The sequence below is a fragment of the Clostridia bacterium genome, from assembly GCA_017410375.1.
Lineage (GTDB): Bacteria > Bacillota > Clostridia > RGIG6154 > RGIG6154 > RGIG6154.
Genome location: JAFQQW010000065.1, coordinates 1 through 44,080, shown reverse-complemented (window position 1 = coordinate 44,080; position 44,080 = coordinate 1). Strand labels below are relative to the sequence as shown.

The 44,080-nt window shown below is 44.7% G+C and carries 33 protein-coding genes and 2 tRNA genes; 14 read left to right on the top strand and 21 right to left on the bottom strand.

Features of this window, described 5'->3' with window-relative positions; translation table 11 throughout:
* Positions 1–253: 253 nt before the first annotated feature.
* Positions 254–2,530, bottom strand: coding sequence for a hypothetical protein (locus IJE10_10585; protein MBQ2968550.1), 2,277 nt, complete (start codon positions 2,528–2,530; stop codon positions 254–256).
* A 116-nt stretch (positions 2,531–2,646) separates the two neighbouring features.
* On the opposite strand from IJE10_10585, the gene IJE10_10580 reads away from it, so the two are divergent.
* On the top strand, positions 2,647–3,477 hold the full coding sequence (locus tag IJE10_10580) for a helix-turn-helix domain-containing protein (GenBank protein MBQ2968549.1): 831 nt from the start codon (positions 2,647–2,649) through the stop codon (positions 3,475–3,477).
* A 48-nt stretch (positions 3,478–3,525) separates the two neighbouring features.
* Here the strand turns inward: IJE10_10580 and IJE10_10575 are convergent, their stop codons facing one another.
* Positions 3,526–6,429, bottom strand: a complete 2,904-nt coding sequence (locus tag IJE10_10575) for an S-layer homology domain-containing protein (protein ID MBQ2968548.1) — start codon at positions 6,427–6,429, stop codon at positions 3,526–3,528.
* Positions 6,430–6,445: 16 nt separating this feature from the next.
* On the bottom strand, positions 6,446–8,116 hold the full coding sequence (locus tag IJE10_10570; GenBank protein MBQ2968547.1) for an extracellular solute-binding protein: 1,671 nt from the start codon (positions 8,114–8,116) through the stop codon (positions 6,446–6,448).
* A 139-nt stretch (positions 8,117–8,255) separates the two neighbouring features.
* Here IJE10_10570 and IJE10_10565 point away from each other — a divergent pair, with 139 nt between their 5' ends.
* On the top strand, positions 8,256–8,996 hold the full coding sequence (locus IJE10_10565; protein MBQ2968546.1) for a helix-turn-helix transcriptional regulator: 741 nt from the start codon (positions 8,256–8,258) through the stop codon (positions 8,994–8,996).
* Between the two features lie 39 nt (positions 8,997–9,035).
* Here the strand turns inward: IJE10_10565 and IJE10_10560 are convergent, their stop codons facing one another.
* The 7 genes from IJE10_10560 to IJE10_10530 form a co-directional block, all read right to left on the bottom strand.
* Positions 9,036–10,250: an NADP-dependent isocitrate dehydrogenase gene (locus IJE10_10560; GenBank protein ID MBQ2968545.1), complete on the bottom strand. Its 1,215-nt coding sequence runs from the start codon at positions 10,248–10,250 to the stop codon at positions 9,036–9,038.
* 6 nt (positions 10,251–10,256) lie between these two features.
* On the bottom strand, positions 10,257–12,188 hold the full coding sequence (locus IJE10_10555; GenBank protein ID MBQ2968544.1) for an aconitate hydratase: 1,932 nt from the start codon (positions 12,186–12,188) through the stop codon (positions 10,257–10,259).
* A 233-nt stretch (positions 12,189–12,421) separates the two neighbouring features.
* The gene (locus tag IJE10_10550) at positions 12,422–13,330 is read right to left on the bottom strand and encodes a DMT family transporter (protein ID MBQ2968543.1); all 909 of its coding nucleotides are present in this window, start codon (positions 13,328–13,330) and stop codon (positions 12,422–12,424) included.
* Positions 13,331–13,358: 28 nt separating this feature from the next.
* Entirely contained in the window at positions 13,359–15,698 is a 2,340-nt protein-coding gene (locus IJE10_10545) for a homocysteine S-methyltransferase family protein (GenBank protein MBQ2968542.1), read from the bottom strand.
* A 2-nt stretch (positions 15,699–15,700) separates the two neighbouring features.
* Complete coding sequence (locus tag IJE10_10540) at positions 15,701–16,324, bottom strand: Vitamin B12 dependent methionine synthase activation subunit (protein MBQ2968541.1); 624 nt, start codon at positions 16,322–16,324, stop codon at positions 15,701–15,703.
* Complete coding sequence (gene metF / locus IJE10_10535; protein ID MBQ2968540.1) at positions 16,321–17,181, bottom strand: methylenetetrahydrofolate reductase [NAD(P)H]; 861 nt, start codon at positions 17,179–17,181, stop codon at positions 16,321–16,323. The genes IJE10_10540 and metF overlap by 4 nt, the downstream gene beginning before the upstream one ends.
* 3 nt (positions 17,182–17,184) lie before the next feature.
* Positions 17,185–18,540, bottom strand: a complete 1,356-nt coding sequence (locus tag IJE10_10530; protein ID MBQ2968539.1) for an MATE family efflux transporter — start codon at positions 18,538–18,540, stop codon at positions 17,185–17,187.
* A gap of 158 nt (positions 18,541–18,698) precedes the next feature.
* Between IJE10_10530 and IJE10_10525 the strand changes: the two genes are divergently transcribed.
* The 7 genes from IJE10_10525 to IJE10_10495 all read left to right on the top strand — a co-directional run bounded on the left by IJE10_10525 (position 18,699) and on the right by IJE10_10495 (position 29,678).
* Entirely contained in the window at positions 18,699–21,764 is a 3,066-nt protein-coding gene (locus IJE10_10525) for a DUF4981 domain-containing protein (GenBank protein ID MBQ2968538.1), read from the top strand.
* 9 nt (positions 21,765–21,773) lie between these two features.
* Positions 21,774–22,937, top strand: a complete 1,164-nt coding sequence (locus IJE10_10520; GenBank protein MBQ2968537.1) for a beta-lactamase family protein — start codon at positions 21,774–21,776, stop codon at positions 22,935–22,937.
* A gap of 95 nt (positions 22,938–23,032) precedes the next feature.
* The gene (locus IJE10_10515) at positions 23,033–24,259 is read left to right on the top strand and encodes an alpha-L-fucosidase (GenBank protein ID MBQ2968536.1); all 1,227 of its coding nucleotides are present in this window, start codon (positions 23,033–23,035) and stop codon (positions 24,257–24,259) included.
* Positions 24,260–24,262: 3 nt separating this feature from the next.
* The gene (locus IJE10_10510) at positions 24,263–25,273 is read left to right on the top strand and encodes a hypothetical protein (protein MBQ2968535.1); all 1,011 of its coding nucleotides are present in this window, start codon (positions 24,263–24,265) and stop codon (positions 25,271–25,273) included.
* A gap of 321 nt (positions 25,274–25,594) precedes the next feature.
* Positions 25,595–26,074, top strand: a complete 480-nt coding sequence (locus IJE10_10505; protein ID MBQ2968534.1) for an 8-oxo-dGTP diphosphatase — start codon at positions 25,595–25,597, stop codon at positions 26,072–26,074.
* A gap of 56 nt (positions 26,075–26,130) precedes the next feature.
* Entirely contained in the window at positions 26,131–27,798 is a 1,668-nt protein-coding gene (locus IJE10_10500; protein ID MBQ2968533.1) for an ABC transporter ATP-binding protein, read from the top strand.
* Entirely contained in the window at positions 27,798–29,678 is a 1,881-nt protein-coding gene (locus IJE10_10495; protein ID MBQ2968532.1) for an ABC transporter ATP-binding protein, read from the top strand. The genes IJE10_10500 and IJE10_10495 overlap by 1 nt, the downstream gene beginning before the upstream one ends.
* Before the next feature lie 39 nt (positions 29,679–29,717).
* Here IJE10_10495 and IJE10_10490 read toward each other — a convergent pair whose 3' ends face one another.
* From IJE10_10490 to IJE10_10480, 3 genes are read right to left on the bottom strand one after another with little or no spacing between them, the layout of a single operon-like run.
* Positions 29,718–30,197 (bottom strand): hypothetical protein, encoded by a 480-nt coding sequence (locus IJE10_10490; protein ID MBQ2968531.1) that lies wholly within the window; start codon positions 30,195–30,197, stop codon positions 29,718–29,720.
* Positions 30,198–30,212: 15 nt separating this feature from the next.
* Positions 30,213–31,013 carry a histidinol-phosphatase HisJ family protein gene (locus IJE10_10485; GenBank protein ID MBQ2968530.1) on the bottom strand — a complete coding sequence of 267 codons (801 nt, stop codon included), beginning with the start codon at positions 31,011–31,013 and terminating at the stop codon, positions 30,213–30,215.
* A gap of 9 nt (positions 31,014–31,022) precedes the next feature.
* Positions 31,023–32,138: a hypothetical protein gene (locus IJE10_10480; GenBank protein MBQ2968529.1), complete on the bottom strand. Its 1,116-nt coding sequence runs from the start codon at positions 32,136–32,138 to the stop codon at positions 31,023–31,025.
* 104 nt (positions 32,139–32,242) lie between these two features.
* Between IJE10_10480 and IJE10_10475 the strand changes: the two genes are divergently transcribed.
* On the top strand, positions 32,243–32,455 hold the full coding sequence (locus tag IJE10_10475) for a helix-turn-helix transcriptional regulator (GenBank protein ID MBQ2968528.1): 213 nt from the start codon (positions 32,243–32,245) through the stop codon (positions 32,453–32,455).
* On the opposite strand, the gene IJE10_10470 is transcribed toward IJE10_10475, so the two are convergent.
* Both IJE10_10470 and htpG read right to left on the bottom strand, forming a co-directional pair.
* Positions 32,452–33,462, bottom strand: coding sequence for a DUF3048 domain-containing protein (locus tag IJE10_10470; GenBank protein MBQ2968527.1), 1,011 nt, complete (start codon positions 33,460–33,462; stop codon positions 32,452–32,454). The genes IJE10_10475 and IJE10_10470 overlap by 4 nt on opposite strands.
* A gap of 94 nt (positions 33,463–33,556) precedes the next feature.
* Positions 33,557–35,413 (bottom strand): molecular chaperone HtpG, encoded by a 1,857-nt coding sequence (gene htpG, locus IJE10_10465; GenBank protein MBQ2968526.1) that lies wholly within the window; start codon positions 35,411–35,413, stop codon positions 33,557–33,559.
* Between the two features lie 170 nt (positions 35,414–35,583).
* On the opposite strand from htpG, the gene IJE10_10460 reads away from it, so the two are divergent.
* Positions 35,584–35,675: transfer RNA gene (locus IJE10_10460), tRNA-Ser, on the top strand.
* Between the two features lie 208 nt (positions 35,676–35,883).
* Here the strand turns inward: IJE10_10460 and IJE10_10455 are convergent.
* Positions 35,884–36,024: a hypothetical protein gene (locus IJE10_10455; protein MBQ2968525.1), complete on the bottom strand. Its 141-nt coding sequence runs from the start codon at positions 36,022–36,024 to the stop codon at positions 35,884–35,886.
* A gap of 174 nt (positions 36,025–36,198) precedes the next feature.
* On the opposite strand from IJE10_10455, the gene IJE10_10450 reads away from it, so the two are divergent.
* A complete protein-coding gene (locus IJE10_10450) occupies positions 36,199–37,047 on the top strand; it encodes a sugar phosphate isomerase/epimerase (protein ID MBQ2968524.1) in 849 nt (282 codons plus the stop codon).
* 26 nt (positions 37,048–37,073) lie between these two features.
* Here IJE10_10450 and IJE10_10445 read toward each other — a convergent pair whose 3' ends face one another.
* Positions 37,074–37,829, bottom strand: a complete 756-nt coding sequence (locus IJE10_10445; protein ID MBQ2968523.1) for a ZIP family metal transporter — start codon at positions 37,827–37,829, stop codon at positions 37,074–37,076.
* A 185-nt stretch (positions 37,830–38,014) separates the two neighbouring features.
* On the opposite strand from IJE10_10445, the gene IJE10_10440 reads away from it, so the two are divergent.
* Positions 38,015–38,698, top strand: coding sequence for a hemolysin III family protein (locus tag IJE10_10440; GenBank protein MBQ2968522.1), 684 nt, complete (start codon positions 38,015–38,017; stop codon positions 38,696–38,698).
* An 18-nt stretch (positions 38,699–38,716) separates the two neighbouring features.
* Here the strand turns inward: IJE10_10440 and tsaA are convergent, their stop codons facing one another.
* From tsaA to IJE10_10425, 3 genes are read right to left on the bottom strand one after another with little or no spacing between them, the layout of a single operon-like run.
* Entirely contained in the window at positions 38,717–39,400 is a 684-nt protein-coding gene (gene tsaA, locus IJE10_10435; protein ID MBQ2968521.1) for a tRNA (N6-threonylcarbamoyladenosine(37)-N6)-methyltransferase TrmO, read from the bottom strand.
* Positions 39,397–40,521: a M20/M25/M40 family metallo-hydrolase gene (locus tag IJE10_10430; GenBank protein MBQ2968520.1), complete on the bottom strand. Its 1,125-nt coding sequence runs from the start codon at positions 40,519–40,521 to the stop codon at positions 39,397–39,399. Before IJE10_10430 ends, tsaA begins: the two co-directional genes overlap by 4 nt.
* The gene (locus tag IJE10_10425) at positions 40,496–43,015 is read right to left on the bottom strand and encodes a hypothetical protein (GenBank protein MBQ2968519.1); all 2,520 of its coding nucleotides are present in this window, start codon (positions 43,013–43,015) and stop codon (positions 40,496–40,498) included. Before IJE10_10425 ends, IJE10_10430 begins: the two co-directional genes overlap by 26 nt.
* 514 nt (positions 43,016–43,529) lie before the next feature.
* Here IJE10_10425 and IJE10_10420 point away from each other — a divergent pair.
* Positions 43,530–43,616, top strand: a tRNA-Leu gene (locus IJE10_10420).
* Positions 43,617–43,654: 38 nt separating this feature from the next.
* Here the strand turns inward: IJE10_10420 and IJE10_10415 are convergent.
* Positions 43,655–44,080, bottom strand: a 426-nt coding sequence (locus IJE10_10415) for a hypothetical protein (GenBank protein MBQ2968518.1), incomplete at its 5' end; no start/stop codon positions are given.

The following is a 44,080-nucleotide window of genomic DNA, read 5'->3' as shown; positions in this document are numbered from 1 at the left end:
AATCCTCGATGGATTCCGCTCCATTCAACATCTGTTCAAACCGGAGATTCTTCGCTTCGCTCAGAATGACAAAAATGCGAACGTAGTGAGCGCTCGTGAAAAGTATTTCCAAGAAAACTTTTCACGAAAAAGGAACAACAGGCCGAAAAAAGAGCCGTACAAGAAGTACGGCGAATAAAAAGGTCTTGTTGTGACGATGCGGTAGAACGACTTTTTCGACAGTCTGAAGCCTGCTTTTTTGCAGGCTTTTGTATTATTTTATAAATTCAATTTTGCCGATGCCTCTTGGGGTCGCGGTTACGCCACAGCCTAAATTCCATTCAGGCGTTTCGTTCATTTTGTCGCAATAGCTTGTGTTGATACTGCCAAACAGCGGTGCCATGGTGGTCTTCTGCTCGAAGATAAATTCCACTTCTTTTCCGCGTAAGGCTTCAGGCAGACAAACCACCGCAAAGTCCTCCGCCGACGCACCTAAAAAAATGCCGTCCGCATACACCTTTGTGTAAAGGGTGTCGGTTTCAAAGCCTATTTTGGTTGCGCTTTCAGGCACCAAAAGCGTTGCTTGGGTTTTGGCGTTCCCATAAAAATATGCCTTGTTTTTATGCGGATTTTTGGCATTGAGCACGTCTCCGTCACTCTCAAAATCGCCCAAAAGCACGCAAATGGGCAGATAAAACCGCTCTTCCTTTTCGGCAGGGCACTCTAAGGTGTGCGTACCTTTACAAAGGGTAATTTCTTCGGTCATGGCATAAAGCGCATCTGCCCCGTGTCCGATTAAATCGCAGGACAGCTCCGCCTTTATTTCTTGACCGTCCAGCAAAAGGGGCAACTGTGCGGGATATTTCCGCACCGCAAGCCTTGTTTTTACAGGCTCTTTTACGGTAAATGTCTGCGGTTCCCAAAGCAGAGGACGGTATACGCCCTTGTCGAATTCCATAACAAATTCAGGAGTCGTTTCGACCGTTTCCGCTTCATAAAGCTCTTTGGACAACACCGTCTGCATGGGATACATGACTTTTTCAAACACTTTTCCGAAGGCGTGAATTTCCACCTTTCTGTTTGTGGTGCGTTCTTCTAAATCACAAATGATAAATGTGCCGTCTTTATATACTTTTACAAACACATTCTCTGCAAGATTCCCTTTTTCGGTTACATACACATCGGCTTTGGGCATAGCTGACAAAAATTCCTGCAAATCTATTTTTTCATTATTGTAATACACGCCATCTTTGCGGATATCCAACGCATTTTCCGCATCTGCTTCCGTAAAAGCAAAGGTACGCTGCGCATTTACAATTGCACGCAAAGTTTCAAGCGTATTTTCTTCTGCTTTTTGTGCATCTTTTCGTCCATAATCCAGGTATGCCAGCATATTTTCTCTGGGGTAACGGATGTATACGTCGGGTGTGCTTTCTTTGTTTGCCAGCTCTGCCGCATATTCCGCCTCTTTACAGAACAACGCCGTTTTTTCATAGTCGGGCGCCATGGCGGATTCGGGATTAAAATAGTTTCGTAATTTGTGGTAGTTGCCTGTCATAGACAGCTGTGCCACCGCAATAAAATAGGTATCAATTCCATACGCCGCAGCTATATATAAGCTTCTCCGCTTTTTATTATATGACATATCGCACGGACCCAAAGCAAACAACTCAATCATAGTTTGCTTACCTGTTTTTCGTTTTACCGCGTCAATATGCGCAAAAGCACAAAACACATCCCTTCCCATTTTGGTACTGATATCATCAATGCCCGGTACATCAATACGCTCCAGCACCGAAAGAGTATCGCCCGAATCCCAGGTTCCCTGCATAACGGTAGTATCCGCCAAAAGATGTCCCGTAAGCAAAATATTATGTACCTTGCACCAATCTGCAATTTTACCGATATAATTTTCTTTCATACGATGCGCAAAAAGGTCAAATAGTGTATGCATAAATCCTTCAAAGGGATGTTTCTGGTAATAGGCAGTCACATCTTCAAAAAAGTCTCTGCCTGTTTTGGCGTTATAGTCTGCCTCCAATCCCGTATAATACACAATTTCTTCGGTTCGTTCCACCTGATAGCAAAAACACGGTTCATCGGTGAACATACCCACAATCACCTTGCCGAACTTGTCTGCAAACCGTTCGTAATATTTGTCATGGGTAAGCTGTATAAAAGTATTTACCGCGTGTTCGGAAAGCAAATCGGGAAACCGTTTGTCTGCTACAATCTGCAAACCGTCATCTGTCAAAATGATTTTTTTCGCCCAATTTTCAGCACTTTCTGCCATAACCTTACCGCCGCAACCGCCCGACGGCCAGTTGAATTCGTCATACAGCCAGATTTTTATGTCTGCCGCCTCGCAAACCGTGATGGCGTTTTCAATCAGCTCGAACCACTCTTCCGACATATAAGGCACTAAGCAACCCGAGCGGGGATAAATCATCACTGCACCGATGCCGACCTTTTTGAATTCTGCAATTTCGGTTTCAATTTGCTCTTTTGTAGGCTTGCCCGTTAAGGCAAACATAGGAATGACGTTACGCATAACTTTCTTCTTCCTTTTTATTTTTTTACTTGATTATATCATTTTTTGTGGTATAATCAAGATATAAATTAAACAAATTTCTTTCTGAAATAAAGATTTTTATGGAGGGATTTTTCTTGGAATTTATACAGCCCTATGTGCGGTATGCCACAAAAAGCAATTATTTTATTTATGACACGGTGCAAACGCCCGACTGCCGTTTGCTGTATATTTTGTCGGGCAAGGGAAGCTTTGACACAAGCGACGCCGAAATCCCTCTTACTGCCGGCACTTTGCTGTATTATCCGCCGGGATGCATCTACCGCATTTTTTCCGACCCCCGGTCACCTCTTAACTTTTACACCGTAAACTTTGATTTTACGCAGGAATTTTTGCAATTCAACCGCCCTATTACACCCGTTTCTCCCATGCTTTTCGATGAAAAAAGCCTGCTTCCTACCCACTTGAAAACGGAAGAAGCTGCCTTTTTAAAGCCGTTTGCCGTAAGGGATGCCACAACCGTAAAGCCCGACTTGGATGCACTGCTTTTGGAAAAAGAAGCACGCGTGCCCTTAAGTGAACAGCTGTGCTCCGGGTACCTGCAACTGATTTTATGCAAGCTCCTGCGCTTACACAAAAACACGTCCCCCGACGAGACGGCATTTATGCACGTTTTAAGCTATATCCGCGCCCATTTTAAGGAACAGATTAACAACAAAAGCATCGCGGAAGCTTTAAATTACCACCCCAACTACCTAAGTGCGGTAGTCAAAGAAACCACCGGCATGCCGTTGCACAGCTATATCACAGACTTTCGGCTGCATCAGGCGGCAGGACTTTTGGGTTCTACCCGCCTTTCGGTTGGAGAAATTGCCGAAAGATGCGGTTTTACCAATGCCAACCATTTTTCGGCATTGTTTAAAAAGCACATGAATTGTTCACCCCTTAAGTATCGCAATAAAACCTAAGCAACAAAGCCAAATCCTTAACGGATTTGGCTTTGTTTATTTCAAATATTAATGAACCGGAACAAGTTTAATCGCGGTTGCACGACAGTTTGTGCCGTTGCAAGTGTAGTTCACAGACGCATTTTTGTCGCCCGTAAGCTCACATTCGCCAAGCAAAACCCAGCCTGCATCCGCTTTTTCGTCCGCGCCGAGAATAAGTGCCATAGAGCCTAAATACTTATCTTCACCGTTTTGGTTTATGAGCATATCCATTTGCTTGATATTGTTTAAATGCGGCGTACGCCACATATAAACTTTGTATTTGCCTTTTAAAACATCTGCCAACGGATAAACCGATTTGGCACCTGCTTCGTTTGTCCATTTATGTGATTTTCCATCACAGTTTTTAATTGCCCAAGATTCGTTCCAAGTGCCTGTAAGTTCAGGTGTTATGATTATTTCGCCATCATAGGTTTGGTTATCTGTCGGCTGGTCTTTAACCTTGATTTCTTTTACCGTTACCCCTGCAACGGTGGCGGGGGCGGTTCCCGAGGCGCTCGGCTCTGCACCCACAACGGGTTTGCCGATTTTTGTCATGGTTGTGTCTGTCGCATATTCGGGATACTGCCAGATACGAACATAATCTATAATTTGTGCCGTGCCGTCTGCCGCATCGGTAATAGCGCCTGCCCAGTTTAAGACTGCGGTAGAAAGATACGGCGACTGCAATGCGTTTGCATTATAATTTTCCTGCTCGCGGAGTTTTTTGCCGTCGAAATAAAAGATAAGCTTTTCGGGTGTCCATTCCAATGCATAGGTATGATAGTCTGCCGACAAATCATAGGGAGATGTGTAGCCTTGCGAATGCTGCTTGCGTTCTCCTGTAACGGTGGTGTGATAGTTGGTGTTTACTTTGTTGGGATAGTGTCCCTCATTGATATCCAACTCAAACAACCCTGTGCCCGAAACGGGATAAATGGTCCAGAACGCGTTGTTGATACCGGGTGATGCAGTGTATTTATAACGTGCTTCCCAATAGCCGTATTTTTGATGGAATACATTGGTACGCACCCAAACACTGCCCGATGTCCAGAATTTTCCTTCTCGTTCTTCGCGACGCACCACAAGATGCATTGCTCCGTCGTGTACTTCTACATTTTCAGGCCAACGGGAGGACAAAATATGTCCCGGTGCAGAGGCATCGGACTGCCATACACTCCAGTCCGGCTCTGTGCCATTGAATTCATCATTAAAAGTCAAAACCCATTCTTTATCGGTCGGTGGTCCTGCCCACACGAACATTTGCATAAAACGTTTTAAAATAACCGCGCCTTGTGCTCTTGTTGCATTTTCCAAAGCCGAAACGGTGGTTTCGGAGGTGCCTTTAATAATACCTGTTTTAATCAGATATTTCAGGGCTTCCTCTGCCCATTCGGATACCGAATCCGTATCGGTAAATTTTGCGTAATCATCGGGCATATCTGAAAGCCATTCGTCGTTTCTGCCGATTTGTTTAATCGCATTATAGGTAAAAAGTGCCATTTCCTGACGGGTAATGGGTTGTTCGGGTTTAAACCCGTCATCGGTGGGCAAGCCGTTAAGCAAGCCGTTTTCTTTCGCAGTTGCCACATAGGTTGCATACCATTCGGTTTCGGGAACATCGGGATAACTTTCGCCCGATACAAGCTTATAGCCAAGTGCTCTGTCTAAAATAGTCACATATTCTGCTCTGGAAATTTTAGCTTCGGGGTCAAATTCGGTGTCCGAAACACCCGAAACAAGACCTTCGTTTGCCATATATTCCACATCATAATGTGCCCAGTGGTCTTTCATATCGTCAAATTTATCTAAGGTGGCAAGATTTGCACTTTCCATGATGGATTCCAGACTCCGGTAAGGTGTTACATAGCGTGTTTGCCAGATACCGCCGTTGGCAGAATTTACAATTTCAAACATTACGGTAGAAGCTCTGGTGTTTGCTTTTGCATTTTCGTTTTCCACGCAAACCAATTTTACAAATTCAGATTCGGGTGTACCTTTGAAATCATAGGTACCAAGGTATACCCACGAGCTTTCGGTTAAAGTGGTGGGATCTAAAACCACTTCGTCCACTTTGCCGTTGTGATGCACCTCATATTTTACCTGATTGTTCTGATTTGAAGCCCAATACAAGAGATATACAAACACATTTACATCGCCAACTGCAGAAATTTCGGGGTTATAGGTAACGGTTGCCTCTTCTCCGACACCTGCAATCCACATACTCTGTCCGTAATTTACCATAGGTCCCAATACAGCAGAGCTGTATGTCCAGTCTCCCATCCAGGTGCATTTACCTGCAGGTGCTACGGTGATATTTTTAAGCTGCGAATCGGAATGGGGACGCTTTTCGCCAATTACAGGCACATCCTCAACAGGTTTTTGTGCTTCTTCCTGCTTGGTATCAGGTAAAGAAACCTCTTTTTGGGTGGGTATAAGCTTTATAGCGGTTGCTCTTGTGTTACCGCCCGGATTTTCGTGGAAGAATTTTTCATCACCTTTGCCCGTAAAATCGAACACGCCCACAGATACCCAGCCTGCCGTTACCTTTTCTCCGTCATCCAGTCTCTGATGCACAAAGGTTTTAGACTCTTTGCCGTTATGGGAAACGGTAAACTCCATTTTTTCTATATTGTACATATGCGGACAAACCCAATAGTACGCTTCATAGTTGCCTGCCTTCACATCCTTGATGGCAAAGGTAATGGTTGCACCGCTTTCGTTGGACCATTCGTGTGCTTTTCCATCATAATTTTTCATCGCCCAGGACTCTGTCCAGGTGCCTGTTTTTTCGGCATCTTTATGATGAAAAACAATGTCGTTTTCTGCGGTTTCGGTGCTGTAGACTTGCTGACTTGCCTTGCTTGCTCCAAAAACGGTAATGCAGGATAAAAGCACACACAAGGCTGTCAGTAATGCTGTCAATCTTTTCATATACATGTCACCTCATTTATTGCTCGTATTTTTCAAGTAAGGCATTATATTCCGCTGTCCATTGATCCGGCTGCACGGGCTTTTCAATCTTCGTCGCAGAATCAGAGCTTTGGTTTTTGGAAATGTAAGCATTCATCTGTTCCACATAGTCTTTACCGCCTGCTTTATACCATGCATCTAATGCTTTATCGTATTCAGAAACACGCATTTTACCTGCGCAGATTTTGGTAATTACCTGCGCCAAATCATCCTGCGCATTGATAAATTGAGTTTTGGAGGATGCTTCGGGCACAAAGCCGTTATCCAATCCGTCAATCTGCGTAACCTGACCGATATAAAAACTATGAAGAGTAGGTTCTTCCATATAAGCAGTCTTGTCCGGTTTAACGCCTCGCAAAGCAAAAAATTCAGGGTCTCCTGCTTTTCTTATAATGCCGGAAGGGAAGGAAGCGCCTCTGCCCTGCTCACCCGGCTCAACCACGATAGGTGTTTTGATACCGCCAATCATTTCATAGGTAATGCCTTCAACACCGTTTGCAATCATATCCCATACTTCATCTGACAGCATATAGTCGCAGAATTGGATAAAGTTATTCGGGTTTTCGCAAACGGTAAACACGCACCATTGTCCCCACATAGGTTTATAGTAGCCGTTACCTGCAACAACACCGTTTTCATCCTTGGCAAAGATATAGTCAACATAAGAGCCTTCCGGGTGACGAATGCCATTGTTTGCATCTACAATCTTTTCTTCTTCACTTGCCAAATCACCTACAAATGCAGGTCTCACCCCATAGCGTTGCTTGATAAACTCATCGCCGACAGCAGATTTGGTCATGGACGGTCCGTCTACATCAAAATAGCCGGCGGTATACAAATCCTGTGTGTACTGCAGCTGATTTTTAAAGATATCACTCTTTAATGAGTACTGCGGAAACATATAATCATATTCTTCGCCTTCGTAAGCATACCAGCCGTAGTCGCCGTAAAAACCGCGCGAAAATTCGAGAGGTCCGAACTGCTTGGTTACATCATCCGTCCAGCAGGATGTACCTATAGTATCATCTTTACCGTTGTTATCCGGGTCATCCTCGGTCATTCTTTTTAAAATTTCTTTAAATTCATCTGCCGAAACATCATGAAAATCACGCTCTAAAATATTGCCCATGCCGATATTTTTCATCCAGTCAGCGCGAACAATTATTCCTTCGTTACGGGTAAGCGATGTTCTTGGAACTGCATAAATTTTGCCGTCATCAAGCGGTTTTACACCTTCCCAGGCTGACGGATAGGTATACGCCATCAGATTGGGACAATTTTCCTCTGTCAGATATTCGTCAAGGGCTGCAACCTTTCCGCCTTCGCACACATCAATATATGCCTGCACGGTGGTCGTGGGGAACAACGCAACATCCGGATACTCGCCCGATGCAATCAGAAGCTGCAGCTGTTCCAGATAGCCCGAAGATGAGCCGGTCTGTATTTCAACCGTAATTCCTGTTTTTTCTTTGAATCCGTTAATAATCTTCTCATCAATCACGGACATCCCCTCCGTACTCCCCACGTTACCGAAAATAGTCAGCGTGTCGTCCGTTTTGCTTGTTGTTTTCTGTCCGCTGCAGGCTACCAACGACAAAACCAACGAAAGTGCAAGCATAACAGACAAAAATTTAAACCCTTTTTTCATTTTGTTCATCCTTCCCTGTATTTTAGTATTGACTTTATAAAATCCATACTTTATAATAATTATAGCATGTTTATTGTCGTTTGGGAATTTCCGAAATCGACGAATAGTAGTCCACTATTGACATTAAGGAGAGATTTTTATGGAATATAACAAAATTACACTGCACGACTTTGGACGGGCTGTTTCCAATGGTCCGTGGGGCAAAAATGATGTTGCAAAAAAATTAAACCGTCTGTATTATGTAAATGGGGGTAGTTGTACGGTGAAATATGCACAGAAAGAATTTAAGCTCACTCTGGGCAATGTGTATATTTTGCCGCAAGCCAAAGACTTCCACCGTGTATCGGCTGAAAATTTTGACCACAATTTTTTCGATTATTACTGCGCCCCTGCTCTGCAGTTTGACAGTTTTACCGAAATTCCCGGAAACAGCTTTGGGCTTGCAGAATTCTTTACATTTATAAACAGCATTAAACTGCACCGACGGGATGAATCAGATCGCATCGTTGCGTTAAAATTTTTAAAGTCGATACTCTCTTATATAGAACGGCATATAAAATTACCCTACATTTCGGACAAGTTTATTGTAACGGCATTAAAGTTATTGGAAGAAAATCCCAATATTTCATCCAAAGAAATTGCTGAAAAACTTTCTATAAACGAAAGCTATTTTATACGCCTTTTTTCTAAGGCTATGGGCACATCGCCTATGAAATTCAGCCAGATGCACAAGATGTCTGTTGCTCTTTATATGTTGGAAAGCGGAAATACTGTTTCGGAAATTACAGATAAATGCGGATACTCTTCCGTTTCAGCATTCGGCAAGGCATTTCGTAAGGCATACGGATGCTCGCCCAGCAACTACAAAGCAAAGAAATGATATAATTGAAAAAGCTCCCTCACCGAGGGAGCTTTTTGATTATGCCAACAATGCTTGTAAGCGTTTGTTTACTTCGAGTAAAAATTCTTCGGTGTCTACTTTTTGCTTGTTGGGCAAGTTGGACAAGAGGTAGAGGTCGCCGGTCATCACGCCCTCTTCAATGGTCTGGATGGTTGCTTTTTCCAAAGCATCTGCGAATCTGATGAGGTCGGGCAATTCGTCCATTTCACCGCGTTTTCTTAAAGCACCTGTCCATGCAAACAGGGTTGCCACCGAGTTTGTGGAGGTTTTTTCGCCTTTCAAGTGCTTGTAATAATGACGCTGAACGGTACCGTGTGCCGCTTCATATTCATACACACCGTCGGGCGAAACCAGCACGGAGGTCATCATAGCAAGAGAGCCGTAGGCCGTTGCCACCATATCGCTCATGACGTCGCCGTCATAGTTCTTGCAAGCCCAGATATAACCGCCCTCGGAGCGGATTACGCGTGCAACCGCATCATCAATCAATGTATAGAAGTATTCAATGCCTGCTTTTTCGAATTTTTCCTTGTATTCGTTGTCAAACACTTCCTGGAAAATATCTTTAAAGCGGTGGTCGTATTTTTTGGAGATGGTGTCCTTGCTTGCAAACCAGATATCCTGCTTGGTATCGAGAGCAAAGTTAAAACAGCTTCTTGCAAAGCTCTCAATAGAGCTGTCCACATTGTGCATACCCTGAATGATGCCTGCAGAATCGCCAAACTGATGAATTAAGCTTCTGGTTTCATTGCCGTTTTTATCGGTGCAGACGAGTTCACATTTTGCGCCTTCGGGCACCTGCATTTCGGTATTTTTATACACATCACCATAGGCATGACGGGCAATGGTAATGGGCTTTGTCCAGGTGGGAATATAGGGGGTAATACCCTTTACGATAATGGGGGTACGGAATACGGTACCGTCTAAAATCGCACGGATTGTGCCGTTGGGTGACTTCCACATTTCCTTTAAATTGTATTCGGGCATTCTTGCCGCGTTGGGAGTGATGGTGGCACATTTAACCGCAACACCGTATTTTTTGGTGGCTTCGGCAGACTCGAAAGTAACCTTGTCATCTGTTTCGTTTCTGTGCACCAGCCCTAAATCATAATACTCGGATTTTAAGTCCACATAAGGGTAAATCAAAATATCTTTAATCATTTGCCAGATAATTCTGGTCATTTCGTCCCCGTCCATTTCGACTAAGGGGGTTTTCATCTGAATTTTAGCCATGTCCGATTATCCTTTCATTTTTGTATAAGCCAGCAAACCGCCTGCCAAAATAATATCCTTCTGACGGTCGGAAAGGTCGCATTTCAACACAATTTCCGCACCGTTGGTTTTATTGGTTAAGATAAAATCTTTGCCGTTTTTCACGGTTTCAATCAAATCTTTCATTTCAATGCTGTCGCCCTGGGCGATTTTTTCATAATCCGCTTCACAAGCAAATTCCAAAGGCAAAATGCCTGCGTTTACCAGGTTTGCTCTGTGGATTCTTGCAAAGGATTTTGTGAGTACCGCCTTTACGCCAAGATGCAGAGGCGCAAGTGCCGCGTGTTCACGGGATGAGCCCTGACCGTAGTTGGCACCGCCTACAATAATGCTCTTGCCCAAATTTTCTGCTCTTTCGGGGAATGCTTCGTCGCAAACAGTGAAGCAATGCTTGGAAATGGCAGGAATGTTGGAACGGAGGGGCAAAATCTTTGCGCCTGCGGGCATGATATGGTCGGTGGTGATGTTGTCCCCAACCTTTAAGGAGCAATCGCAAGCGATTACATCAGAAAGCGGTTCGGTTTTGGGGAACGGCTTGATGTTGGGACCGCGGAGCACTTCCACAGAATCCATATCCGCTTCCGCTACGGGCGGTTCTACCATGTTATCGTTAATTAAAAATTCTTCGGGCAATTCAAATGCGGGCATATCCCCTAAGGTACGGGGATCGGTTAAAACGCCGGTGATGGCAGATACTGCCGCAACCTCGGGGGAAACCAGATAAATCTGACCGTCTTTTGTACCCGAACGGCCCTCAAAGTTACGGTTGAAGGTTCTAAGGGAAATACCTTTGGAGTTTGGTGCCTGACCCATACCGATGCAGGGACCGCAGGCACTTTCTAATATTCTTGCACCTGCCGCAATCATAATGGCAAGGGCACCGTTTTCTGCAAGCATATTTAATACCTGCTTAGAGCCGGGGGCAATGGACAAAGACACATCGGGGTGTACCGTTTTGCCCTTTAAGATGTGGGCAACCTTTAACATATCAAGCAGCGAGCTGTTGGTACAAGAGCCGATACAAACCTGGTCAATTTTCATTTCGCCGATTTCGGAAAGGGGTTTTACCGCATCGGGAGAATGGGGGCAAGCTGCCGCAGGCTCGATTTCGGAAAGGTTGATTTCTACAAATTCGTCATATTCTGCATCCTCGTCTGCGCAAAGAGGAACAAAATCCTGCTCTCTCTTCTGGGCTTTTAAGAATGCCTTTGTTACATCGTCCGAGGGGAAGATGGAGGTGGTTGCACCAAGCTCTGCGCCCATGTTGGTGATGGTTGCACGCTCGGGAACAGACAAGGTTTTTACACCCTCACCGCAATATTCGATAACCTTACCTACGCCACCTTTAACAGAAAGGCGTTTTAACACTTCTAAAATAACGTCCTTTGCGGCACACCAGGGAGATAATTTTCCAGTTAAATTTACTTTTACGATTTTGGGATAGGTGATGTAATATGCACCGCCACCCATAGCAACCGCAACGTCCAAACCGCCTGCACCGATGGCAATCATACCGATACCGCCACCTGTGGGGGTATGGCTGTCCGAGCCGATTAAGGTTTTGCCCGGGATGCCGAAGCGCTCTAAATGCACCTGATGGCAGATGCCGTTACCGGGACGTGAAAAGTAAATGCCGTGCTTTTTGCAAACCGAGCCGATAAAACGGTGGTCGTCTGCATTTTCAAAGCCGGACTGCAGGGTGTTATGGTCAATATATGCAACCGATTTTTCGGTTTTGACACGCGGAATTCCGATGGCTTCAAATTCTAAGTATGCCATGGTGCCTGTAGCGTCCTGGGTTAAGGTCTGGTCGATACGGATACCGATTTCGTTGCCTTTTTTGAATTCCCCGTCCACTACATGGTTTTTAAGGATTTTTTCAGTTAATGTAAGACCCATTTTATGTTCATTCCTTTCCATCATTCACAATAAAGGTATTTTATCATATTTTACGGTATGTGTCAATGATTTTGCAAGAATTAAAACGCAAACTTGCAAAAAGAAAGTAACGGAGCGGAATCCAGCGAGGGTTCTGCTCCGTTCGATATTTCTCTCCTTCCGTCACGCTTACGCGTGCCACCTTCCTCGTCAGAGGAAGGCTTTTATTTCGCCCTTACAGTTAAGCGACATTTTTAATTTTTCTTTGTGGATAGTGTTTCGCCAAGACCCGAGAGCAGGACGGCGCTGAAAATTAAGGTCGCGCCCAAAATCAGCGACCAGCTTACGGTATCCAAGCCTAAGCAAACCGAAAGGATTGTGGTCAAAACCGCAGGAGTGGACATGGTGATGGTGACCACTGTGACATCCAGTTTTGTAACCGTTATGGTGCGCAAAATCCAGCATACACAGCTTACGATTAAGTTGGTCAGCACTGCAAGCAATAAAATTTTAAAGTCAAAGGAAAAGTGTATGTATTCCAGTGCCACGCCCTCAGGACGAATATAGTGCAGGCAAACCATAAAAAGCGCAGACAGCACAACGTTAACCCATTGCTGAATCATCAGGTACAAAACGGCATCCATTTTTTTGGCGTATACGCCTGTACCCACGATATTACCTGCGTATAAAAAGCCTGCCAGGGCACAAAGAATTTCACCCATTCCAAGCCCGCCCGAGAAATTTGCACCGCTTAACACAAAGCAACCCAAAAGGCAGATGACACTTGCAAACGCAACCGGCTTGCAGGGCTTTTGTTTGAACATAAAAAGCATTAAGAGCGGTACGATGATGCAGGAGGTATTTTCCAGAAATGCGTACATAGCAGGGGTTGTGTATTGCAGACCGATTTTTTGGGAAATGGTTGCCAGAGAGTAGCAGGCACCTGTTACGATTGCCACTTTAAAATACTGTTTGTCTAACATTTTCAATTTTTTGACAGACAATAAAGTAAAGCTTACCGCAGAAATGAGCGCACACAAAAGGGTGTATGCCGTTGCGGAATAATAATCATAAAAGGTTTTGGTGACAAGGGGCGATACACTCCAGATTCCCACTACCAGAAACATATACACATAGTATATGGCATTTGATTTTTGTTGCATGTTTTTTAAAACTCCGTAAATGTTGTTTTTACACTGCAGAAAACAGTTCTTCGGCATAGCGTACCGTTTCCATGGCATCCTTTGCGTATTTGTCGGCACCCATGGCATCGGCGTATTCCTGAGTAAGCACCGCACCGCCGACTACCACTTTAACATCGGGAGCCTGCTCACGGAGAAGCTTAATGGTCTTTTCCATAGCCGGGACGGTGGTGGTCATCAGCGCACTTAAGCCCACTAATTTTACGTTGTGTTTTTTGGTTTCTTCAAGCACCGTTTCGGCTTTTACATCTTTACCTAAGTCCAACACGTCAAAGCCGTAGTTTTCCAAAAGAACTTTTACAATATTTTTACCGATATCATGGATATCGCCCTCTACCGTTGCCACAATCACTTTGCCTTTGTCGGAAGCGGTCTTGGTCATGGTAGATTTTACCACCTCAAAGGCTTCCTTTGCCGCTTCGGCACTCATTAAAAGCTGGGGCAGAAAGACCGTTTTTTGTTCAAAGCCTTTGCCTGCCACATCCAAAGCCGGAATGATATGCTCTTTGATGATATCCATGGCAGACATTTCTTCAGCTAAGAGGCTTTTGCAAAGCGCACCTGCACTGTCTTTTAAACCTTTGATGATGGCACTTTTCAAGGTTTCCGACGTGTCTTTGGCGGTCGCCTGGGGTGCAGTTTTGTCTGCGTTATAGGTAATATAGTCGGTGCAGTTTGCATCTAGGTTATGCAATGCACAAAAGCTGTAGTATGCCTGCATCATGCCCTCGGAATGGGGATTCATAATGGCAGCCGACAAGCCGTTTTCCATGGCAAGCCCGAAAAAGGTGCTGTTAATGGCTTCACGGTTGGGTAAGCCGAACGAAATATTGGAAACGCCAAGGCTTGTTTTTCTGCCCAGGGCAGAAAGCCTCCTTACAGTTTCTAAGGTGGTAAGTGCCGAAGCGGTATCCGAGCTTATGGTCATGGCAAGGGCATCCACCACAATGTCTTTTGGGGAAATGCCGTATTTAGACGCTTCTGCGTAGATTTTATCTGCGATGGCAAGTCTGCCCTCGACCGTTTTCGGGATGCCCGTTTCGTCTAAGGTCAGGGCAACCACCACACCGCCGTATTTTTTCACCAGCGGGAACACTTTATCCATGCTCTCCTGCTTGCCGTTTACCGAGTTCACCATGGGTTTGCCGTTATAGCAACGCATACCTTTCTCTAAGGCATCAAAATCGGAGGTATCAATCTGCAGAGGCAGGTCGGACACCGCCTGCAGAGCTTTAACCGTCTCTTCCATCATGGACGGCTCGTCTATTTCGGGAAGTCCCACATTGACGTCTAAAATGTGGACCTTTTTTTCCTGTTGCTGTAAGCCCTCGTTTAAGATATAATCCATTTTATGCTCTCGGAGAGCTTCTTTTAAGCGTGGTTTACCGGTGGGGTTGATGCGTTCACCAATCAAAATGGGTTTTTGCCCGATTTCTACCGCATGGGTATAGGAGGACACCACCGTTTTTTGTTTGGGTACGGGGGCTTTGAAGGGCATTTTCTTCACGCGTTCTGTCATAGCACGGATATGGTCGGGGGTTGTACCGCAACAACCGCCTAAAATGCATGCGCCCATGTTTGCTATGGTTTCCATGGCATCTGCAAACCCTATTGGGGTGATATCAAACACCGTTTCACCGTTTTGAAGCTTTGGTAGACCTGCGTTGGGGTTTACAATAACGGGAACAGAGGCGTTTTCAACTAATTTTTGCACAACGCCCTGCATTTCCACAGGACCTAAGCTGCAGTTTACACCGATGGCAGAAACGCCCAAGCCCTCTAACATGGCAACCATGGCTTCAGGTGTTGCGCCCGTCATGAGCTTGCCCGTTTCGTCATACACGCAGGTGACAAATATGGGTAAATCAGAATTCTCCTTTGCCGCAAGCACCGCTGCTTTGGTTTCTAAGCTGTCGTTCATGGTTTCGATTAAAATGAGGTCGGCATTTTTTCCTGCCTTTACAACCTCTGCAAAGCAAGCAACTGCGTCCTCGAACTCTAAATCGCCGTAGGGCTTTAACAGCTTTCCGGTGGGACCTATGTCCAAAGCAACCAAGGTGTCCGTCCCTTTAACCGCTTCCTTTGCGTTTTGTACGCCTGCCTTTACCACTTCCGCAAAATTTTCGCCGAATTTTAAGGGTGATGCACCGAAAGTGTTGGTTTTGATGAGATTTGCGCCTGCTTCGATATAGGCTTTATGCAGGGCGATAATTTTTTCGGGGGCGGATAAATTCCAGGCTTCGGGTTGCTCGCCCGGCTTTAAGCCCATGGACTGCAACACGGTACCCGTTCCACCGTCAAAAAACATATATTGGTCTTTAAAAATCATTTTTATTCCTCTTTTCTGAATACGCAGGGGTGGGTGCAGGTTGCACAGCCCGATTCACATTTGGTTTCTCCCATTCCCACAATGGCGGTCACCGATTTGGTGGGCACCATAAGCAGACTTTCGGTTAAGGTAACCCCTAAACGTCTGGGTAAATCCAGCACCTTAAAAAGGTCTTTTTGTGCTGTAAGGGGTAAATCCCCGTAGCCGGGACTGAACCGCGGACGGGTTTTGCCTAAGCGTTCGCAAAATATATCGCAAGCCGATTCAATGGCAGCCGTTCCCACTGCCTGCAAAACAGCAGCTTCAGCAGGGGATAAAATTTCGGTGCGCTGCAAAAGGCGGTCAAAAGCAATGCCTAAGGTTGCACCGAACACTACAGCCTTTTCGCAACCCTTTAAATTTTGCGCAAGGCTTTGACTTTCAAAGCACAAGCCGTCAAGAGAAACGGAAGCCCCTGAAACGGTCACGGGACTTTCCATGCTCCAAACCTTTGCAGAAGGGGAAAGGGTTTTGATCATTTTATCTATCAGTCCGTCGGTTGCGGTATCGGGGTTTGTTTTGCCGTAGCCTAAGTAGCGGGCCACTTCCCTTTTGTCCACCGGCACAGAATCTATTACAAAAATCATTTGATAATCTCCGATAAGCTTTTTTGAATCTGGGCTGCAACCTCGGGCTTGTTCATGGTATAAATATGGATGTGGTTTACACCGTTTGCCAGAAGGTCTATGATTTGCTCGGTGGTATAGGCAATACCTGCCTGAAGCATAGCGTTGGGGTCGTCACCGAACTTATCCACAATGGCTTTGAAGCGCTGGGGCAGGTATGTGCCCGACATGCCCACAATTCGTTCTAACTGGTTGGCGCGGGTTACCGGCATAATACCTGCAACCACAGGAATTTTAATGCCTGCTTCGCGGATTTTATACAAAAATGTATATAGAATGTGATTGTCAAAAAACATCTGGGTGGTCATAAAGCTTAGCCCTGCGTCCACCTTTTCTTTTAAATATTTGATATCATCTGCGGTATGCTTGCTTTCCACATGCCCTTCCGGGTAGCAGGCACCGCCAATGCAGAAATCTCCACGGCTTTTCACATCATATATCAACTCTGCCGCGTATTTATAATCCTGCGCGACTTTCCCGTCTTTGGGAATGTCACCGCGGAGCGCTAAGATGTTTTCGATGCCCTCTGCTTTAAACAGCTCCACCTGCTCTCTCACCTTTTCCTTGGTGGAGGATACACAGGTTAAGTGCGCAAGAGCAGTTACATCATGCTTTTTCTGTATATTTGCTGCAATGGAGGTGGTAAATGCGCTGGTACCACCGCCTGCACCATAGGTTACACTCATAAAGTGCGGTTTTAATGCCGCGATTTCCTCTACGGCTGTTTCCACAGAGCTGTAGTTGTCTGCCGTTTTGGGTGGGAATACTTCAAAGGAAAGGGTGGGTTTGCCTTTTCCTAAAATTTCGGATAGTTTCATTGTTTATACCTCCGCTTTGATTATTGCTTTTTTCCATTTACCGGTGAGGAAGAAAATAAGACCGAACAACAATGCCGCGCCTGATGCCACCGGTGCCCCGAGACCTACGCCAAACAAGCCCATAGCCATGGCAATACCAAAGAGATAGGATGCAGGAATACGGAACAAAATAGACGAAATCATACCGTTAATTAAAGATACGGTGGGATGTCCCGAGCCGATGAACAGACCGTTAAAGCAGAACACAAAGGGGACAATCAAATAGTCATATTTAAATGCCGCCATGTAATCGACACCCTTTTGGATAACCGCTTGCTCGTCGGTAAAGGCACGCATACAAAGCTCGGGAAATACCGTTACAAATGCAAAAATGACTACGCTGATGAAAACGGCAATGCCGATACCGCAAAAGGTGGTACGCTTTGCTCTGTCAAGCCTGCCTGCACCCAGATTCTGGGCAACCATGGCAGAAACTGCGCTGGACATTGCTGCGGCAGGCAAAATGGCAAAGCCGTTTAATTTACCTACAGCACCCACTGCCGCAGAAGCTTCGTAGCCAAGGGAGTTGACTAAAGTGGTTAAAAACAGAAAGGATGCGCCCGTTGCCACGTTCTGAATGGATGAGGGGATGCCAAGCTTTAAAATAAGCTTTAAGCTTGGTTTATCCACCTTAAAGGATTCTCTGTTAAACGAAAAGATAAAGTTGTTGCGTTTTAAATACAGTATGCACAAAATCACACTGACCGCCTGGGAGATAACGGTTGCAACCGCTGCAGCCGTTGCACCGCTTTGAAAGGTGGGCACCAGTAAAATGTCCAACACAACATTGGTCACACAGGCAACGCCCACAAACAGCAGCGGATTTTTACTGTCGCCCAAACCACGCATTACGGCACTTAAGGCATTATAAGCAAAAATGAAAATGTTACCTAAGGTGGTGACAAAGAAATATTTGCTTGCTTCTGCAAAGGATTCGGGAGGCGTTTGGATCAGCTTCAAAAGCGGTTTTTGCACAACCAGCATCAAAACCGTTAAAACAACCGCCAGAAAAGCCAGCGACGAAAAAAGTGTGCCGATGGTTTTTTTGATGCCCTCGCGGTTGTCCGCGCCCTTGTACTGCCCAATTAAAACGGTCGCACCAACCGACAGACCAAACACCATGTTGGTGATTAAAAAGGTAATCTGTGAGCCGATATTGACCCCCGACATTGCCGCTGCACCGCGGAACTGTCCTACAATAATCATATCTGCCACACTGTAAAGTGTCTGTATCAGATTGGACAATAAAATGGGCATGGAAAACAGAATCAGCTGTTTGATGACACTGCCCTGCACCAGGTCTTTTTCAAATTTTGCCAAAGTCTTCGCCTCCGTCTCTTTTATAACTTATTATTTTACCACAAATCTTTAAAAAAAGCAATATTTTCTATAAAATACGCAATTTCAAGCAATAATTTATTATTTACTTTCTGTCCTATATTTGATATAATAAAGAAAAAAATATAAGGCGGTGCGTTATGAACGTTAAAGATTTTCAGAATCCTTCGGTACTGCACCAGGGTACCGAAAAAACAAAGAGTTATTTCATCCCCTTTGCCGATTTGGAAAATGCGGGCAAAAACAACAAGCGGTTTTCCCCCTATTACCTGCTTTTAAACGGCAACTGGGATTTTGCCTACTATGACAGATTTTATGATGTGCCCGAAAACATCGGGACCCTTGATACCGACGACTGGGACGTACTTCCCGTGCCGTCCAACTGGCAGATGTACGGGTTTGACATTCCCCAGTACGCGAATGTGGAATATCCTATCCCTGTGACCGAGCCGTTTGTACCAAATGACAATCCGGCAGGGGTGTACTCCAGAGATTTTTATTTGCCCGAAAGCTTTGAAAATAAGGACGTTTTTGTAACCTTTGAGGGGGTAGACTCGTTCTTTTACCTTTTTGTAAACGGCAAGGAATTAGGCTACGATAAGGTGCCTCATTCCCCTACCACCTTTAACATTACCTCTGCGTTAAAGCCGGGCAAAAACAACATCCGTGCGGTGGTTTTAAAGTGGAGCGACGGCACATACTTAGAGGACCAGGATTTTTATCGCTTATCGGGTATTTTCAGAGATGTATATTTAACTGCCCGCAGTAAGGTGCGCATTGACGATTTCTTTGTGCGTGCAGGGCTGACCAATACCTACAAAGACGGTGTTTTAGACATTGATTTTTCGTTTTCGGGCAAGCCTGAGGTTGAAATTTCTCTGTATGATGCAGAAAACAAGCTTATTCTTTCGGACAAAACCAAAAAAGCGACTTATTCCTGCACTTTGGAAAACGTAACGAGCTGGAATGCAGAGCATCCGTATCTGTATACCCTGGTTTTAAAAGTGGATGACCAGTATATTGCCAAAAAAATCGGTTTCCGCACGGTGGAGATTGCAGACAATTGTGCCCTTTTAGTGAACGGTGTTGCCGTAAAATTAAAGGGTGTAAACCGTCACGATTCTCACCCGACCTTAGGACATGTGACGCCCATATCGCACATCCGTCACGATTTAGAGCAGATGAAGCGGTTAAACATCAACTGCATTCGTACCTCCCACTACCCCAACACCCCCGAATTTGTGGATTTGTGCTCCGAATACGGCTTTTATGTTATGGATGAGACGGATTTGGAGTGTCATGGCTTTATTTATCTGTACAGCGGATACCATGCGTATAATCCCAAGCACGTTTCCCATAATCCTGAATGGAAAAACGCGTATCTGGACAGAGCAGAAAAGCTGTTTGAACGGGATAAGAACGCAACCTCTGTACTGTTCTGGTCCATGGGCAACGAATCGGACTACGGGGACAATCACATTGCCATGTACCATTATTTTAAAGGCAAGGATTCCACAAGACTTACCCACTACGAAAACTCCAACCGTCACCGTTTGCAGAGTGGCGAAATTCAAAAGGAGCATGCACCTGAATTCGATATTATCAGCTATATGTACAGCGATGTTAATCAGTGTATTGAAGAGGGCAAGAATCTTTTAAAAGAAAAAAGACCCTTCTTCCTTTGCGAATACTCCCACGCAATGGGTGTAGGTCCCGGCGATCTCAAGCAGTACTGGGATGTATTTTACAAGTACCCCCGTTGCATCGGCGGTTGTATCTGGGAATGGTGCGACCACACCGTTGTATTAGAGGATGAGGACGGCAACAAGGCATACGGCTACGGCGGTGACTGCGGTGAAATCATTAACGCGGACAACTTCTGTAATGACGGCTTGGTGCGTCCTGACCGCACCTTCTCTTCGGGTGCTTTAGAAGCAAAGGCAATTTATCAGAACGTATATGTGGAAGAAATTGATGCAAACAAGGGTGAGTTCCGCATCTGCAACCGTTTTGATTTTACCAATGCAAACAACTATCAAATTGTATACGAAATTGAAGCGGATGGTGACATCCTTTTAAAGAAAGAGCTTCCCCGCTATTCTATGCAACCCCATACCTCCAAGAAAATTGTGATTGACCTTTCTGTTTTGCCTGAAAGTGTAAAGCACGGCTGTCACATTACCTTCCGCACCTTAACCACGACCGATTCCCTTTGGGAAAAGGCAGGGTACGAAACAGGCTTTACCCACTTTGCTTTGGATGTCCCTGAGGTGAAAAAGGCGATGGCACTTCCGGGTAAAGTGGTTGCAGAATTTGAGGACAATGAATTTTTACAGCTCCGCGGAAACAACTTCACCTATCTGTTCAACAAGATTTACGGTGCGTTTGATGTGTTGTCGGTAGGCGGTGCAGACATTCTTGCCGACCGCACGAAATTTTCGGTTAATGCCGCTGAAATGGATAACTTCAGACCCATGTGGAACAAGTGGTATTTAGGACAGAGCAAGCACAGCGTATTCCGTTACAATACGGCGCACAACTTTGAAACCGAATGGAAAGAAGAGAAAGGCGCTATTGTGATTACCGCAAAGCAGGGCGTTGCATGTCCTGCAAGAAAGCCGTTTGTGAACTATACCGTAACCTATACCGTAACGGGTGACGGTGTGATTTCCGTTTCGGTAAAGGGCAAAGCGGACTACGAATATTTCCTGCCCCGATTCGGTATGGATTTCTGCTTAGCTGCAGGCTCTGAAAAGGTGGAATACTACGGTATGGGACCTGACGAAAACTTGAATGACATGTGTCATCACACCACGGTCGGACATTACAAAACCACTGTTGATGAACAGTATGTACCCTATATTAAACCCCAGGATCACGGCAACCACACCAAGACAAAATGGGTTTCGGTTGTGGACGAGTTAGGCAGAGGTATCCTGGTTCGGGCAAAGCGCGGAGAGACCTTTGAATTTGCGGTTTCTCATTACAGCACCGAGAACATGATGGATGCAAAACACACCTGGGATTTGGAAAAAGAGGATGAAACATACCTTAGAATTGACTATAAGGTAACCGGCACAGGCTCAGGCTCCTGCGGTCCGTTAGTTTCTGAAAAATTCAGACTTCTGGGCGATGAAGAAATTGCCTACAGCTTTGAAGTTTTGCCTTTGATTTTAGATAACGACTCCCCGAAAGACATTGCGTGAGGTGAGAACATGAATTTTGAACCCTTAAAACAGTTAATGGATGACTGGACAACCTTTTATAACCCGGGAAACGCTGTGGAGATTTATCTCCACGGCGAGCGGGTGTTTAAATATGCTTCGGGGCTTAAGGATGTGGAAAACAATTTAAGAATGTCAGGCAACGAGCATTTCTTTATTTATTCCTGCTCTAAGGTGGCAACCGCCGTTGCGGGCATGCAACTGATTGAGCAGGGAAAAATATTGCCCACTGACCTCCTTTCCGACTATATGCCCGAATTCAAAAGCATGATGCTTAAAACCCCTGAGGGGGATTTGGTGCCTGCCAAAAATCCGATTCTGGTGGGACATCTTTTTGACATGACATCGGGCTTCAGCTACGATTCAGCTAGCTTGAAAGAGGCGGTAAAACAAAAAGGGTTGTCCATGGATACCCGTACTGTTATCCGCACTCTGGCTGAACAGCCCTTATCCTTTGAGCCGGGCACCAATTTCCAGTACAGCTTGAGCCATGATGCTTTAGCGTGTCTGGTAGAGGTGGTTTCGGGCATGAAATTTAAAGATTATATGCGACAAAACATTTTTGAACCGCTCGAAATGTTTGATACCGCATACCATCCGACCGATGCGATGCTGAAAAATTTAGCACCCATTTACCGTTTTCAGGTGGAAAACGGACCTGAGGATTTGGTAGAGGCACAAAAAACAGGCGGTATGCAAGAGGGAAAACATATTCTGCAACCGTCGGTGAACAATTACGAATTTTCGCCTGTGTATGACAGCGGCGGTGCAGGCATTATCACAACCGTTTCGGATTATGCAAAATTTGCAGGGGCGCTTGGGAACTATGGTACAGCGAAAAACGGCGCTCGCATTTTATCGGAAGCAGGCATTGATTTGCTTCGCACCACAAGAGTAAAACACGACACGCTCCCGGGCTGGAACTGGAAGCAGTATAAGGGCTATGACTACGGCTTTGGTGTACGCGTGATGGCGGACAAGTCCCATGGAAGTTTAAGCAATATCGGTGAATTCGGTTGGTGCGGTGCGGCAGGCTCTGCGGTGATTTGCGACCCGAAAGCAGGGCTTGGCGTGTTCTTTGCCCAGCACACCTTAAATCCCAGAGAGGATTTTTATTTCCCGAGACTGCGGAACATGATTTATGCGTGTCTCTGAAAAAAGTCAACTTTTAACGACAAACCGTAAACTTTAACCATGTAAAAAACTGTATTTTTGCGTTATAATAAAGCAAAAGGAGGTTTTGAAAAACTATGCGACCGATAAAGAAAGAACAACTGGACTTTTTAAACTGGGAAATGGGACTTTTTATCCATTTCGGCATCCGCACCTTTTATGAAGGACATAAGGACTGGGATGGCAAGGAAATGCCTGCAAGCGGATTCAACCCTAAAAATTTAGACTGCGAGCAATGGGTTACCACTGCCAAAAAGGCAGGCATGCAGTATGCCATTTTGGTGTGCAAGCATCATGACGGGTTTGCCAACTGGCCGTCGGAATATACCGAATATTCAGTTAAAAATTCCCCCTGGAAAGACGGCAAAGGTGACGTAGTTCGTGAATTTGTGGACGCTTGCCGTAAGCATGACTTAAAGGTGGGACTTTACTACTCCCCTGCCCAGGCAGGCTATGAAGGCTCGGACAATAAAGATTATGACGATTATTTTATCAATCAGATTTCGGAGCTTTTGCAAAACTACGGCAAAATTGACTATTTGTGGTTTGACGGCTGTGGCTCGGAGGGGCATGAATATGATACGGTGCGTATTGTAAACGCCATCCGCACCATGCAACCGAACATCTTAATTTTTAACATGTGGGACCCCGACACCCGTTGGGTAGGCAATGAAGCGGGCTATGTACCGCTTCCCAATTGCAACATTGTAAGCGAGTTGGAGTTTTCGGTACGCACCGACAAAGCGGATTCCATTGAAACCCTTTTTCTGCCCGGTGAATGCGACTGCATGATGCGGAATATCTGGTTTTACAGCGACTGCAACGAAGATCAAATCAAAAGCTTAGACCAGCTGATGGGTATGTACTACTGCTCGGTAGGGTACGGCGCGAACCTGCTGTTAAACATTGCACCCGACCGGGACGGCTTACTGCCAAAGGCGGATGTAAATCGCCTGATGGAGTTTGCAGATAAAATCAAAAAAGATTTTTCTTCGCCCTTAAAAGCGACCTGTACAAGGGAAGAAAATACATACACCCTGGTCTTTGACGAGCCAACTTTAGTCAATCATGTGGTACTGATGGAGGATTTGTCCGAAGGGGACAAAATTGAAGCCTTTTCTGTGTTTGCGACCTCTTCGCCCTGGAGCAGAAAGCCCATACAGATGTATCAGGGCAACACGGTTGGACACAAGAGAATCTGTAAGTTTCCGTCCATTATGGCAAAGCAGGTAGAAATTGTGATTGAAAAAGAACGCTTGCCCCATAAATTAAATGATTTGAAAGCTTTTTATGTGGAGGGCTGACAAATGCGAAACTTAGATGAACTGGTTCTCCAAATTAAAAAGACGGTTGAAAAGCATAACTTAGGGAAACCGGGACAGTATCAAAGATGGCTGTGGGAAAGCGCCGAAAAGCCAAGACAGCTGGGTTTAAATGAATACGGGGTTGCAGATGCGGCAAATATTCTTTATCAAATCGGATATTTCCCCCAAGACCCGAAGGAGCGGGCAGAGTGGGTATCGGTTTTACAAGGTATGCAAAACCCAGAAACAGGAATGTATGCAGAAAGCACGCATCACACCCTGCACACCACCGCACATTGCATGGCGGCGTTAGAGCTTTTTGATGCAAAACCGCTCTACCGCCCGACTGAAGTGCTCAAATACAAAGACAAAAACGAGCTTTATAAGCTGTTAGACAGCCTGCGGTGGGAGGATGCGCCCTGGCGGGATTCGCACATCGGGGCAGGCATTTATGTGGTGATGCTTCTTTCGGACGAGGCAGATATTGAGTGGATTCGTGCCTATTTTAAGTGGCTGGATGACAATGCAGACCCGATTACGGGTATGTGGAGAAAAGGGTTTACAACCCTGCCCGAATCTTTAACACACAAGGTTTTGGGCGGTGCGTTCCACTATCTTTTCAACATGGAAAACCACAAAAGAGCCATTATATATCCCGAAAAAATGATTGACACCTGCTTAGAGCAGTATTTGAGCGGAGAATTGAATCATTATTTTAAAAATTTCGGCAGGCGGTGCGAGTTTTTGGAGATGGATTTTGTGTACTGCATCACCCGCGCTATGCGCCAATGTCATCACCGTTTTGAAGAATGCAGGCAGACATTATTAAAATTCGAAAAGGAATTTTTGGATTTTATGCTCTCTTGTGATTACGAAAAGGATGAGGGCTTTAACGATATGCATTCGCTGTTTGCGGCAACCTGCACTTTAGCAGAGCTGTCTTCCGCACTTCCCGGTACCATTGAAACCACAAAGCCTTTAAAATTAGTCTTAGACAGACGACCATTCATTTAAGGGAATGTAAAAAAAGTCCGGACCGCAAAAACGCGAGTATAAAGGCAAACAAAGTTTGTACAAATCCACAAGAAAGACACAAAATGAAGAAAACACGCAGTTTTTTTGCGTGTTTTCTTTTGATAAATGCGTTTTTGCTATAAACGAACCGAGCCCTCGCAGTATTTATATACAGCTTCGGGTGCCCCGATGCCACAAGCATCGGCTCTGTTCGTTTATTCCAAACATTTTTTCCTATCCCCTTTATTTTTTGCTGTTTTTCATGCATTTTTCACAAATGTGTGTTATACTGTAAGGTAAGATTTAAAATGAGGTGTTTATATGATTGAAACGACCCTTTGCTATATTGAAAAAGACAATCAATATCTGATGTTGCATCGAATCAAAAAAGAAAAAGACATCAACCGCGACAAGTGGATCGGCATTGGCGGAAAGTTTGAGCAAAACGAAACGGCAGAGCAATGTCTGCTTCGGGAGTCGAAAGAAGAAACGGGCCTTACCCTTACACGCTACCGCTATCGCGGTGTTGTGCATTTTTGCCCCGACACGCCCATTTACGAGGTGATGCATCTGTATACTGCAGACGGTTTTGAGGGACAAATCCGCACCGACTGCGATGAGGGCACATTGGAATGGATTGACAAAGATAAACTTTTATCCCTTACCCTATGGGAGGGAGACAAAATTTTCTTAGAACTGATTCAAAATCCCGGCTCGCCCTTTTTTACGCTTTCCTTAAGCTATGAGGGTGACAAGCTGACAAAGGCGGTTTTAGACGGAAAGGAGATAACGGCAATTTGAAATGGTCAAACTATGTTAAGCCCTACAAAAATTATTTTATTTTGGGGCCTCTTTGCATGATTGTAGAGGTTATCGGGGAAATTTTAATGCCCCTTGGCATGGCACACATCATCAATCAGGGTGTGGAACAACAAAACATCGCTTACATCATTGTGGCGGCTCTTTTAATGATTCTTTGTGCGGTTCTGATGATGACCGGCGGTGTAGGCGGTGCGTATTTCGGGGCAAAGGCATCGGTGAATTTTGCGGCAGATTTAAGAAAGGATGTATTTTCAAAAATCCAGACCTTTTCCTTTGCAAACATTGACCGCTTTTCCACCGGCTCTTTGGTTACCCGCATGACCAACGACATTACCCAGCTTCAGAATTTTGTGAATATGCTTCTTCGTATGTTTCTGCGCTCGCCCGGCATGCTGATTGGTGCACTGATTATGGCAATCAAGCTTCGGCCGGATCTGGCTTTGGTGCTTGCCATCACCATTCCGAGCATGCTTTTGATTCAGTTTTTTATTATACGGCGCGGATTTCCGCTGTTTCAGGCCATGCAGACAAAGCTGGATACCTTAAACACCACCATCCAGGAAAACTTAACCAACATCCGTGTGGTCAAATCCTTTGTGCGTGAGGATTTTGAGCAGGACAAATTTGAAAGTGCCAACGAGGATTTAAAGCAGTCGGGGTTAAAGGCAATCCGCAACATGATTACCATGATGCCCCTGATGATGCTGTTTATGAATTTTTCATCCATTGCGGTTTTGTGGTTCGGGGGCAACATGGTTGCTTTCGACGGCATGCCCGTAGGCGATTTATCGGCATTTATCACTTACATTACACAAATTTTAATGTCGTTGATGATGGTTTCCATGATGTTTATGACCTCTTCCCGTGCGTTGGCATCCGCAAAGCGCATTAAGGAGGTTATGGAAGAAAAGGTAGACTTAAATGACGATCATGCCACGAAAAAGGACAAAAAAGTAACAGACGGAAGCGTGGAATTTAGAAATGTGGATTTCCGCTACTACAAAAATTCCGAGGGCAAGGTTCTGGAAAACATCAATCTTGTTATTGAACCGGGACAGACGGTGGGCATTATTGGTTCGACCGGTGCAGGAAAGACCACTTTAGTTTCCATGATTCCCCGTCTTTACGATGCTGATGCAGGCGAGGTTCTGGTGGACGGTGTGAATGTTAAAGAGTACAGCTTAGAAAATTTACGAAACGGTGTGGGCATGGTGTTGCAGAAAAATGTGCTGTTTTCCGGCTCTATTCGCGAAAACCTTTTATGGGGTGCAGAAAATGCCACTGAAGAAGAAATTACAGCCGTTTCGGAGCAGGCGCAGGCACACGAATTTATAAGCCATTTTAAAGACGGGTACGATTCGGTTTTAGAACAGGGTGGCTCAAACGTTTCGGGCGGACAGAAGCAACGTCTTTGTATTGCCCGCGCACTCTTGAAAAAACCAAAAATTTTGATCTTAGACGATTCCACCTCGGCAGTGGATACTGCCACCGAAACCAAAATCCGCGAAGCCTTTACGGGTGCGCTGAAGGATTCTACCAAAATCATCATTGCCCAGCGCATCTCCTCGGTTATGGAAGCAGACAAAATCGTGGTCATGGATGACGGTGCCATTTCGGGTATAGGTACCCATGAGGAATTGCTCCAATCCAACGAGGCATATAACGAAATTTATGCATCTCAGATGGAAGGGGGTACAAAATAATGGCAGCAAGAAATCTTGAAACCTTAAAACAACGCTACAGTCGCTCTTCCGCAAAAACGCCAAATCCCGGGATGCGCGGTCCGGGCAGAGGACCCGGCGGTCCGAGGGGCGGTATGGCAACCGGAAAGCCAAAAGACACCAAAAACATTATAAAACGGATGTTTGGCTATTTAGCTCCCTATCGGGCACATCTGATTTTTGCCATATTATGCGTATTTTTAACCACGGCATCCTCCCTTGCCTCTTCCTTTATGTTAGGTCCGATTATTGATAATTTCATTGCGATGGTGAACGGCAAGCCGTTCAGTCCCAGGGCTTTAGCAGGAATTCTGGCGGTGCTTGCTGTTTTTTATCTCGCAGGCATTGTGTTTACCTATCTGCAAAGCAGACTTATGGCACACATCTCGCAAAACACCATTGCAAGCATCAGAAAGGATTTGTTTACAAAGGTTGAAAAGCTCCCCTTACGTTTTCATGACAACGAAAACACCGGGGATATTATGAGTCGGTTTACCAACGACATAGACAACATTGGTGTGATGCTGGATCACAGCTTAGTGAGCGTGATTTCGGGGTCTGTGACCTTAGTGGGTACGCTGGCACTGATGCTGTATACCAATGTGTGGCTCAGCCTGATTGTGATTGCATTTTTGCCCCTTTATGTAAAGTCGAGCGGATTTATTGCCAAGCGCAGCCGCAAATACTACAGCGCACAGCAGGCGGCGCTGGGGGCGGTAAACGGCTACATTGAAGAAACGGTTACGGGACAGAAGGTTGTTAAAGTGTTCTGCCACGAGGAAGAAGCAAAGGCAGAGTTTGAGCTTTTGAACCGGGATTTGCGCGACAAGCAGGTGTATGCCCAGTTCTTTGGGGGCATTATGGGTCCCATTATGGGAAATTTAAGCCAGATTACCTATGCTTTATCGGCAGGGCTTGGCGGTATTTTGTGTGTACTCGGGAAATTTACGGTGGGTAAGCTGACGGTGTTTTTGAACTTTTCCCGACATTTTGCGCGTCCCATTAACGAAATTTCCATGCAGACCGCTTCCCTCTTTTCGGCATTGGCAGGGGCAGAGCGTGTGTTCCATGTGATGGATGCAGAGCCTGAATCTGCGGATTTATTGACCGCCATCGACCAAAAAGAAATTCTGGGCAAGGTAGAGCTTAAAAATGTTTCGTTTGGTTACACATTGGATAAGCAGGTATTAAAGGATATCTCCCTTGTGGCACAGCCCGGTCAGAAGATTGCGTTCGTTGGCTCGACCGGCGCAGGCAAGACCACCATAACAAACCTCTTAAACCGTTTTTATGATATTGACGACGGAGACATTTTAATTGACGGCACGTCTATATACCGTTTAAAACGGGATTTTCTGCGGCGTAACATTGCGATGGTTTTACAGGACACCCATCTGTTCAGCGGTACGGTGATGGAAAACATCCGTTACGGCAGACCGGATGCCACCGACGAAGAAGTGATTCAGGCGGCAAAAACCGCCAGCGCACACAGCTTTATTCTGCGTTTGTCTGACGGCTATAATACGCGCTTGGAGGGCGACGGTGCAAACCTTTCCCAGGGACAGCGACAGCTTTTAAACATTGCTCGAGCTGCCATCAGCCATGCACCAATCTTAGTACTGGATGAGGCAACAAGCTCGGTTGATACCCGTACCGAACGGCATATTGAACACGGCATGGATCGCTTGATGAAAAACCGTACCACTTTTGTAATTGCGCATCGGTTATCAACCGTCCGCAACGCAGATGCCATTATGGTATTAGAGCAGGGCGAAATCATCGAACGGGGCACCCATGAGGAATTGCTTGAACAAAAAGGAAAATATTATCAGCTGTATACCGGCGCCATTGAGTTGGATTAAATAAGTATCACAAAACCCCCGACGATGTCGGGGGTTTTGTTATCTGCCACAATATTCAGCCAAATTGGTGCTGTTGGGATAATTTTTCCTAAAGCTTTCCACCTGCTCTTTGTGCCGGCTTAAAAACAGGACATAGGTGCTGTCAAAGGGTACAATCTCGGTTTGCGAAAAGGGAAACTGCATACGAAGCGGTTTTTCAAAATAGTGCTCATAATCCGCTTCCTGCGGCAAGCCATGTTGCAATGCCTGCTCTAAGGAAACCGACTGGTCAAAGCCGCACAGCATACCCCAGACCCACTGAAAATCGTCCTGCTCAATGATTTCTGACAGTTCCTCGCCTGAAATCCAAAGATAGTCGCGGTTATTGAAAAACCGCCACATTTCCATATCTTTCGGATAGCAGTCCTGATTTGTAATCAGCCAGTTATATTCTTTTTGCTTGCCGTTCATGGCACGAAATATTTTCTTTAAATAGGTATAGCCCGTTTCGCTCTTTTTATCAATAGCACCGTATACCATATAAGTATTCCTTTCTTAAAGCGCATACCCTATAGGGGTGCGGTTTTGGTAGTAATACGCCTGCGTAAAACCAATTTTCTTTAAAAAAGCTTTGGCCTCGTCAAAGTGGGTGGAAGCGTTTTCAGAAACGTGTGCATCCGAGCCTAAGGTAATCAGCCGTCCGCCCATATCGTAATACTGCTTTATAATCTCTTTGTCGGGCATAAAATCATGAATCATGAAGAAGGCAGAGGTGTTGATTTCCAACGCCTTTTCCTTTTTTATGGTTTGCTTTAATATTTCGGTGATTGCCTCTTGGTATAACTTCAAATCCATCTGCCTGCCAAATTTGCCCGTGATGTAACGAATGGGGCAGGTTAAATGGGCAAGGATATCAAAATCCGTTTTTTCCAGCATAACAAGCATATCCGAAAAATAGACTTTTAGCCAATCCTGAAGCTCTTTATCCGAAAGCTTGCCGAAATCCTTTGGAGAATAAGCACCCTCGCCCCGAATCATGTGCACCGAGCCGATGACCACGTCATAAGGCAACATAGACAGTGCTTTTTTTGCCTTTTCTTCATCCCAAAAGGCTTCGCCGATTTCAATCCCCTTTAAAACCGTGATTTGGTTACCGAATTTTTTCTGCATATTTTCTGCTTCTTCAAAGCTTTGGCGAATGGTCAGAAAATCATCTGTTGTGGGGAATCGGGTATTAAAATGGTCGGTCACCGCCATAACATTTGTTCCCTTTTTAATTTGTGCAAGGCACATTTCCTCCATGGGGCAAGTTGAATCCTGGGAGTGACTGGAATGGGTATGCATATCTGCTGTCATGGTTTCCTCCTATTGAAGCGGTGTCATTGCACCGGTTTTCAAGTCAATCTGATAGTCTTTATCATAGCGGAAAGTAACGATTTCGTTTTCCCGGTCAATCACGACATTGTCAAAACGCTTTGTACCGTAATAGCTGACCGATTCAAAATCTGTGCCGTAGACAATACGTTCACCTGTCTTTTTATCTACACGCCAGAAATCCTGAATCCCGCCCATGGGCAAGGGATGCACCAGATACCAGAACACATATTCTTCTGTTTCAAATTCTTCGATAATGCTGGAGGCTGTGGTGGGTATGTAGTCACGCCATTGGTCAGCCGTGGGCTGAATAGGCTGAACATCCTTTAAAATTTCGGCAACCCGTTCATCATAATAATAAGAGAACATATGACGCGGATAGAACCAGAAATTCTCTTTGCCGTTTACCACGTCTAAAAGGGCCTGATACGGCTCAAACATATAGCCAATCACTTCCCCGTAGAAATAAACGGGCTTGGGTTCTTTATCCAGTAAATCGGGCTTATTGACATGCACATAGCCGTAGCGGATTGGCTCGGCTACAAAATTCGCCTGCAAATCGCCCTTTTCATCCTGGGTGATATACAAGACCAGATGCTTTTCGTTTAAAACGTCTTTCAGGTCGCGGTAATAGATATATTCTAATGAAATGGTTCGGGTGTCGGGATCCCAGATGTATTTACCGCCCACATGATTAAAGACCTGGTCGCCGCCCATATCTTCAATTGCTACTGCCATTTTGCCGTCAATGGCATAGGCAGGCAAGTCTCTTCCGTTTAAATAAACCTTGATATCGGTTTCATAGGTATTGCCTAAAACCGTTCCGGTGGGTGTAGTTTGGGTGTTTTGTCCCGGTTTTAAAGAGGCAGGCGCAAGGTCGTTGAAGGTCAGGCTTCGTACTTCATTGCTGTACTGGTACTGGTCGGTGATTTCTTCTACCACTACAACCGTTTTGCCGTCAATGGCGTAGGAAGGCACTTCTACCCCATTGATGACCGCTTTGATATCGGTAGAATAGATGTTGCCGTTGATGTCACCCGTCTTTGCCGCTGCCGTTAAACAGCCAAACAGTAAAAATACACTCAAGCACATCAAAAATTTTTTCATAGTATCTCCTCCTGTCTTTTCAAATAATTTTATCACAAATTGAGATAAATGTCAATATCTCAATTTGTGATTAGGTATAATGAAAGAAAAAAGGCGGCGTAATTATGAGATTAAAGGAACTGCGCGAGGATTCTGATTTAAAGCAAGAAATCCTTGCAGACCATCTGCACATCAAACAAAATACCTATTCCCAGTACGAGAATGAACAGCGGCAATTGCCCATCGACGTTTTAATCAAGCTTGCCGCCTTTTACAATGTTTCTACTGATTATATTTTAGGTTTGACCGCAGTCAAAAAACCATACCCAAAAGGTTAATTCAGAGTATATTCTGCATAGGTAGGTACAAGCTGAACAAATGTGTTGCCGGGGTTTACGGTAAGGTCAGCCCCGTCTTGTGTTTTATACACTGTTTTGCCGTCATGGGTTTCTTTTTCCCAGGTGATGGGCTGTGCCACACCCTCAGAGAGGTAGTAGCCTTTGCCGTTTCCGAGGTTTTTAAGGTCACGGCGGGGTGCGTAAATACCGTCGTTTAAGGGCACATCTTCTACCGAATACACGAGAATGTTTTTGGTTGTCAAGCCGTTGCCTGTCTGGGATTCGTGAGGCTTGCCGTTGATATAGCGGTCGTAAAGCTTGGTTTCGGCATTGTATTTGTATTCCACTTCATAAAAATCCACATAAGGGATAAAGAGGCTTTCTGCCTTTTCGCCCTCGGGTGTTTTGTCGGTTTTGTTGTAGGAAAGACCTTTTACATCGGTTGTACGTCTGTAGCCCTTGTTGTCTGCCAGGGTACTGCATTTTTGCGGATTTAAGTAGAGGTTGTGCCAGGTATTGTCGTAGGTGTTGTCCCGATAGAAAGTAGAATTCTCATACAAGCCGTTGATATTGTTCACGCCTCTGGAGGTAATTTCTGCCGCGGCACGGTCGGACCAGCCTGCATGCACATAAACGGCATCATTTTCCAAGGCATAGTCTAAAAAGTAATGACGGGAAGAACGGATAGGTCCGATTTTTTCCATTTCATTTATATCTTTGAAAAGTGCCATGAAACGGGTGGCTTTGCCCTCTACCACCATTTCATAAACCATGTAGGCAGACTCTAAACCAATTTGCGGACGTGAGTTGTGGTCGTCGTTATCAATCATAACCGCAAAGGGGCGGGTGTTTGCCAGCATTTTTTCATAAAAAGGGCTTGATTGCTCTGCTTCCTGCTCGGTTTTTGCAGGCTGTTCTTCCTTTGCTGTTGTTTCGGTTTCGTTTTTACCGCATGCGCTTGTGAAAAGCAATGCTGTAAGCATACAGATAATCAGTAACTTTTTCATAATATTCTCCTTTTCTTTTGTACTTTTATTGTATCATAAAACAGAATTCCCGTCAATGACAAAAAAAGACAAGCCGCATGGCTTGTCTTTTAAATTAGTCTAACAATTCACAGAGTGCATTGGAAAATGCCACGGGGCTTTCGATGGGCATACCCTCGATTAAAAGGGCGGTGTCGTAAAGCACCGATGCAAGGCTCTTTAATTTGTCCTGATCCGCATCAAAAAGGGATTGCATTTTTGCAAAAATTTTGTGGTCGGTGTTGATTTCCAAAATTCGTTCTGCCTTTACCTTTTGGTCGCCCGGCATGGTGTTTAAGGTTTTTTCCATATCCAGGGACAGTGCACCCTCGCTGGAGAGGCAAACCGGGTGGGATTTTAATTTGGATGACGGCTTAACTGCCTTTACTTTTTCTTTTAAGCTTTCGGTTAAGAAATCAAATAAGGGCTTGTTTTCTTCTTTGATTTCAGCGGTTTCACCTGCATCCGCTTCGGATACCGATTTAAATTCCTTTTCGTTAAAAGACATGAGCATTTTAACTGCAAATTCGTCCACATCCTCTGTAAAATACAGAATTTCGATGCCCTGTTCTTTTAAGCTTTCGGTCTGGGGCAGTAAGTCTGCCTTGTCTACCGTTTCTGCGCAGGCATAGTAGATGTATTTCTGGTCTTCCTGCATGTTTGCCACATATTCTTCTAAAGTCACATATTTCTTTTCCTTGGAGGATACGAACAGAATCAAATCCTTTAAGAAATCCTTTTCTGCACCGTAGTTGTCATAAAGACCAAACTTTAACTGTCTGCCGAATGCCTGATAGAAGGTTTCGTAGCTTTCTCTATCATTTTTCTGCATAGAAAGCAGCTCAGCCTTGATTTTTTTCTTCAAACTGTTGCCGATTACCTTTAACTGGCGGTCATGCTGCAAAATTTCACGGGAAATGTTTAAAGACAGGTCCGCAGAATCCACCAAGCCCTTTACAAAAGCAAAATAGTCGGGCAGTAAATCCTCGCACTTATCCATAATCATAACACCGTTGGTGTAGAGAGACAAGCCTTTTTTGAAGTCCTTGGTGTAATAGTCAAAGGGTGGGCGCTTGGGGATATACAACAAAGCGGTGTAGCTGACCATGCCGTCTGCCGAGGTATGCAAGGTACGGAGTGGGTCTTCAAAATCAAAGAATTTTTCCTTATAGAACGCATTGTAATCGTCACTTGTCAGCTCGGACTTGTTTTTGCGCCAGAGAGGCGTCATGCTGTTTAAGGTTTCTTCTTCGGTGTAATCCTCGTACTCGTTTTCCGAACCCTCTTTTAACTTTTTCTTGGTTACATCCATTTTAATGGGATATTTGATATAGTCGGAATATTTGCGGATTAAGCCTTTGATGCGATATTCATCCAAAAATTCACTGTATTTTTCGTCATCGGTGTCGGGCTTTAAGTACAAAGTAATGGTGGTACCGCTTTTTTCCTTGGTTGCATCGGTTACCGTATAGCCATCTGCACCGGTGGATGTCCATTTATAAGCTTCTTCGCTATCGAATTTTTTAGAAACCACTTCTACCTTTTCGGCTACCATGAATGCTGAATAAAAGCCTACGCCAAACTGACCGATGATGTCCACATCTTCCTTGGCTTCGTTTTCATTTTTAAAGGCAAATGAACCGCTTTTTGCGATGGTACCCAAGTTTTCTTCCAGCTCTTCTTTGGTCATGCCGATACCGGTATCTTCTAAAATGAGCTTACGGTTTTCCTTGTCCGCGGTCAGACGGATGTAAAAATTTTCCCGTTCAAAGGATACATTTTCGTCTGCCAGAGAGAGATAATAGTATTTGTCAATGGCATCGCTTGCATTGGAAATCAGCTCGCGCAGGAAAATTTCCTTGTGGGTGTAAATGGAGTTAATCATAAGGTCCAGCAAACGCTTGGACTCGGATTTAAACTGTTTTTTTGCCATAATATTTCACCTTCGTTATTCTAAAATTAGCACTCTCATGTCCTGAGTGCTAATACTATTTTATCACGAAAAAGGATAAAGTCAACCCTTTTCACAAATTTTTCAATATTTTTTAAAAAAAGACTTGATTTTTTAAAAAAGTTGTTGTATAATAATCAAGTCGATTGTACGGAGAGATGGCTGAGCTGGTCGAAGGCGCACGATTGGAAATCGTGTAGGCGTTGATAGCGTCTCAAGGGTTCGAATCCCTTTCTCTCCGCCAGAAAAAAAAAGACATTATTCGAAAATGAATAATGTCTTTTTTTTAGATAAATTCGTGTTCCGCGAGCTAAACGTGCTAATGCACGCTAAATTACTTCGTAGCTAAATTGACTCATCGTCAGCTAAAAAGCGAATTTAATTTAGCTGTTTTGAAAAAACAATTTAGCTATTGCGAAGCAATAATTTCGCTTTGCAACTTGTTGCAAAATTTAGCTAAAATCTGTTGCATCTATTATGAACGTGAAAGCCATAAAAAGAACACCACCCTGTTGGGTGGTGTTCTTTTTATGTTTGAGCGCCAAGGGATGCAGAACACCGAAGCCACCCGAAATGCGCGACCCTTCCTTCATGCTGCGCATGCCACCTTCCCTTACACAGGGAAGACTCTCCTTTGCCGAGAGTCGTGCAGGACAGTATTTCCGAAGGTGTCCGAATTCAAAGATTGTGTGTCCGAATTTATATATACTTTTGACTGCGTTTTCTTTATAATTAGAGTATAGATATGAGAAATGAGGTAGATTGATATGTTTAATTTTCCGATTGGTGTGATTACCGACTCTTTCCGTACAGATTTTAAGACCGCAGTAGAAAAAGCAGCAGCTATGGGTGTGCAGGGCTTACAAACCTACTGCACAAAAGGCGAATTTGCGCCTGCCAACATGACTGCCGAAAAAGAAAAAGAGATGCTGGACATTGTGAAATCCAACGGTCTTCAGTTTTCCGCAATCTGCGGGGACTTAGGCATGGGCTTCGGCAAGGAACAGGATGCCGAAAACATTGAAACCTCCATGCGCATTATGGAGCTGGCTAAGCGTTTAGAATGCGACATTGTAACCACACATATTGGTGTAGTGCCTACCGATAAATCCAATCCCCGTTACGGCAAAATGCAGGAGGCCTGCTTTAAATTGGCTGAATTTGCAGACAGCATGGGCTCGCACTTTGCCATTGAAACCGGTCCTGAAACCTCTGCTGTTTTAAAGGAATTTTTAGACGGTCTGCATTCGCATGGTGTTGGTGTAAACTTAGACCCGGCAAACCTGGTTATGGTAACGGGTGACGATCCGGTGCAGGCGGTATATACCTTAAAGGACTATATTGTACACACCCATGCAAAGGACGGTGTACGTTTAAAGCCCTCAAATCCCGAGTACATTTACCATGTCGTACATCCCATTCCCGAGGAATATGCGCAGGGCGGTTATTTTGAAGAAGTGCCGTTAGGCACAGGTGCCGTTCCCTTTAAGCAGTACTTAAATGCACTGACCGATATCGGCTACAAGGGCTTTTTAACCATCGAACGCGAATGCGGTGAAACCCCTGAACAGGATATCCGCTTTGCTGTAGATTATCTTAAAAATTTAATGAAATAAAAAAATGAGCCGAATGGCTCATTTTTTTATCCGATTAAAGCATCTAAAAGCAGCATCACGCAAAAGCCGATTAAAAGGGCATAGGTTGCACCCTTTTCAAAGCCGTGGGCGTGGGTTTCGGGAATCATTTCATCGCTGATGACATACAGCATGGTTCCCCCGGCAAAGGCTAACGCAAAAGGTAAGATTGCGCCCGAAAATTCCACCGCAAAGTAGCCGATGAACGTTCCTAACACCTCTACCACGCCTGTAAGAAGTGCGATGTAGAGCGTTTTGGATTTGCTCACCCCGGCTGCCAGCATGGGCGAAATGATGACCATACCCTCGGGGATATTCTGCAACGCAATACCGCCTGCCACCGTTAATGCATCCGAAATATTGCCCGTACCGAAGCTGACACCTGCCGCAATGCCCTCGGGCAGGTTATGAATGGCAATGGCAAGCACAAACAGCAATACGCGGTTTAGTTGCTCTTTATTTTCAAGGTTGCCTTCAGGCACACCTGCCATTTTATGCAGATGCGGAATGAACTTGTCAATCAGGCTTAAAAACCATGCTCCTGCTATCACGCCGACACACACAAGCAACGTATTGGGTATGCCGCCTGTTTCCAGAGCCGGTGCAATTAAGCCAAACACCGCGGCACAAAGCATGACACCTGCCGCAAAGCCTAAAATTATATCATTAAAGCGGTGAGGAATTTTCTTGATAAAAAAACCTAAGATGGCACCCACCATGGTTGCGCCCCCAACGCCTAATGCGGTTATCCATACAACACCCATTTTCAAATCACCTCTGTTATTATCCTATGTACTATAGTTCTCTTTTGTTAATCATATCATTTTGGGAAATATCTGTCAACCTCTTGACAAAATTATTTTTTAGTGGTAATATAGTATTAAGAATTAGATATATTATGCTTAAAACTACGTTATCTGGTTTTCGAAATTACATAAGGAGTACAAAAATGTTCAGAACAAAATTAAAAGACAGGATTTTGCCCTTTTACACCCGTGGGGAAGAAATTTTCAACATGACCTCACACATTGTAGGCGGTGCTTTGGGTGTGGTTGCCCTCTCCCTTTGCGTGATTTTTGCCGCGATTTACAACGATGCCTATGCGGTGGTAAGCTCTGCCATTTACGGTTTTACCATCATTCTTTTATATACCATGTCCAGCATTTACCACGGCTTAAAGCCGGAACGACCGTCTAAAAAGGTGTTTCAGATTTTAGACCACTGCTCTATTTTTCTTCTGATTGCAGGTTCTTATACGCCGTTTTGCTTAGTGACACTCCGCCAACACAGCACCGTTGAGGGCTGGCTGATTTTCGGCATCATCTGGGGCATGGCAATCTTAGGCATTGCGTTAAATTCCATTGATATTAAAAAATTCAAGCTGGTATCTATGATTTGCTATCTGGTTATGGGCTGGTGCATTATTGTGCGTATTCATGTGTTGCCACAGTACTTAGGGTTAGGCGGTATTCTGTTTTTAGCTCTGGGCGGTGTTTCGTACACGGTGGGTGCGGTGTTGTATGCTTTGGGCAAGCGCAACAAAAAGCTGTATGTGCACTCCATTTTCCATTTATTTGTGCTCTTAGGTACTATCTTACAATTCTTCTGTATATTCTTTTATGTTATACTGTAAAAAAAAGTGCTGAATTCTTTACGAATTCAGCACTTTTTTTTTAATTTCAGTAACGGTAACAAGGTCTTGGTCGACTTTGAAAAACACTTCTAAGTCGGCAAACAAAAAGCCGTATACCCGATTGGGGTCTTCCTGATAAGAGGGTCTCGGGTCTTGTTCCAGAACACTTACAAGGGTTTCTTTTTGCGTTTTGTTTAACAACGCATCCGTGTGTTCCGCAAAATTCACCTGCAAGGGTTTTAAATTTAAAGTATCGGTAAAACCGCCTTTAGCATCAGGGCGACTGTCCGCATACGCCAGATAGGGCTTGATATCATAGATAGGCGTGCCATCCTCCAAATCACAGCCCGAAACGGTCAGCACAGGACCGTATTCTTTGGTGAATTCAATTTTTTCAAGCTTAACTGCAGACAGTCCGATGGGATTGGGGCGGAAGGGCGAACGGGTGGCAAATACACCCATACGGGTATTGCCCCCAAGCTTTGGCGGACGGACGGTTGGTGACCAGGTATCCCGCACCGCCTCGGAAAATTGCCAGATAAGCCAGATATGCGAAAATTCTTCTAAGCCACGGAACGCATCCGCATTTCGGTATTCCGGTTCGAATATAATTTCTCCTTTTACCGCATCAATTAAACCGCTTTGCCGAGGCAATCCGAATTTGGTTTTAAAATCGGTTTTGATATGTGCAATAACCTTCATTTTTCCTCCGTTAACGCAAGCCCTAAGCGGATTGCGATTTCAAGTCCCGGGATAAGGGATTCTTTTTCTACCCATTCTTCACGGGTGTGCATGCCTGCATAGCGGTTTACCCCCACACAAAGGGCAGGAATGCCCAGTGACAGCGGAATATTGCAGTCGGTAGAGGAGCTTTTACAAATCACCTTTTCACCGATAACCGCCTCAATAATGGGAATCGCCACTTCTTTTAAGTCGTCTATTTTGCTTTGTTCTGTATTTCCGCAGGGTCTGTCCCCTATCTTTTTGACCTGCACGTCCACTTCATTGGAACGGGCGTTTTCAAAAATGGCTTCAAACTTCTTTTGCATGCAGTTCATGCTTTCAAAATCGTCCGAGCGGTATTCGCAAAGCATTTTTGCGCTCTGGGCGATGGTGTTTACCGAGGTGCCGCCCGAAATACTGCCCACGTTATAGGTAGTTTTTGTACCGGGCTTTTGGGGCACTTCTATCTTATAGATTTCACTTACGATTTTACTTAACTCTGCTATCGCGTTGCGGTTGCCGAAAGCGCCAAAGGAATGACCGCCCTCGGTTTTCACTTCCACTTCATAGCGATGCGAGCCGACGCACACATCGTTTACCGCATTGAGCTGACAGTCAAAGGAAATAAACTGTTTGATTCTGCCTTTAAAATCCTCAAAAATTCGACGTGTGCCTTTTAAATTACCCAGTCCCTCTTCGCAGGAATTGCACACAAACAAAATGCCCTCCTTCGGGGTAATTTTATTTTCGACAAAATACTTTGCCATATACAGAAGCACCGCCACGCTTGCGGTATCGTCTGCCGCACCGGGACAATGGATTTTTTCACCGTCATCGGTATAGGGCATTGGCTCGGTATCGGGGAAAACCGTGTCGGTATGTGCCACAAACACGGTGATGTCGTTGCTGTTTTCGCAGTTTAACGGAAACACAACATTTTGTGCCTCATCCATGTACGCATCTGCCGCACCGATGCTGTCAAACCATTTTTTGCAGTATTCGGCTCTTTGCTGCTCATAGTGTGAGGGTGCGGGAATGTGACACAGTTCTTCTAAGGTTTTAAGCATCTGTGCTTTATTGTTCTGAATAAATTCTTTCATCAAATTTCTCCCTTGCTTTTTCCGACACATAGCATTTTAAAATGTGACGAAGCTTTGCAATTTTCCTGTTTTGGTATGCGTCCTGCATTTCCTGCTTAATTTGGTCAAGCCCTGCAACACCTAAAGGTTTTCCGAAAGCTTTAAGCTGTGCATGATATAGATCTTCAGCCTTTTTCCATTCCGCTTCGGGAATGGGTGCATCATAAGATATCACGCTGTTTTCACCCAAAGCCGTTACAGCACACAAACCAAAGGGTTTTAAAGTAAGCGCTATGGTGTTGCCGTTTTGTGCAAGCACCGTGCCATCCTTTAAATCCAGTATATCACAATTCTTTTTCAATTTCAAGGTTACGTTTACTTCGTAAGGCTCGCGGTTTACGGCGTAGGCATAAAACGTGCCGTTTACATTTTGGCTTCGTACCGTAACCGGGTCGTTTGTGCCCGGTATGTCGTTAAATTTCACCGCGGGCAACTTGGTAAACACCGAGGTGTATTCTGAAATCAGCTCGGTATGTACTTTATCCAGATACAAGCCACCGCGCAAAAGATACAGTGCATCGGTTTCTGCCAAAGCATGGGCAAAGGGTTCTAAATAGTTTCTGCCCACCGGATAGCAGGCGGTAATCTGGCGCTGAGACTCAAACCAGTAGCCGTCATCTGCCGTTTTTAAGGTTTGCTCATAATAATGGATGTTTTCATAGGGTAATTTTTTTATAGCTTCGGTGATGCCGGGCTTTTTTTCGTCATAGTGCATACAGATGTTTTCGCCCCACACCTCGTTCCAGCTGTCCATTACAAACGCACCGCTTTGCTGTAAATTCCGTAAAGGTGCATGCCAGGAGGCATCCATATAGGATGCGTCATGGAAAAAGCGACTTTCTTCGACAGGCATGGTTGCACCTCGGGTGTCCCAGCCCCGGTCACGGTGCTGATTCTGCTCTATCGAAAAAGAAATGTTTTGATCTCTTTCAAACAGAGAAAGGTCTATACCGCCCTCTTTTAAAAATTCGGTTTCGGATAAGAATACGGGATACTGCATGGATTCGTTAAACTGTCCGAACATGGTTTTTTTGACCGGCTCGTTCCAGGCACAGATGTAAAGGGTTAAATCGGGATTGGTTTTCCTGAGTGCGTCCCGAAGCTTTAAAAGTAAATCGTGAATTTTCCGACAACGCCAGGAAATCCAGAGTTGTCTGTTCCTGCGGGTTAAATAGGTGTAACGTTTTTCAAAGCGGGTTGGAGCGCTTGGGTCGCAAGGCACTTTTATACCTGTTTCCTTTTCAAAAAGATTTACGGTGTAATCGTCATAGCCAAGGGCTAAAGAGCTGAACCACAGCAAGGTACTGTGCCAGATATTGACCGAGACACCTTTAAACGCTTTCTTTTTGCCGTATTTTTCGCCGATTTCTTCGAAATATTCAATCAGTTGTCTTTGCACCTCGGGGTGGATGGGATTGAACATGGATGCACCGCCAAAGCTGTCTCTCTTTTCCCCGTAGACATAGTCAAAATCGGCGGTATCCCACCTTGTTCTGCCCTCTGCAATCTGTTTTTCAATGTTTAGCGGATTATACTGTACAGTCCAGTCATTGCAGGAGGTCATAACCTTGTTATCGCAGCGCATGTTGTTATAAGTATCTTCGCCTGCGATGATGGAATCTAAGTCGATGTTCATATTTTTTAAGAGGTTGCCAAGTCTTAAAAGAGTCATTCCGCCTACAAAATCAACGCCCGCCTCTTCGCATTTATCTAAAAACGGCGATACCCAATCGTCGGGAGTTGTGGTGGTTACGGTATACTGGGAATGGTCGGGCAGGGTCAGCCATTGCCAGAGTCCTGCAGGCTGAGATTTGCATGCAAATAAAGGCCCTGCATACCAATTTATGGGGTACACCAGCATGTTCTGACCGGTGTGTCTTACATATTTTAAGATGTTTTCACTCCAGTCAGCAAAGGTTGTTGCGCCCAGGTCGCCCATTGCACCGCAGGGGTCTTCATACTGAATACCGAATCTTCTCGTAGGCATTTCGGATTCAAACGCATTTTTTTCAGGCAATCCGTCCAGTTCGTAAATCGCAAAGCCAAAGATTGCCGCAGGCTCACCTTTGCCCCAACTTGTCACCGTCAAAGTCATGTCGTTGGTTCTGCTGTAAAAAATGTAGTAAAGGGTTTGTACAGAGTTGGTGATTTCGTATTCTCCGCCCGTGATGATGCCTGTAGACAAATCATAAGAAAAGCAGTCGTTAATCAGCATATGACGGCGTTTGTCATCGGGATACCGAAGCACCAACATGTGCGGTTTATGAGGATTTTGCAACGGAAATCGGTAGCCGAAGCGCCCCAATGGGTCGCTTCCTGTTTCTAAATATGTCCCCAACGGGCTGTTCACCGTGTGCACGCCCTCTTTTTTGAAAAATTGGGATTTCGGATAATCTGTAGTGCTGTCAAAGAAAGCGATTTGCTTTCCGCTGTAGCCTTGGGGCAATTTATACATTGCAGTCACCCTCCTTTTTTTGTTTATTGTATCATAGTTATTTTGGGTAATCAATGCGAAAAATTAACTTTTTTTGTTCAAAATTAACCTTATGGCTTCGTTTCTCTTAATTTAAAGGGATTTGCGCTTAAATTTTATAAAAAAAATAAAAAAACTCTTGATTCTTTGAAAAAGTTGTGCTATAATGTTTTTGTTGCGAAAGAAAGCAGCATGAATATATGCGGATATGGCGGAATTTAACTGAGACTCCAAAACTTGTTTTGGATAGTCGAAGTTATGCGTAGGAGCGAAGCGAGTAGCTGGCAGACGCCACATCTAAGCTTTTGTTAACTATCTAAATTTATATATTTGCGGATATGGCGGAATTGGCAGACGCGCTAGCTTCAGGCAACGCCACCTCGGTGATTAAATAAATTAAACCGGATTTTTCCGTTTAATATTTGAAGATTAAGCGATTTTGCTCCTCCTTGGGTTACCTCTCCCGTGTAAAAATTATGAGGTTAAAACTTAATATGCGGATATGGCGGAATTGGCAGACGCGCATGGTTCAGGTCCATGTGAAAGCGATTTCATGCAGGTTCAAGTCCTGTTATCCGCACCAAAATCGGAACAGATTTCATACTCTGTTCCGATTTTCTTTTATGCGATACTCTTATAGTCACCGCTGTGTGCAAGGACTATATTTCCTTCTTCATCAAACAGTTCTCCATAGTATTCTCCAAATGGTGCTTTCATTGCAACTACTATGGATAGCTCGTTATCTTGTTCGAGGATGATAATTTCGCTGATTAACAATCTTAAATTCGCATTGCTTATGGCTCCATCCTTGATAATTCCGTCTAGTATATCTATGCTGTTTTTAATTTCTGCCTTTCTTTTTTTGACAGTTTCATCAAGATTTTTTATTGAATCAATCTTCTTTGCAAGGTTTTCAATCTCGTTCTTTCGTTTAGCTATCATATTGTCATAGGCTTCACGATTTTCCTTATCTGTAATTCTCTCCATAAGTATATTTTCTATATCTTCTTTAAGTGCAGATATTTTATTCTTCATATCAGAAATCTT

Excerpts from the sequence above, each read along its gene's own strand:
- IJE10_10555 (MBQ2968544.1), bottom strand. The coding sequence starts at position 12,188 with ATGGGTCTTACATTAACTGAAAAAATCCTTAAAAACCATGTAGTGGAC.
- IJE10_10525 (MBQ2968538.1), top strand. The coding sequence starts at position 18,699 with ATGAACGTTAAAGATTTTCAGAATCCTTCGGTACTGCACCAGGGTACC.
- IJE10_10575 (MBQ2968548.1), bottom strand. The coding sequence starts at position 6,429 with ATGAAAAGATTGACAGCATTACTGACAGCCTTGTGTGTGCTTTTATCC.
- IJE10_10440 (MBQ2968522.1), top strand. The coding sequence starts at position 38,015 with ATGTTCAGAACAAAATTAAAAGACAGGATTTTGCCCTTTTACACCCGT.
- IJE10_10490 (MBQ2968531.1), bottom strand. The coding sequence starts at position 30,197 with ATGGTATACGGTGCTATTGATAAAAAGAGCGAAACGGGCTATACCTAT.
- IJE10_10495 (MBQ2968532.1), top strand. The coding sequence starts at position 27,798 with ATGGCAGCAAGAAATCTTGAAACCTTAAAACAACGCTACAGTCGCTCT.
- IJE10_10505 (MBQ2968534.1), top strand. The coding sequence starts at position 25,595 with ATGATTGAAACGACCCTTTGCTATATTGAAAAAGACAATCAATATCTG.
- IJE10_10560 (MBQ2968545.1), bottom strand. The coding sequence starts at position 10,250 with ATGGCTAAAATTCAGATGAAAACCCCCTTAGTCGAAATGGACGGGGAC.
- IJE10_10445 (MBQ2968523.1), bottom strand. The coding sequence starts at position 37,829 with ATGGGTGTTGTATGGATAACCGCATTAGGCGTTGGGGGCGCAACCATG.
- htpG (MBQ2968526.1), bottom strand. The coding sequence starts at position 35,413 with ATGGCAAAAAAACAGTTTAAATCCGAGTCCAAGCGTTTGCTGGACCTT.
- IJE10_10455 (MBQ2968525.1), bottom strand. The coding sequence starts at position 36,024 with ATGAAGGAAGGGTCGCGCATTTCGGGTGGCTTCGGTGTTCTGCATCCC.
- IJE10_10550 (MBQ2968543.1), bottom strand. The coding sequence starts at position 13,330 with ATGCAACAAAAATCAAATGCCATATACTATGTGTATATGTTTCTGGTA.
- IJE10_10540 (MBQ2968541.1), bottom strand. The coding sequence starts at position 16,324 with ATGATTTTTGTAATAGATTCTGTGCCGGTGGACAAAAGGGAAGTGGCC.
- IJE10_10585 (MBQ2968550.1), bottom strand. The coding sequence starts at position 2,530 with ATGCGTAACGTCATTCCTATGTTTGCCTTAACGGGCAAGCCTACAAAA.
- tsaA (MBQ2968521.1), bottom strand. The coding sequence starts at position 39,400 with ATGAAGGTTATTGCACATATCAAAACCGATTTTAAAACCAAATTCGGA.
- metF (MBQ2968540.1), bottom strand. The coding sequence starts at position 17,181 with ATGAAACTATCCGAAATTTTAGGAAAAGGCAAACCCACCCTTTCCTTT.
- IJE10_10570 (MBQ2968547.1), bottom strand. The coding sequence starts at position 8,116 with ATGAAAAAAGGGTTTAAATTTTTGTCTGTTATGCTTGCACTTTCGTTG.
- IJE10_10470 (MBQ2968527.1), bottom strand. The coding sequence starts at position 33,462 with ATGAAAAAGTTACTGATTATCTGTATGCTTACAGCATTGCTTTTCACA.
- IJE10_10425 (MBQ2968519.1), bottom strand. The coding sequence starts at position 43,015 with ATGTATAAATTGCCCCAAGGCTACAGCGGAAAGCAAATCGCTTTCTTT.
- IJE10_10510 (MBQ2968535.1), top strand. The coding sequence starts at position 24,263 with ATGCGAAACTTAGATGAACTGGTTCTCCAAATTAAAAAGACGGTTGAA.
- IJE10_10475 (MBQ2968528.1), top strand. The coding sequence starts at position 32,243 with ATGAGATTAAAGGAACTGCGCGAGGATTCTGATTTAAAGCAAGAAATC.
- IJE10_10565 (MBQ2968546.1), top strand. The coding sequence starts at position 8,256 with ATGGAATATAACAAAATTACACTGCACGACTTTGGACGGGCTGTTTCC.
- IJE10_10500 (MBQ2968533.1), top strand. The coding sequence starts at position 26,131 with ATGATTGTAGAGGTTATCGGGGAAATTTTAATGCCCCTTGGCATGGCA.
- IJE10_10450 (MBQ2968524.1), top strand. The coding sequence starts at position 36,199 with ATGTTTAATTTTCCGATTGGTGTGATTACCGACTCTTTCCGTACAGAT.
- IJE10_10485 (MBQ2968530.1), bottom strand. The coding sequence starts at position 31,013 with ATGACAGCAGATATGCATACCCATTCCAGTCACTCCCAGGATTCAACT.
- IJE10_10520 (MBQ2968537.1), top strand. The coding sequence starts at position 21,774 with ATGAATTTTGAACCCTTAAAACAGTTAATGGATGACTGGACAACCTTT.
- IJE10_10430 (MBQ2968520.1), bottom strand. The coding sequence starts at position 40,521 with ATGAAAGAATTTATTCAGAACAATAAAGCACAGATGCTTAAAACCTTA.
- IJE10_10480 (MBQ2968529.1), bottom strand. The coding sequence starts at position 32,138 with ATGAAAAAATTTTTGATGTGCTTGAGTGTATTTTTACTGTTTGGCTGT.
- IJE10_10515 (MBQ2968536.1), top strand. The coding sequence starts at position 23,033 with ATGCGACCGATAAAGAAAGAACAACTGGACTTTTTAAACTGGGAAATG.
- IJE10_10545 (MBQ2968542.1), bottom strand. The coding sequence starts at position 15,698 with ATGATTTTTAAAGACCAATATATGTTTTTTGACGGTGGAACGGGTACC.